This is a genomic window from Dactylosporangium sp. NPDC000244 (genome assembly GCF_040300725.1).
In the GTDB taxonomy this organism is placed as follows: domain Bacteria; phylum Actinomycetota; class Actinomycetes; order Mycobacteriales; family Micromonosporaceae; genus Dactylosporangium.
The window spans coordinates 286,457-341,140 of the sequence record NZ_JBEPEH010000005.1 but is presented as its reverse complement, the minus strand read 5'-3'; the positions used below and the strand labels follow the sequence as shown (position 1 = coordinate 341,140).

At 72.7% G+C, this 54,684-nt stretch carries 50 protein-coding genes (1 of these 50 running past the window's edge); 15 read left to right on the top strand and 35 right to left on the bottom strand.

The window, feature by feature from the left end; genetic code table 11:
• Positions 1-309: 309 nt before the first annotated feature.
• Entirely contained in the window at positions 310-447 is a 138-nt protein-coding gene (locus ABT369_RS09900) for a hypothetical protein (protein ID WP_350611340.1), read from the top strand.
• A gap of 280 nt (positions 448-727) precedes the next feature.
• On the opposite strand, the gene ABT369_RS09895 is transcribed toward ABT369_RS09900, so the two are convergent.
• From ABT369_RS09895 to ABT369_RS09840, 12 genes are all read right to left on the bottom strand, one after another.
• A complete protein-coding gene (locus ABT369_RS09895) occupies positions 728-1,720 on the bottom strand; it encodes a hypothetical protein (RefSeq protein WP_350611339.1) in 993 nt (330 codons plus the stop codon).
• Between the two features lie 622 nt (positions 1,721-2,342).
• Positions 2,343-3,161: a fascin domain-containing protein gene (locus ABT369_RS09890; RefSeq protein ID WP_350611338.1), complete on the bottom strand. Its 819-nt coding sequence runs from the start codon at positions 3,159-3,161 to the stop codon at positions 2,343-2,345.
• A gap of 151 nt (positions 3,162-3,312) precedes the next feature.
• Entirely contained in the window at positions 3,313-3,696 is a 384-nt protein-coding gene (locus tag ABT369_RS09885; RefSeq protein ID WP_350611337.1) for a hypothetical protein, read from the bottom strand.
• A 99-nt stretch (positions 3,697-3,795) separates the two neighbouring features.
• A complete protein-coding gene (locus tag ABT369_RS09880; RefSeq protein ID WP_350611336.1) occupies positions 3,796-4,605 on the bottom strand; it encodes a CoA-transferase subunit beta in 810 nt (269 codons plus the stop codon).
• Complete coding sequence (locus tag ABT369_RS09875) at positions 4,602-5,456, bottom strand: CoA transferase subunit A (protein WP_350611335.1); 855 nt, start codon at positions 5,454-5,456, stop codon at positions 4,602-4,604. The genes ABT369_RS09880 and ABT369_RS09875 overlap by 4 nt, the downstream gene beginning before the upstream one ends.
• On the bottom strand, positions 5,457-6,521 hold the full coding sequence (locus ABT369_RS09870) for an MBL fold metallo-hydrolase (protein WP_350611334.1): 1,065 nt from the start codon (positions 6,519-6,521) through the stop codon (positions 5,457-5,459).
• Positions 6,511-7,275 (bottom strand): enoyl-CoA hydratase/isomerase family protein, encoded by a 765-nt coding sequence (locus ABT369_RS09865; RefSeq protein ID WP_350611333.1) that lies wholly within the window; start codon positions 7,273-7,275, stop codon positions 6,511-6,513. The genes ABT369_RS09870 and ABT369_RS09865 overlap by 11 nt, the downstream gene beginning before the upstream one ends.
• Positions 7,272-8,147 (bottom strand): enoyl-CoA hydratase ChsH3, encoded by an 876-nt coding sequence (gene chsH3, locus ABT369_RS09860; protein ID WP_350611332.1) that lies wholly within the window; start codon positions 8,145-8,147, stop codon positions 7,272-7,274. The genes ABT369_RS09865 and chsH3 overlap by 4 nt, the downstream gene beginning before the upstream one ends.
• A gap of 21 nt (positions 8,148-8,168) precedes the next feature.
• Positions 8,169-9,791 carry a class I adenylate-forming enzyme family protein gene (locus ABT369_RS09855; protein ID WP_350611331.1) on the bottom strand — a complete coding sequence of 541 codons (1,623 nt, stop codon included), beginning with the start codon at positions 9,789-9,791 and terminating at the stop codon, positions 8,169-8,171.
• Positions 9,792-9,897: 106 nt separating this feature from the next.
• Positions 9,898-10,782 (bottom strand): SDR family NAD(P)-dependent oxidoreductase, encoded by an 885-nt coding sequence (locus tag ABT369_RS09850; protein ID WP_350611330.1) that lies wholly within the window; start codon positions 10,780-10,782, stop codon positions 9,898-9,900.
• A gap of 37 nt (positions 10,783-10,819) precedes the next feature.
• A complete protein-coding gene (locus ABT369_RS09845) occupies positions 10,820-11,965 on the bottom strand; it encodes an acyl-CoA dehydrogenase family protein (protein WP_350611329.1) in 1,146 nt (381 codons plus the stop codon).
• Positions 11,965-13,071 (bottom strand): acyl-CoA dehydrogenase family protein, encoded by a 1,107-nt coding sequence (locus ABT369_RS09840; protein WP_350611328.1) that lies wholly within the window; start codon positions 13,069-13,071, stop codon positions 11,965-11,967. The genes ABT369_RS09845 and ABT369_RS09840 overlap by 1 nt, the downstream gene beginning before the upstream one ends.
• A gap of 177 nt (positions 13,072-13,248) precedes the next feature.
• Here ABT369_RS09840 and ABT369_RS09835 point away from each other — a divergent pair, with 177 nt between their 5' ends.
• The 4 genes from ABT369_RS09835 (at position 13,249) to ABT369_RS09820 (ending at position 16,941) form a co-directional block, all read left to right on the top strand.
• Positions 13,249-13,941: a TetR/AcrR family transcriptional regulator gene (locus ABT369_RS09835; protein WP_350611327.1), complete on the top strand. Its 693-nt coding sequence runs from the start codon at positions 13,249-13,251 to the stop codon at positions 13,939-13,941.
• A 114-nt stretch (positions 13,942-14,055) separates the two neighbouring features.
• Positions 14,056-15,201 (top strand): thiolase family protein, encoded by a 1,146-nt coding sequence (locus tag ABT369_RS09830; RefSeq protein ID WP_350611326.1) that lies wholly within the window; start codon positions 14,056-14,058, stop codon positions 15,199-15,201.
• A complete protein-coding gene (locus tag ABT369_RS09825; RefSeq protein ID WP_350611325.1) occupies positions 15,198-15,839 on the top strand; it encodes a PaaI family thioesterase in 642 nt (213 codons plus the stop codon). Before ABT369_RS09830 ends, ABT369_RS09825 begins: the two co-directional genes overlap by 4 nt.
• An 85-nt stretch (positions 15,840-15,924) precedes the next feature.
• Complete coding sequence (locus ABT369_RS09820; RefSeq protein WP_350611324.1) at positions 15,925-16,941, top strand: aromatic ring-hydroxylating oxygenase subunit alpha; 1,017 nt, start codon at positions 15,925-15,927, stop codon at positions 16,939-16,941.
• A 63-nt stretch (positions 16,942-17,004) separates the two neighbouring features.
• Here the strand turns inward: ABT369_RS09820 and ABT369_RS09815 are convergent, their stop codons facing one another.
• The 12 genes from ABT369_RS09815 to ABT369_RS09760 all read right to left on the bottom strand — a co-directional run bounded on the left by ABT369_RS09815 (position 17,005) and on the right by ABT369_RS09760 (position 33,063).
• Positions 17,005-17,805, bottom strand: a complete 801-nt coding sequence (locus tag ABT369_RS09815; RefSeq protein WP_350611323.1) for a hypothetical protein — start codon at positions 17,803-17,805, stop codon at positions 17,005-17,007.
• Complete coding sequence (locus tag ABT369_RS09810; protein WP_350611322.1) at positions 17,802-18,590, bottom strand: SDR family NAD(P)-dependent oxidoreductase; 789 nt, start codon at positions 18,588-18,590, stop codon at positions 17,802-17,804. The genes ABT369_RS09815 and ABT369_RS09810 overlap by 4 nt, the downstream gene beginning before the upstream one ends.
• A 40-nt stretch (positions 18,591-18,630) precedes the next feature.
• Positions 18,631-19,767 (bottom strand): acyl-CoA dehydrogenase family protein, encoded by a 1,137-nt coding sequence (locus ABT369_RS09805; RefSeq protein ID WP_350611321.1) that lies wholly within the window; start codon positions 19,765-19,767, stop codon positions 18,631-18,633.
• A complete protein-coding gene (locus ABT369_RS09800; protein ID WP_350611320.1) occupies positions 19,764-20,933 on the bottom strand; it encodes an acyl-CoA dehydrogenase family protein in 1,170 nt (389 codons plus the stop codon). Before ABT369_RS09800 ends, ABT369_RS09805 begins: the two co-directional genes overlap by 4 nt.
• A gap of 65 nt (positions 20,934-20,998) precedes the next feature.
• Positions 20,999-21,844, bottom strand: a complete 846-nt coding sequence (locus ABT369_RS09795; protein ID WP_350611319.1) for an enoyl-CoA hydratase/isomerase family protein — start codon at positions 21,842-21,844, stop codon at positions 20,999-21,001.
• Complete coding sequence (locus ABT369_RS09790; protein ID WP_350611318.1) at positions 21,841-23,445, bottom strand: AMP-binding protein; 1,605 nt, start codon at positions 23,443-23,445, stop codon at positions 21,841-21,843. The genes ABT369_RS09795 and ABT369_RS09790 overlap by 4 nt, the downstream gene beginning before the upstream one ends.
• Before the next feature lie 25 nt (positions 23,446-23,470).
• Complete coding sequence (locus ABT369_RS09785) at positions 23,471-24,610, bottom strand: CaiB/BaiF CoA transferase family protein (protein ID WP_350611317.1); 1,140 nt, start codon at positions 24,608-24,610, stop codon at positions 23,471-23,473.
• Positions 24,607-26,196 (bottom strand): AMP-binding protein, encoded by a 1,590-nt coding sequence (locus ABT369_RS09780; protein ID WP_350611316.1) that lies wholly within the window; start codon positions 26,194-26,196, stop codon positions 24,607-24,609. The genes ABT369_RS09785 and ABT369_RS09780 overlap by 4 nt, the downstream gene beginning before the upstream one ends.
• A gap of 91 nt (positions 26,197-26,287) precedes the next feature.
• Complete coding sequence (locus ABT369_RS09775; RefSeq protein ID WP_350611315.1) at positions 26,288-28,387, bottom strand: hydantoinase B/oxoprolinase family protein; 2,100 nt, start codon at positions 28,385-28,387, stop codon at positions 26,288-26,290.
• Complete coding sequence (locus ABT369_RS09770; RefSeq protein ID WP_350611314.1) at positions 28,384-30,459, bottom strand: hydantoinase/oxoprolinase family protein; 2,076 nt, start codon at positions 30,457-30,459, stop codon at positions 28,384-28,386. Before ABT369_RS09770 ends, ABT369_RS09775 begins: the two co-directional genes overlap by 4 nt.
• Before the next feature lie 85 nt (positions 30,460-30,544).
• Positions 30,545-31,453, bottom strand: coding sequence for an alcohol dehydrogenase catalytic domain-containing protein (locus ABT369_RS09765; protein WP_350611313.1), 909 nt, complete (start codon positions 31,451-31,453; stop codon positions 30,545-30,547).
• A complete protein-coding gene (locus tag ABT369_RS09760) occupies positions 31,450-33,063 on the bottom strand; it encodes a class I adenylate-forming enzyme family protein (protein WP_350611312.1) in 1,614 nt (537 codons plus the stop codon). The genes ABT369_RS09765 and ABT369_RS09760 overlap by 4 nt, the downstream gene beginning before the upstream one ends.
• Positions 33,064-33,196: 133 nt before the next feature.
• Here ABT369_RS09760 and ABT369_RS09755 point away from each other — a divergent pair, with 133 nt between their 5' ends.
• On the top strand, positions 33,197-34,420 hold the full coding sequence (locus tag ABT369_RS09755; RefSeq protein ID WP_350611311.1) for an acetyl-CoA C-acyltransferase: 1,224 nt from the start codon (positions 33,197-33,199) through the stop codon (positions 34,418-34,420).
• A gap of 19 nt (positions 34,421-34,439) precedes the next feature.
• Positions 34,440-35,411, top strand: coding sequence for an NADPH:quinone oxidoreductase family protein (locus ABT369_RS09750; protein WP_350611310.1), 972 nt, complete (start codon positions 34,440-34,442; stop codon positions 35,409-35,411).
• A gap of 67 nt (positions 35,412-35,478) precedes the next feature.
• Here the strand turns inward: ABT369_RS09750 and ABT369_RS09745 are convergent, their stop codons facing one another.
• From ABT369_RS09745 to ABT369_RS09715, 7 genes are all read right to left on the bottom strand, one after another.
• Complete coding sequence (locus ABT369_RS09745; RefSeq protein ID WP_350611309.1) at positions 35,479-37,107, bottom strand: AMP-binding protein; 1,629 nt, start codon at positions 37,105-37,107, stop codon at positions 35,479-35,481.
• 16 nt (positions 37,108-37,123) lie between these two features.
• Positions 37,124-37,660, bottom strand: a complete 537-nt coding sequence (locus tag ABT369_RS09740) for a nuclear transport factor 2 family protein (protein WP_350611308.1) — start codon at positions 37,658-37,660, stop codon at positions 37,124-37,126.
• Positions 37,661-37,706: 46 nt separating this feature from the next.
• The gene (locus tag ABT369_RS09735; RefSeq protein ID WP_350611307.1) at positions 37,707-38,474 is read right to left on the bottom strand and encodes a FadR/GntR family transcriptional regulator; all 768 of its coding nucleotides are present in this window, start codon (positions 38,472-38,474) and stop codon (positions 37,707-37,709) included.
• Between the two features lie 80 nt (positions 38,475-38,554).
• A complete protein-coding gene (locus tag ABT369_RS09730) occupies positions 38,555-39,292 on the bottom strand; it encodes an ABC transporter ATP-binding protein (protein ID WP_350611306.1) in 738 nt (245 codons plus the stop codon).
• A complete protein-coding gene (locus tag ABT369_RS09725) occupies positions 39,292-41,136 on the bottom strand; it encodes a branched-chain amino acid ABC transporter ATP-binding protein/permease (protein WP_350611305.1) in 1,845 nt (614 codons plus the stop codon). Before ABT369_RS09725 ends, ABT369_RS09730 begins: the two co-directional genes overlap by 1 nt.
• 2 nt (positions 41,137-41,138) lie before the next feature.
• Positions 41,139-42,005, bottom strand: coding sequence for a branched-chain amino acid ABC transporter permease (locus tag ABT369_RS09720; protein ID WP_350611304.1), 867 nt, complete (start codon positions 42,003-42,005; stop codon positions 41,139-41,141).
• A gap of 125 nt (positions 42,006-42,130) precedes the next feature.
• Positions 42,131-43,285 (bottom strand): acyl-CoA dehydrogenase family protein, encoded by a 1,155-nt coding sequence (locus ABT369_RS09715; protein WP_350611303.1) that lies wholly within the window; start codon positions 43,283-43,285, stop codon positions 42,131-42,133.
• A gap of 159 nt (positions 43,286-43,444) precedes the next feature.
• On the opposite strand from ABT369_RS09715, the gene ABT369_RS09710 reads away from it, so the two are divergent.
• From ABT369_RS09710 to ABT369_RS09685, 6 genes are all read left to right on the top strand, one after another.
• A complete protein-coding gene (locus ABT369_RS09710; RefSeq protein ID WP_350611302.1) occupies positions 43,445-44,494 on the top strand; it encodes a hypothetical protein in 1,050 nt (349 codons plus the stop codon).
• Positions 44,491-45,294: an enoyl-CoA hydratase/isomerase family protein gene (locus ABT369_RS09705; RefSeq protein WP_350611301.1), complete on the top strand. Its 804-nt coding sequence runs from the start codon at positions 44,491-44,493 to the stop codon at positions 45,292-45,294. The genes ABT369_RS09710 and ABT369_RS09705 overlap by 4 nt, the downstream gene beginning before the upstream one ends.
• A 47-nt stretch (positions 45,295-45,341) precedes the next feature.
• On the top strand, positions 45,342-46,547 hold the full coding sequence (locus tag ABT369_RS09700) for an ABC transporter substrate-binding protein (RefSeq protein WP_350611300.1): 1,206 nt from the start codon (positions 45,342-45,344) through the stop codon (positions 46,545-46,547).
• 86 nt (positions 46,548-46,633) lie between these two features.
• Positions 46,634-48,022 carry an MFS transporter gene (locus ABT369_RS09695; RefSeq protein WP_350611299.1) on the top strand — a complete coding sequence of 463 codons (1,389 nt, stop codon included), beginning with the start codon at positions 46,634-46,636 and terminating at the stop codon, positions 48,020-48,022.
• Positions 48,023-48,088: 66 nt separating this feature from the next.
• Entirely contained in the window at positions 48,089-49,126 is a 1,038-nt protein-coding gene (locus ABT369_RS09690) for a DUF7064 domain-containing protein (protein ID WP_350611298.1), read from the top strand.
• Positions 49,123-50,157 carry a phosphotransferase family protein gene (locus tag ABT369_RS09685; protein WP_350611297.1) on the top strand — a complete coding sequence of 345 codons (1,035 nt, stop codon included), beginning with the start codon at positions 49,123-49,125 and terminating at the stop codon, positions 50,155-50,157. Before ABT369_RS09690 ends, ABT369_RS09685 begins: the two co-directional genes overlap by 4 nt.
• Before the next feature lie 3 nt (positions 50,158-50,160).
• Here the strand turns inward: ABT369_RS09685 and ABT369_RS09680 are convergent, their stop codons facing one another.
• From ABT369_RS09680 to ABT369_RS09670, 3 genes are read right to left on the bottom strand one after another with little or no spacing between them, the layout of a single operon-like run.
• On the bottom strand, positions 50,161-50,946 hold the full coding sequence (locus tag ABT369_RS09680; RefSeq protein ID WP_350611296.1) for an enoyl-CoA hydratase/isomerase family protein: 786 nt from the start codon (positions 50,944-50,946) through the stop codon (positions 50,161-50,163).
• Positions 50,943-51,845: an LLM class flavin-dependent oxidoreductase gene (locus tag ABT369_RS09675; RefSeq protein WP_350611295.1), complete on the bottom strand. Its 903-nt coding sequence runs from the start codon at positions 51,843-51,845 to the stop codon at positions 50,943-50,945. Before ABT369_RS09675 ends, ABT369_RS09680 begins: the two co-directional genes overlap by 4 nt.
• Positions 51,842-52,783 carry a TIGR03619 family F420-dependent LLM class oxidoreductase gene (locus ABT369_RS09670; protein ID WP_350611294.1) on the bottom strand — a complete coding sequence of 314 codons (942 nt, stop codon included), beginning with the start codon at positions 52,781-52,783 and terminating at the stop codon, positions 51,842-51,844. Before ABT369_RS09670 ends, ABT369_RS09675 begins: the two co-directional genes overlap by 4 nt.
• Positions 52,784-52,878: 95 nt before the next feature.
• On the opposite strand from ABT369_RS09670, the gene ABT369_RS09665 reads away from it, so the two are divergent.
• The gene (locus tag ABT369_RS09665; protein ID WP_350611293.1) at positions 52,879-53,301 is read left to right on the top strand and encodes an SDR family oxidoreductase; all 423 of its coding nucleotides are present in this window, start codon (positions 52,879-52,881) and stop codon (positions 53,299-53,301) included.
• Positions 53,298-54,434 (top strand): NAD(P)H-dependent amine dehydrogenase family protein, encoded by a 1,137-nt coding sequence (locus ABT369_RS09660; protein WP_350611292.1) that lies wholly within the window; start codon positions 53,298-53,300, stop codon positions 54,432-54,434. Before ABT369_RS09665 ends, ABT369_RS09660 begins: the two co-directional genes overlap by 4 nt.
• Before the next feature lie 33 nt (positions 54,435-54,467).
• Here ABT369_RS09660 and ABT369_RS09655 read toward each other — a convergent pair whose 3' ends face one another.
• Positions 54,468-54,684, bottom strand: the 3' portion of a protein-coding gene (locus ABT369_RS09655) for a TetR/AcrR family transcriptional regulator (protein ID WP_350611291.1). The gene runs 368 nt beyond the window's last position; 217 of the gene's 585 nt are visible here — the last part of the coding sequence; the start codon falls outside the window, past its right edge — the gene reads right to left on this strand; the stop codon is at positions 54,468-54,470.

The following is a 54,684-nucleotide window of genomic DNA, read 5'->3' as shown; positions in this document are numbered from 1 at the left end:
CGACGGCGCGACCCTCGCCGAGTTGTACGCACTGCGTGACGGCTTCGACACGACGGTCGAGCGCGAGCCGGTCCTCGGCGGCCAGTACCTGTAAACGCGTTGGACGACGTTCCGGATGAGAACGTGGGAGGGTGGGGTCCGCGCGCAATCGCGGCAAGGTCAACGGGTCGACCAGCCATCACCGGGTCTACGGCATCTGCACCGCTGTTGACGGCGTCGCCCGGCCCCGCGTGACCGGCAAGGTCCGGCTTCGCTGAAACGCGCCACACCTGCACTGGCGCTCCCGGCCCGAATCGCGGCACGCCACCAGTGGCCGGCACCTGGCGCTACCCGTCGCCCGAGCGGTGCGAGGACGACCGCCGCGCCTGCGGCGTGTGGATCGGCCCACCCGACCGGCCGTGCGAGCAGGCCCTGGTCTGCGTCTCCTGCGGCCTCGACCTCACCTGACCAGATCGGCAGCGACACCTTCCCGCCCGGGGCCCGGCGCTCGTCGCCGCGGCCCCGGGCGGGATTCGTCTGCACCGTTTCCGCAGCCCATGAAGGGATTCGCGCATGAAGTCGCGCCCACGACCCGATCTACTGCTCATCCTCGCCCGCAGCGAGGTGCACGGCATCGCCGAACTCACCGGCCACGTCGGCTACCGCCACGACGTCAGCCGGGCCCAACCATCCGCCGCATCGGTCAGACTTCCTCCCGACCTGATGACGTCGTCTGCGCTGCGACCGATCAGCGCTTGGCCGGCCTGTCGATGGCCTCGCTGAGGCGCAAGGCAGCAGGCGAATGCGGGACACCGCCAGGGCAAGCTCTCGGCAGCAACGCGTTGATGCAGTGCAGACGGGCGTAGGACGTCGTCGGCGCCTCGACGATGGTGATCGCTTCGGATTCGACGTCCCCAAACGTCGAGGTCCGTCGCAGCAGGGCCTGCACGAGCGTGTGCAGGAACCACCCCGACCGCTGGGGATCGTCCTCGTCCGCGAACCACTCATGTACGGCGTCGGGTTCGCGCAGCGCCGCACGGACCTCGGTCAACGCCCTGCTGTCCCCGTCGAGGGTCCTCGCCACCGCAGCGTACGCGCGCACCCGCGGATCTGGATCGAACAGCAGCGGCCGCGGCGCAACACCACACCAGTCGAGGGCGAACGCCTGGTGTGCCCGCTCCACCGCCTCCGCCGCCGGCATGATCTCCAGCCGCCGTGCCAAATCCTGACGTTCATCGACGAGATCGGGCGCACGCAGCAGCTGGCCCGCCGCCCTCACTGCATCTATCCTGGTCGACATAATGGGATCTGCGACAAGCGGCGCGACAGCGCGATACAACTCCGCTCTGACCTGCTGGCAAGCCCGTTCCTCCTGTTCAGGAGCGGCGATGTCATCGCAGTAGGCGGCGCTCTCACCGACCTGGCCGAGCCACTCCAGCAACGCCGCGCGTAGTGGCCGGACCTCGTCGCACCCGTCGTCCAGAGCGATGCCGGTCCGGTCATCACCGAGCGTGGCGGCAACGAATAACGCCACCGGCGCGGTGCACGAGTAGATGCTGCCCTGATGCAACACACACATGTCCAAGTCCGCCAATGCGCCCTTCGCGGCCGGCGGATCGCCACTGAGCAGCCCGGCGAGCCGCTCCGGCAGATCATCCGCGCGTCCATAGGCGCGCTCCAGAGCGGCCCAGTCGATACCGGCGAGAAGATCCATCGGCGACGTCACGCCCGCATCGTTCATGACCCAAGCGCTGATGGCAACGCTCGAAAGTCCGCAGCGACTGTGGCGGGTCCCGAACTGACGCACACACAATCCCGACGCCGGCAGGTGGGAACCGCGTTCAGCGACAACCGGGCCCGGTTCTCACTGACGAAGCCAGCGGCGCGGGCAACCAGCCTTGAAGGCTGATTGTCTCGTACGAATCATTTATGGCCGCTACCGGTCCCGAGGCAAAGCCGGAATCGGCACGTTCGGCGATGTGGCCGACGGGCGGCGTAGCAAGTTAGCTACCGACGCATCAGCGATGTCGTTGATGCCGACTTCCACGCAGCCCTACGGAAGGGTCGGACCGTTCAGGCCGTCCCCGATGAGCCAACTGTTGTCTTGGATATAGACGACCTCGAAGGCTGGTTCTCGCAACTGGCATCCGCCGGTACCCCGGCGGCGGTCGCGACATGGGGTCAGGCCGCGGCGGCGACCGTGGCGCGACTTCGCGCAATAGTCGACGCATCGCCGGTCCACAATGTCGGCAGGTAGGCGTGGCGCATCGGGCGCAGCATCGCCTGGGTGGCTCCACGCGTAGTAGCGCGAAGCCACCGACGGCTTCTGGAGGTTCTCTGGTGCTATCGGCCTGGTCGGGTTCCTACCACGCGAACCATTCCCAAATCCCCACTTCGCCGAGGCGGGCGCGGAGGCTCGTGTAGTCGTTTCCGGTGTAGTCCAGCTGGTTCGACACGTACTTCTGTTGGCTCAGGGAGTAGAACCACGTAGTACTAGTACCCTTCCCGGGCGCCGTGTACGTGGTGAACAGGTTGGGGTAACTGCATTGGCACACACTGTCCCACGCTGCTAGTTTGCCGGGGGCCGCTGGATCGAGGCTAGTCCACACCCACTTGCCCTTGTCCGACTGGATCGCAGTTTGCCAGTTGTTCGCGTTGCGGCAGACCGTGAACTCCTCCCAGGTACCGAGGGCGCTAGAACTTGTACGCGCACGGAGCGGGGAGTCAGGGAGGTTGTGGTCTGCTGCGACGTACAGGTTGTTGCCGAGCGACCGGATGCGGACCTTGTACCAGCACGGCTGGGGCAGAGGTATGACGTCGTCAGGCGATGTGCCGAACGCGGACGTCGGGCTGGAGACCAGGCGCCGAAGCGCCTCCAGTTCGGGCGATCCCGTGCCGGGCGGGACGAGTACCGGACCGCCGTCGCGCTGGAGCCCGCCGGCAACATCCGTGACCACCGGTCCGGCGCTGTTGGGCAGCGTCAGCGCGCTGTAGGAGGCGCTCGGCGGCGGTTGAATCGGATCGGCGGCCGCCGGGCTGACGAGTGTCGCCGCAGTGGTACACCCGGCCATGACGGCCGCAAGGAATCGCCGTTTGCCCATCTTCTCACCCCGTGATTGATTGATGAAGGAGCATCCCTGCTGAGTTTCGGTCATATACGATTTGGCGTCAACACCCGGCAAGCCGTCTCAGCTTCGCCGTCCTCCGAGCTGCGTCGGGGGTGCTGGATTCCGCCGGTTCCGCACGGCAAGGCGCGGCTGCGACGGCACAAACGACCAGCTGCTGCGAGCGGCCATCGCGGCGCCGAGAGCCCGCCGAGGAGCGCGCGGCGGCCTACAACTTGACCTTCAGCGACTCGACGAAGACGTTGGGCCGTCCCTCGTAGTGGTCCGACAAACGTGATTCGATGTGCTCGGCAGACCACACCGCCTGTCGCTCAAGGCCAAGGCATTCCTCTCTCGGGACCGGCAACCGAGTGCTGTGGCCGGGCTCGACAATCGAGCATGCCCCGCTTCCGACCTCCTGCCTGAACACAGGCGGGATCGCAGGCAGCGTCTTCTCCGGAAGCCGCCCCAGCGCGTGGCCCCAGCGGCCCGCGGAGTACGCACTACGCATCACGGCGATGACGAACAGCGGGTCACCAGTGCAGATCTCTTGGATCGCAGCAGGATCGGGCTCGCCCCCGCGACCGGCTGCGCCGATGATGCTCCGGGTCACGCGGACTGCATCGGCCATCCGCCCGACACGACCGCTCCGGAACGACACTCGGCGCCGGGGAGCTTGCCCATGCCGCTGCACGGCAATGACACGTGCCGATCAAACCGGCATCGATTGGCCGGTCGATGGGCGGAAGCCGCGCTTGCGGTAGCCGTGCGGGTCGATCCTCTCGCGGATCAGGCCGACCTGCTCGGCCGTCGGCGGTGTGGTGCTCGCGACCCGGGGCGGGAGGACCGGCGCGAACCCGGTGGCCGACAGCACGTCGTCGACGCTGATGCCCGGATGTACCGACTTCAGGCGCATGCGCTGCGAGTCGGGCGCGAAGTCGAAGACCGCCAGGTTCGTCACCACGAGGGCCGGCCCGCCGCGCAGGCCGAGTCGGGCCCGCTCACCGTGCCCGCCGAGGTAGCCGGCGCCGGAGCGGAAGTCGACCCGTTCCACCAGCGTCCGCGGGCTGTGGTCGGTGACCCAGTAGATGAGCTGCTTGTCGAGCGCGCCCATGTCGCCCAGTCCGGCGGTGCCCGGCAGCCGCACCCGCGGGTGGTCGAACGTGCCGATGACGGAGTTGTTGGCGTTGCCGTAGGCGTCGAGCTGGGCCGCGCCGACGCAGAACTTGCGCAGGAATCGGTCGCTGGCCACGTAGTCCCAGAACTCGGCGTAGTGCTCAAGGTACATGACGGCGTCGCGCCACAGTGGGGCCTCGAAGCTGGAGGCGGTGAGCTGCGGGTCGAGCGGGTCCACACCGGACGATCCAGCGATCCAGACGAGGTCGGGCGCGTGGGTCAAGCGGGCCAGCTGGATCGCGCACACCGGCAGGACGGAGGACAGGCCGTTGCAGACCTGGTCGTCGTTGTCGAAGCACGCGGCCAGCGTCGCGATCATCAGCTCGTCGATCGAATAGTCGGTCACCGCTGGCCGACCAGTCCCAGGTACTCCGGTTGGGTCGCGGGGCCGCGCACGTACCGGTCCAGGAACGCCCGGCACGCGTCGTCGTCGGCCGCGGCCTCGACCCACGCGGTGAAGAACCCGGCGTCGTAGTCGTACGCCGGGAACAGCGACGTCGGATGCGCGCCGAACGGCGCCTCCACCACGGCATCGACGGCGAAGCCGGGCAGGATCGTACGGTCCGGCGCCCGCCGCAGCTCGGCCGAGCCGACGACCCGCTCGACCGACACGATGACCCGCCGCGACGCCCGGGGCAGCGTCGTCAGCGTGGGCAGGCGTACCCCCGGATCGATCCCGATGTTGCCGGAGCGATCGGCGCGATGGGCATGCAGCACGGCGACGTCCGGCCGCAGCGCGCGGCAGGCGACGACGGGCGGCCCGCCGAACGGGTCCGGGATGACCTTCAGCGCGTCGTTGCCGACATCGAGCAGGTCGGTGCCGATCAGCCCACGCGTCGGCAGGAACGGCAGCCCGCGGCTGGCGGCGCCGAGCCGGGCGTACAGCGCGGTCTCCGACAGCTCCTCGACGGCGATGGCGCCCGACTCGACACCGCGCCGGAACCGCTGGCACAGCCCGAAGTGCTCCATCGTGACGGCGGCGAACGTGCACCGGGCCAGCGATCCGGCGGCGGCGAGCCAGTCGACGGGCAGCCCGCCGCTGAGGCAGACCAGCGACAGGTCGCGGCGCCCGGCGCGGATGATCTCGCGCACGAGCGTCATCGGGGCGCACTGGGTCGGGCCGGCCTGCAGGCCGACGACGTCGCCGTCCGCGATGAGCTCGACCGCCTGCTCGGCCGAGACGACCTTGTCGCGCACCTACCCGGTCCAGTACTGCCGGACGCCGTCGTCCTCGGTGCGGCGCAGCCGGCCGGTGCCGACCAGGACGTCGAGGTGAGCGGCGGTCTCGGTGACGGCCAGGCAGCGGCCGAGCACGTCGAGGTCGTCGAAGGCGCGGCCGCGGCGGGTCCACCGCAGTCGCTGCGCGACCTCCAGCGCGGTGGCCGCACCCGCGGCGACCACGGCGGCGGTCTGCTCCAGCCGGGTGTCGTGGTGGGCGACGAGCTCGTCGACGCGCGCGTGCACGCTGGGCCCCGGGTGGCCGTGCGCCGGCAGCATGGTGCGGTCGGGCAGGTCGCGGACCAGCCGTAGCGAGTCGAGGTAGTCGCGCAGCGGCGACGCGGCCGGGCTCGGCTCGAAGCCGATCGACGGGGTGATGTGCGGCAGGACGTGGTCGCCGCAGAACATCACGTCGCGGGCGGCGTCGACGAACACGACGTGGCCGCGGGTGTGCCCCGGGGTGGGGTACGCCTGCCACGTGGCGGTGTCCAGTGCGATGGCCGACGGCGGGTCGATCCACTCGTCGGGGAACGCCCAGTCGGCCGGGTCGTGCTCGACGGGCACGTCGGCGACGAGCTCCTTGGCCAGCGCGGGGGCGCCGCCGAGGCGCAACTGCGCGCACAGGGCGGCCCAGGGTTCGGTGACCAGTGCCTGCGCGGCGCACAGCGTGCCCTCCTCGGCCAGGCCGAGGCCGATCCGCAGCCGCGGGTGGCGCTCCCGCAGCCGGACGGCGAGGTTGTAGTGGTCGCGGTGGGCGTGGGTGACGAGGATCCGGCTGATCCGGTCCTCGTCGGCGTCGAGGGCCCGCAGGGCCTGCCGCAGCCGGGCCTGCGCCTCCGGCAGCGCCCAGCCGGAGTCGACGAGGACGATCGCGTCGCCGTCGCGGACCGCGTAGACGTTGACCGCGCGCAGGCCGTCCTGCGGCATCGGCAACGGGATGCGGTACAGCCCGGCGCCGACCTCGTACACGCCGGGCTCGGTCCAGTCACGCCCGGGATCGTCGGGGCGGACCGGCAGCGGTGCCCCGAAGCGGTCAGCGGCCACGGAACACAGCCGGTCGCTTGGCGGCGAACGCCGCGAACGCCTCGGCGACGTCGTCGGTCGCGGTGTTGACCGCGGACGCGGCCGCCTCGGCGTCGAGGGCGTCGTCGAACGTCGAGGTGAAGGAGGCGTCGAGGAGCCGCTTGGTGAGGGCGAGTGCGATCGGCGGTCCGTCGGCGAGCCGACGGGCGAGCGTGTTGGCCGTGTCGAGCAGGTCGTCGGGGGCCGTCACCTCCGACACCAGACCGAGGTCGCGGGCCTGCTCGGCGGTGATCGTGTCGCCGAGCAGCGCGAGCCGCTTGGCGGTCTGCAGGCCGACCAGGCGGGGCAGCAGCCAGCTGCTGCCGAAGTCGGGCGACAGGCCGCGCTTGACGAAGACCTGGCAGAAGTTCGCGGCCGGCGAGGCGACGACGAGATCGCAGCCGAGCGCGAGGCTCATCCCGGCGCCGACCGCCGGCCCGCCGACGGCGGCGACGGTCGGTTGCGGCAGCCGGTGCAGGGCGCGGGCCGCGTCGTTGATCCGATCCATGAGGCGCACCACGGACTCCTCGGGCACGCCGGCCGAGAGGTCCGCGCCGGCGCAGAACGCACCGCCGGCGCCGGTGATGAGCACGGCGCGGTCGGCCGGCGTCCGGGCGATCTCGCCGAGTACCCGGCCGAGTTCGGCGAACCCGTCGACGGTGAGGGCGTTGCGCCGCTCGGGACGGTCGAGGGTCAGCCGGACCACGCCGCTGTCGCGTTCCACGGCGATGCTCACGCGCTCTGCCCTTCCTCGACGGTCAGCTCGCCGCCGGCCAGGGCGGGGGCGTTGTCGCGCTCGTCGACGGTTGACACGAAGAGCAGCCGGCCGTCCTCGCGCCAGACCGACGTGCGCAGCGTCTCACCGGGGTACACGACGCCCGCGAAGCGCGCCTCGATCGCCCGGACCCGCTCGGCGCGGCCGTCGAGCACAGCGTCGACGATCGCCCGGCAGGCGATGCCGTACGTGCAGAGCCCGTGCAGGATCGGCCGCGGGAATCCGGCGGCCTCGGCGACCGCGGGATCGGCGTGCAGCGGGTTGCGGTCGCCCAGCAGGCGGTACCACAGCGCCTGCTGCGGCAACGTCGGGGTGATGATTGTGTGGTCGGGCGCGCGCTGCGGCGGATCCGGCGGGCCGGCCGGGCCGCGGTCGCCGCCGAAGCCGCCCTCTCCGCGGGCGAACATCCGCATGCTGGAGGTCCACAGTGGTACACCGTCGATGCCAGTCGCCTCGGTGTCGACGACGATCACCGCCGCCGATCCCTTGTCATAGAGGTCCGCGACCCTGGTGCGGACCGCGGCCTTGCCGTCGCGCGGGATCGGGTTGTGCAGCTCGACCCGCTGGCTGCCGTGCAGGATCTTGCGCAGGTCGACCTCGACGCCGGGGTACGCCACCCGCGGCGGCCGGGTCGCCCGCAGCATCGGCGCGACGACGGCGAACGTCGGCACCACGACGGAGCCGGACTCGGTCGCGTAGCGCAGCTCGGCCGGGTCCACCGGCTCGGCGCCGGCGCCGAGCGCCAGGTGGTAGAGCAGCACGTCGGACGTGTCCCACCCGATCTCCTCGACCGTCGGGGGCGCCGCCAGGGCTACGCCGGGATCGATCGGCATCCGGTTCTCCTTCTCGTTGGCTTACTGTACGGCCGGGCGCGCGGCGGCCAGCTCGGCGTTGGTGTCGTCGCGGACCACGAAGCGGCGGACCTTGCCCGACGCCGTCATCGGCAGCGCGTCGACGAACCGCCAGACCTCCGGGAGTTTGAAGCGGGCCACCTTGTCCCGCAGGTATTCGGTGAGTTCCGGCCCGGTCACAGCGCTGCCGGGGGCGCGGACCACGACGCCGGCGACGCGTTCGCCGAGCCGCTCGTCGTCGATGCCGACCAGGACCGCCGAGGCGATCCCCGGGTGCGCGGCGAGGCACTCCTCCACCTCGGCGGGGTACACGTTCTCGCCGCCGCGAATGATGACGTCGCGGACCCGGCCCTGGAACGTGACGTTGCCGAACTCGTCCATCGACGCCAGGTCGCCGGTGCGCAGGTAGCCGTCGGCCGGCAGGACCTCGGCGGTCTGCTCGGGCATGCCCCAGTACCCGCGCATCACGTACGGCGAGCGGGTCCGGATCTCGCCGACGGACCCGATCGGCACGGCCTCGCCGGTGGCCGGATCGACGATGCGGACCTCGACGCCGGCGACGGGCCGCCCGACGGTGCCCGCGATCGTCGCCGCGTCGTCGTCGATCTCGGTCGAGGTGATGGCCGGGCACTCGGATTGCGCGTAGGTGTTGATGACCGGCGCGCCGAGCGTCCGGCGGATCCGCTCGACCAGGTGCTGGGTCACCGTGGCCCCGCCGACCGCGACCGAGCGCAGGCCGGCCGTGGCGGCCCGGGCGCCGAGGTGGTCGAGGGCGTCGATCACCATCGTCGGGACGCCGCCGATCCGGTTGACCACGCCGTGGTCGAGCAGTCGCATCGTCTCGGCCGGCACGTACTTCTCGACGACGACGAACGCGCCGGCGTCGACCAGGCCGCCGAGGATGACGAAGCAGGAGCCACCGATGTGGTGGTACGGCACGGGATTGAGCCAGGTGTCGGCCGGGCCGATGACGTCGCGGCGGTTGCGTTCGCGGGCGGCGTTGAGCACGGCCTGGTGGGTGAGGACGGCGCCCTTGGAGCGGCCGGTGGTGCCGGAGGTGAACTGGATGAGGAACGGGTCGCCGGTGGCGACGTCGGGCAGTTCGCCGGGCTCGGCGCCGGCCGCCCAGTCGCGCACGCCGGCGAGGTCGAGGACGATGCCGGCGCCGCACACGCCGGCCGCCCGGGGCACCAGGCTGTCGCCGGTCGGGCCGGTCCCGGCGAACACCAGCACCGGTGTGGTCAGCCGGTTTGCGTGGTCGACCTCGGCGTCGGTCCAGGCCGTGTTGAACGGGGTGAGGATCAGCCCGGCCATCGCGCAGCCGTACTCGAGCACGACCCACTCGACGCTGTTGCGCGACCAGACGGCCACCCGCTCGCCCGGCGCGGCCCGGCCGGCCAGCGCCCGGGCGACCGGGCCGGCCGCGGCGGCGAGCTCGGCGTAGGTGAGTTTGGCCAGGCCGCCGTGCTCGGGCCACCACAGTGCCGGACGGTCGCCGTACCGGTCGACCTGCCGGGCCAGCAGCCCCGGCACCGAGTCGGTCAGCAACTCGTCACCGCCCTGGGCGGTCCACTCCGACCGCGGCCCGATCCGCCGCCCTGACCCGATCGTGGTTCCTGTCGACATGGCCTGCTCCACGGTGAGCGCTGTTACCAACCGGCTGGTTGATAATTCCTGCATCGTCGCCCAACCGGTCCCGGTTGCGCAACGCCTTCGCGTGCTCGTTCGGCGGTCAGCCCGGCGGGAGCTGCACCGCCTGCGCCGGCACGGTCCACGACGTGGTGTCCAGAATGTCCGGCAGATGCGCGGCGATGTCCTCCACGGTCGCATCGGGGTTTTCATACCCGGCCGTCTCGATGATGAGGTTGCGGGCGTATCGTCCCGCGGCGGCGAACAGGATCTCGCCGGTGAGGCTGCACGACTCGTGGCAGAGGTAGGCGACCATCGGCGCGACGCGGTCCGGCGACATCCGCTCGTGCAGGTGCTCGGGCAGCATCGCGGACGTCATGGCCGTCGCGGCGCCCGGGGAGATGAGGTTGACCCGGATGCCGTGCCGGGCGCCCTCGACGGCGAGGGTGCGCCCGAGCCCGACCAGCCCGGCCTTGGCCGCGGAGTAGTTGGCCTGGCCCAGGTTGCCCCACAGCCCGGCGACCGACGTGGTCATGACGACCCGGCCGTACTGGCGTTCCCGCAGCACCTGCCACGCCGCGCGGGTCAGGCCGATGGTGCCGTGCAGGTGGACGTCCAGAACGTCCTTGATCTCCTGGTCCGACATCTTGCCGAACGAGCGGTCCCGGACGATCCCGGCGTTGTTGACGACGATGTCGACTCGGCCGAAGGCCTGCATCGCGGTGTCCACGACCGCCGGCCCGGCCGACGGTTCGGCGATGGACCCGTCGTGGGCGAGCGCCGACCCGCCCAGCTCGGCGATCTCCGCGGCGACGGAGGCGGCCGGGGTGCTGCCGGTGTCGTCCTTGCGGTCGATGTCGTTGACGACCACGTGCGCGCCGCGGGACGCCAGCAGCAGCGCGTAGGCCCGCCCGAGTCCGCCTCCCGCTCCGGTGACGATCGCCACCCGGTCGTCGAAGCGCAGCTGATGCAACGGCTGATTGGTCAAGACGCTCTCCCTCGCGCAATCGTGGTGTGGAATCGGTTCAGCCTCGGCGGCTGCGGGGCAGCCCCAGCCGGCGTTCGGCGATGACGCCGCGCAGGACCTCGCTGGTACCGCCGTAGAGCGTCGAGATCTGGGCTTCGCGGTACAGGTGCTGCAGTTCGGCCGCGGGTTCGCCCGGCCCGGCCGCGAGCCCGTCGGGTCCGGCCGCGTCCAGCAGCGCGCCCGCGCCGGCCAGCAGTGCCTCGGTGCCGTACACCTTGGCCATCGCGCCCTCCACGGCGCCGGCCTGGGCCGCGGAGCGCAGCCAGGTGGCCTGCGAGCCGAGCAGGCGGGCGACCTCGGTGGCGGCGGCGACCCGCCCCAGCCGCCGCAGCAGCCGGGCGTCGCCGGTGCGCCGCGCCGCGTGCGCCCACGTGACCGTCGCATGCACCAGGCGGCGCAGTTGGGCGGCGAACTCGCCGCCGCGTTCGAACGCGAGGGCCAGGCTGACGATCGGCCAGCCCTGGCCGACACCGCCGATGCGGGCGTCGTCACCGACCTGCACGCCGGAGTAGAAGGTGAGGTTCGTGCGTTCGCCGCTCAGCGTGTGCACGGGCGTCAAGGAGAAGCCTTCCGCCGACGTCGGCACCAAGAACATGGTCAAACCGGCGTGCTTGGGCGCCTGCGGATCGGTGCGCGCCAGCAGGAAGACGTAGTCGGCCTCGTGGGCATGGGTGGTGAAGTTCTTCTGCCCGTCGATGCGCCAGCCATCGCCGTCGCGTACGGCGCGGGTGCGCGCCGAGGCGAGGTCGGATCCGGCGTCGGGCTCGGTGTAGCCGAGGCTCAACAGCAGCCGGCCTTCCCGCACCGGGCCGAGGATCCGTTCCCTCTGCTCGGGCGTGCCGACCCGGCGGACGGTCTCGGCGATGATGAGCGTCACCGCCATGCCCTCGACGGGTGCGCCGGCCGCGGCCAGCTCCTCGTATAGGATGTCGAGGTCCGCCCGGTCGCGGCCCTGCCCGCCGTCCTCGACCGGCCACCCCGCGCCGATCCAGCCCTGCCGGGCGACCGCGCGGTGGAACTCCCAGTCATGGTACGTGCCGGATGCGGCCACCCGGGCGCGGACGGCGTCGGTCAGGTGCTCACGCAGGAACGCCTGCACCTCGGCGCGGAATGTCTCGGCCCGCTCGTCCAGTGCGAAGTCCATCAGTGTGCTCCCCCGGCCATCGTCGCTGCCCCGATCTCTTCCCAGAGCAGATCCGGGTCGCCGGCGCTCAGGCGGGTCGCCTTGGCCCGGCGCAGGTACAGCTGCGCGTCGTACTCCAGCGTGAACCCGTATCCGCCGTGCACGTGCAGGCACAGTTCGGCGGCGCGGACGGCGGTCTCGGCGGCGTGCGCGAACGCGACCGCCGCCGCGCCGGCCCACGACTCCAGCCCGTGGTCGTGGCGCCAGGCGGCTTCCCGCGCGACGAGCCGGGCGCCGTCGGCGGCCATCGCGACGTCGGCGAGGGGTTGCTGGAGCGCCTGGAACGAGCCGATGGGGGCGCCGAACTGGTGGCGCTCGGTCGCGTACCGCACGGCGATGTCGAGCGCCTCGGCGGCCAGCCCGGTGCACGCGGCGGCGGTGCCGAGCCGCCAGCGGTCGCGGGCCCGGCGCCACAGGTCGTGGGCCTGCACCCCGGCGGCGAGGACGTGCCGGTCGAGGCCGGTCCCCCGCAGTGGGCGGTCGGCGACGGCCTGGAACCCGAGATCGCGACCGGCCGCGACGCCGGGACCGCTGGGGCCGACGGAGTCGTTCCCCCGGCCCGGGCCCGTGCGCCCGCCCGGGCCGCCGCCGTGGTCGCCGGGGGCGCTCGGGCCGTGCACGAGGACGAGTTCGTCGCCCTCGAGGGCGATGACGCCTTCGGCCACCGAGCCGGCCGGGACCCGGCGGGCGACGCCCTGCTCGGCCGGGCGCGGCGCGAAGACGGTGATCCGTTCGCCGCTGACGGCCTCGGCGACGAGGTCGGCCGGGGCGCCGGCGTCGGCGAGCAGGCGGGCGGCGACCGCGGCCTCGATCAGGGGCACGCAGGCGAGCCGGCGTCCGGCCGCCTCGGCGATCAGCGCCAGCTCCACGAAGCCGCCGCCGCTGCCACCCGCGGTGGCCGGGACGGCGATGCCGATCGCGTCCATGCCGGCAAGCGTCTTCCACAGCGCGGGGTCGAACCCCGCGGCTTGCGCGGCGCGGACGCGCTCGCTCGACGAGTCCCGGGCGAAGACGCGCGCGAATGCCTCGGCGACGTCACGCTCGTCGGGCGTCAGCTCCAGGTCCATTGGTCCTCCTTCGGGGACTCCGTTATAACCAACTAGCCGGTTGGTTGGCAAGCAAGCGCCGCTGTTTACCGTCCCGGAACGAAACCGACCCACCGGCCGGTTAAACTCGGATCAGCCCGGAGTGCAAAGGGTTGACACAACACAGTCGGAGGTCACGAGTGCGGACACGAGTGCGGCATGCCTAGGCCGTCCCGCCGGGATGAGGTCCGCGCGACAGCGGCCCGGATATTCCGCGAGCAGGGCTACCTCGCCGCGACGATGGACCTGATCGCCGACGAGGTCGGGCTCAACAAGGGCACCCTGTACCACTACTACCCGGCCAAGAGCGCGATCCTCAACGAGCTGCTCTCCGAACAGGTCGACGCGACGCTGGAGCTGCTCGCCCGGGTGCCGCTGACCGGCAGCGGGCTGGACCGGATGCGGTTCTTCGTCCGGGAGCAGGTCGCCCTGGTGGCGACCAAACACGACGAGCTCGTCGTATTCTTCCAGGAGGTGCCGTGGATCGACCAGCGGCTGCCCGAGGAGCAGGCCCGGTCGATCCGCCAGCGGATCTACCGCTACGAGGAGTTCGTGAAGTCGCTGCTGGCGGAGGGCACCCGCACCGGGGAGTTCCGGCCCCTCTCCCCTTCGACGATCCTCTACTCCATCATCGGACTGCTGGCCTACCTGCCGAACTGGTACCGCCGCCCGGCGAACGCCAGCACCGACGCCCGGCTCATCGACGAGGTGACCGAGTTCGTCATCAGCGGCATCCGCGCCGTCGAGCCACCCGCCGCCACGAGCGCGGCGCCGGCCGGTTCCGGCAAAGTCACCGCTACCACCGCCGCGGCCACCCCGAAAGCCCCGCGCCGCCAGCGCGTCAAGGGATGAGCCGCCCCTGACGCCGCTTGACGCACGCCGGACGGCGCCCATACGTTTCACCAACCATCTGGTTGGTTGATTATATGGTCGCCGGCCAGCGTCGTCGAGGCAAGGGGGCAGGACGTGCGGGATGCCGTGATCGTCGAGGCAGTGCGGACACCGGTGGGCAAGCGCAACGGTGGCCTTTCCGGAGTACACCCGGTCGATCTCTCGGCCCATGTGCTCCAGGCGTTGACCGAGCGCAGCGGGATCGACCCCGCGCTCGTGGACGACGTCGTCTGGGGCTGCGTCGACCAGGTCGGCGAGCAGGCGTTCGACATCGCCCGCACCGCCGTGCTGGCGGCCGGCTGGCCGGACACGGTGACCGGTGTGACGATCGACCGCCAGTGCGGCTCCAGCCAGCAGTCGGTGCACTTCGCGGCGGCCGGGCTGATCGCCGGGCACTACGACGTCGTGGTCGCCGGCGGTGTGGAGTCGATGTCACGGGTCCCGATGGGCAGCGCCTCCGGCGACGCCGACCCGAACGGCTCGCGCTTCGCCGCGCGCTACGGCGGGGTCGCCCCGAACCAGGGCGTCGGCGCCGAGATGATCGCCGAGCGGTGGGGGTTCTCCCGCACCCGGTGCGACGAGTTCGCGCTCGCCAGTCACGAGCGCGCCGCCGCGGCACAGGACGGGGGGCGCTTCGACGCGCAGATCGCGCCGGTCACACTTCCCGATGGCACTGTCGTCGCCCGCGACGAGGGCATCCGCCGCGGCGGCACCGTCGAGGGGCTGGCTCAGCTGCGCACCGCGTTCCGGCCCGGCGGTGTCATCACCGCCGGCAACTCGTCGCAGATCTCCGACGGCTCGGCCGCGCTGCTGCTGACCACCAGCGAGCGAGCACGCGAGCTCGGACTGACGCCGATCGCCCGGGTACACACGGCGGTGCTGGCCGGCAGCGATCCGGTCATCATGCTGACCGCGCCGATCCCGGCCACCCGAAAGGCGCTGGAGCGCTCCGGGCTGCGGCCGCAGGACATCGGCGCGTTCGAGGTCAACGAGGCGTTCGCGCCGGTGCCCCTGGCGTGGCTGGCCGACATCGGGGCCGACGCCAACGCCCTCAACCCCAATGGCGGCGCGATCGCGCTCGGGCACCCGCTCGGCGGCTCCGGCGCGCGCCTGATGACGACGCTGGTGCACCACATGCGCGAGCACGGCATCCGGTACGGGCTGCAGACGATGTGCGAGGGCGGCGGGCAGGCCAACGCCACCATCCTCGAGCTGCTGTGACGCCCTCGCCGGAGTCGGCGCACAACCGGGTACCGCTCGCGCCGTTCTGGCAGCAGTGGAGCGACCGCGCGGCGGCCCGCGCCCCGACCGGCTGGACGGGACTGATCGACGAGCTGCGCGAGCTGCAGGACGCGGCCGCCGCAAGCGCGCCGCCGGCGGAGGCGGTGGCGCGGGTCAGCGCACTGCTGGCCGATGCCCGCCGACTGCTTGCCGCGCACACCGTCGCCGACGACGAGCAGCTCTACGGCAAGCTCCTGCGCCTGCCAGGCCGCGGGCAGACGCTCAGCCCGCCGCTGCGGCTGGTCTCCTGGACGGCCACCGAGATTGTCGGTGAGGTCGTCTTCGGGCGGTTCCACTCCGGCAGCAACGACGCCGTCCACGGCGGCGCGGTCGCCCTGGTCTTCGACGAGGCGCTCGGCCGCCTGTCCGACCTCGACGACCGGCCACCGTCGCGGACCGTCTCGCTGCGGGTGGAGTTCCGCAGCCTGACGCCGATCGGGCGGCCGCTGACGGTCCGTGCGCGGCTGCTCGGACAGGACGGCCGCAAGCGGCGGCTGACCGGGCTTCTGCACGACGGCGATCGGCTGTGCGCCGAGGCCGACGGCCTGTTCCTGGCCCTCCGGCCGGGCCAGCGCTAAGCCCCGCGCCGGTTGACGAACCACAGCGCGGGTGGTTTTATACCAACCAGATGGTTGGTTATCCTTCAGTGAATGGGAGAACGACATGAAGGACTGGCCCTACACGGTGTTCCCGACGGGCTGGTACCAGGTCGGGTACTCCTCCGAGTTGCAGCCCGGGGATGTTCGGCCCGCGAAGTACTTCGACCAGCATCTCGTGATGTTCCGCACCGAGAACGGCGAGGTGTCCCTGCTCGACGCGTACTGCCAGCACCTCGGCGCGCACCTCGGCTACGGCGGCACAGTCAAGGGCGAGTGCCTCGAATGCCCGTTCCACGGCTGGCTGTGGCAGGCCGACGGCGAGCTCGCCGAGATCCCGTACGCGCCTGGTGAGCGCCGGCGGGTGAAGATCGCACGGTGGGTCACCCGCGAGGTCGACGGCCTGATCCTGGTCTGGTACGACGCTTTCGGCCGCGAGCCGTTCTGGGAGTGGCCGGGGATCCCCGAGTTCGCCGACGTCGAGCACAACTACCCGATCGTCCACGACCACGTCGGCATCCGGAAGATCATCCCGCAGTCTCCGGTGGAGAACACCCCCGACTACTACCACTTCATGTGGGTGCACGGCGCCGGCCAGCCGGGCAAACCGTTGCTGTGGAAGGAAGACCAGCACTACCTGCACACCCGGGTCGGCTTCTGGTACGGCCACGGCAAGAAGGCGACCTGGATGACGCCGAACGGACCGGTCTTCGGCGAGATCGAAACCGAGGCGTGGGGGCTGGGCCTGTCCAACGCACGCTTCGTGCTCGACAGCTTCATCACCAACCAGCTCACGGCCGCCACCCCGGTCGACACCGAGCACTCCCAGCTGTTCGAGACCATCACCGTCAACCGTCAGCCCGACGGCGGGCCCGAGCCCACCGGCCGCGCGGCGCGGATGATCGAGTTCCAGAAGGGCCAGATCCGGCGCGACTTCGCGATCTGGGAGAACCAGCGCTACGTGGAGCACCCGCCGTTCGCCGGCGGCGAGGAGGAGCACTACGCGCGGTTCCGCCGGTGGTCGCGCCAGTTCTACTCCGACAAGCCCTACAACGCGAGCACCGAGATCGCCGCCGCGAGCTGAGCGGCGCCCACGAAGAACGGCCAGGCCCGGATGGGCCTGGCCGTTCTTGTGTCTCGATCTGGGTCAGTACGGATCGGGCAGGTCGTCGACGGGCGCCGACGGCTCGCTGTGTGCGTCCTTGCGGGTCGCGTGCTCGACGAGCCCCAGGCCCGTCGTGCCGGACCGGACGAAGACGAACGGGGCGGCGCTCCACCACACCCAGCCGGTGCCGTCCGGTGCCGGCTCGGCGAACGTAAGGTGCTGCAGCGTGTCGCGGATCTCGCCGGTCACCAGCCGGGGCGTGCGGCCACCCAGGGCACAGCTCAGGCGGTGCACCGCAACCCCGGCCTGACCCCGCACCGCGAACTGCTCCACGGGCACCCGGCGGACCTCGGTGTTGACCATGACGGCGCCGGCGGTGCCGGCGGTGTGCCGCACGGCGAACGTCGCCGAGCGGTCCTGGAAGACGGCCCGCGCCCGCTGCACCACGGGACCGGCCGGCGCCGTGCTCAGCCAGCCGGTCCCCTCGACGCGGTAGATCACGCTGCCGACGGCGATCGATCCGGTGGCGTGCACGACGGTGACCCGCTCCGGCCGGTCGTCGGCCAGCGCCAGGTCGACGGCGGCCGGCTCCAGCGCCACGGCGATGCTCAGCGGTACCTGCCGCGCGGCGACCGGCTCGCCCGCCACGATGCGGGCCGGCGCGGTGAACAGCGCGGCCATCGCCGACACCCGCACCGCGTCCGGGCGCATCTGGGCACCACTGGCCCAGAACGTCTCGCCGGTCGGCAGGAACACCAGCACCCGCGCCGCCGCTCCCCCGCCGCTCACGCAGACCACGGCGCCGGTGTCGGCGCACATGAACACCAGCTCACTGCCGGTCACAATGACTCACCCCCGTCAATTCCTACGGTCTCGCCCGTGACGAACCCGGAGTCCTCACCGCACAGGTGGGCCACCAGCGCCGCGAACTCGCCGACCTCGCCGGCGCGGCGGGCCGGCACCCGGCGCAGCAGGTGTTGCCGGGCCGCCTCGTTCTCGAACTGCGCCCGGGTCATCGCGGTCCGGAAATGTCCGGCGGCCACGGCGTTGACGGTGATCCCGTACGGTGCCCATTCACGCGCCAGTGACCGGGTCAGCTGGACCAGGGCGCCCTTGGCTGTGTCATACACGCTGCAGTACGCCATGCTGCGCCGGACCACGTTGGACACCACGTTGACGACCCGGCCGTAGCCGCGGGCCAGTAGGTCGGGGCCGAACGCGCGCAGCATCCGCACGGCGCCCCCGACGTGGACCGCCATGACCGCGTCCCACTCGTCGTCGCTCACCGGCCGATCGAACCCCGGATAGGCGTGTTCCTTGCCCGGCAGCGGGACGAACGGCCGGTACAGCAGCGTCCCGGCGTTGTTGACGACGATGTCGACCCGGCCGAAGCGGTCCAGGACAGCCTCCCGGGCCCGGTCGACGTCCGCCGTGGACGTGACGTCCACGGGCAGGCTCAGCGCCTGCACGCCGGCGGCCCGCAGCTCGCCGGCGACCGCGTCGATCTCACCGGCCGAGCGGGCCAGGACCGCGACGTCGGCGCCCTCGGCGGCCAGGCGCAGTGCGGCGGCGCGACCCAGGCCGCGGCCTCCCCCGGTGACGACCGCGACGCGTCCGCGCGCGATCACCGCGGTGCCGCATCGAGGCGCCGGCCGACCGTCCGGCCGGTCACCACAGGCTGCCCTCCCGCCGGACGACCAGCGCGTGATGGATCTCGCGGAGCCGGTTGGCGCGCTTGCCGCCGCGCAGCTGCATCGCCTTGGCTCGCAGGAAGTGGTGATGCAGGACGTGCTCGGTGGTGGTGCCGACGCCGCCGTGGATCTGGGCCGCGGTGAGGACGATCTCGACGTAGGACCGGCCGGCGGCGAACAGCGCCACCGCGGCGATCGCGGACTCCTCGGCGCCGGGCTGGGCCCGCGTCAGGGCCTCGTTGCAGGCCAGCCGGGCCGCGTCCAGCGCGATCAGCATTCTCCCCAGATGATGACGTACCGCCTGGAAGCCGCCGATCGGCTGTCCGAACTGCACCCGCTCGGTGGCGTACTGCACCGTGCGCTCCAGCACCGCCTCGCACCCGCCGACCATCGCACTGGCCCGCAGCAGGTTCGCCCGGGCGAGTGCATAGCGAGCCGTGCCGGCGTCGATGCCATCGAGGGCCACGTCGGCCGCCGCGAGGGTAAGGCCGTCGAGGTCGACCCGGGCGACGCGCTCGTTGTCGATGCTGGGCACCGCCTCGGCCCGCGCGCGCAGGTCGGCGCCGGGCAGCAGTGCGCACAGCCAAGTGTCGCCGCCGGCCGGCGACCGATCGTCGCCGCCCGCCACCGGCAGCAGCAGCACGACGTCGTCGCTGCGCTCCAGCCACTCGACCGTGACGGCGGGGCCGGCGAGCCGGTACGCACCGTCGCCGGTCGCCTCGGCGCGCAGCGGACTGTCGGCGGGCGCCACGAGGGCGGCGGACGATCCGGCGGCGATTCGGGCGAGGAGGTCGTCGAAGACGCCGCGGCCGAGGGTGTCGAGCACGGTGCCCGCGCGCATCGTCGACAGCAACGGCGAGGCGATGGCCGCCCGCCCGGCTTCGCGCGCGACGACGCCGGCCTCCGCCAGCGTGCCGCCGGCCCCGCCGACCCGTTCGGGCAGGTTGATGCCGGTCCAGCCGAGCTCGCACATCTGTTGCCAGCGCCGGGTCTCGTAGCCGTCGGGCGACGCCTGCTGGGCGTTGAGGTAGGTGTTGTCGACGAAGTCGGCGAAGTAGGCGCGGGCCGTCTTGGCCAGCATCGCCTCGTCGTCGGTCAGATCTGTGTCGATCATCGTGGCATCCCCAGACCGCGCGTCGCGATAATGTCCAGCTGGATCTCGTTGGTGCCGCCGCCGAACCGCCACACCGGCGACGAGCGCAGGCCGTGCTCCAGGTGTCCGTGCGCCGGGGCGTGCGGCGAGCCGGTGGCGATCGTGCCGTCCTCGCCGATCAGGTCCAGCCCGGTGTCGCAGATGCGTTGCCGCAGCTCGCCCCACCAGATCTTGTTCACCGAAGCCTCGGCGTGCGGGACCCGGCCCTCGGCGAGCATCCGGGCCCCCCGCTGGGCGAACAGCCGGCAGATCTCCACGTCCACCGCGTGCTCGCCGACGACCGCCTGCAGCTCGTGCGCCTCGGCGCTGTCGCCCTCCAGCAGGCCCGCCGCGGCGGCCCAGTCGGTCAGCTGACGCAGCTCCCAGCGCGGCTCGTTGTGGTAGAACATCCGTTCGAAGTTCAGCGCGGTCACGAGCGCCGACCAGCCGTCGTTCTCGGCGCCGATGCGCGAGCTGACCGGGATCCGGACGTTGTCGAGGAAGACGGCGTTGGTCCGCTCGCCGCCCTGGGTGATGATCGGCGTGATCGTGATGCCGGGCGTGTCCATCGGGGTGATGAAGATGCTCACCCCCCGATGGCGGTCCTCCGGCGCGCCCGTGCGGACGGCGAGCCAGAAATGGGTCGCCACCGAGGCGCCGGTGGTCCAGATCTTCTGCCCGTTGACGACGTACTCGTCGCCGTCGCGCACGGCCCGGGTGCGCAGCGACGCGAGGTCGCTGCCAGCGTCCGGTTCGCTGTAGCCGATGGCGACCTCCAGCTCGCCGGCCCGGATCCGCGGCAAGAACTCGGCCTTCTGCTCGTCGGTGCCCACGATCATGAGCGTCGGCCCGATGGCGTTGAGCGTCAGCAGGCCGTTGGGCAGGCGGCGGCTGTAGAGCTCCTCGGCCAGCAGCCAGCTCTCGATCGCGGTACGGCCCTGCCCGCCGTACTCCCGGGGCCACGACACGCCGAGCCAGCCGTCGGCGCCGAGCCGGCGCAGGAACCGCCGCCCGTGCCCGCGCGGCTGCATCGGGTCCTCGATGTTCTCGATCCGGGTCGCCTCTACGAGCTGCGGATCCAGACCGTCGAGATACGTCCGCAGCTCGGTCAGGAACGTCAACTGCTCATCGCCCAAAACGGTCTTCACGAACCGACAGTATGCGGGCCGCGAGTCGTAGTCAACCGGTTGGTGGGGAAACCCGGAAGCCCGCGTCAGCCACGGCGACGCTGGACGCGCTGCGCCAGGCGGTCCATCGCGGCGCGGGTCTCCGGGTGGTCGAAGAGCGTGACCTGGGCGGTGTACTCCGCACGCAGCTGCGCCTCGAGTTCGGGCGCGGCGGACCGACGCAGCAGGCGCTTGGTCAGCCGGGCGCCGAGCGGCGGACCGGACGCGATCCGCCCGGCCAGCTCCATTGCCCGCTCCAGCAGTTCCTCGTCCGGGACCACGCCGGACACGAGCTGGAGTTCGCGTGCCTCAGCGGCGTCAACCAGCCGGCCGGTCAGCATCAGCTCGGCCGCGGCGGCGAAGCCGGCCACGCGCGGCAGCAGGTGGCTGATGCCGAGCTCCGGCGCGAGGCCGGCGGCCGCGAAGCCGGTGCCCAGCCGCGCGGTCGACGCGGCCAGCCGGATGTCGTGCAGCAACGCGATGCCGAACCCGCCGCCGACCGCCGCGCCGTTCACCGCGGCGATCGTGGGCTTCTCCAGCGCCCACATCCGCAGCGCCCAGCGGCCGGCATTGCCCAGTTCCTCGGCCGGTACGTCGGCCGGTGACCGCGCCGGCAGGCCCTTCTCGCCGCCGATGAGATCGCTGACCAGCAGCTCCCGGGCCGGTAGATGCCGGACCCGGTCGAAGTCCGCCACGTCGGCGCCGACGCAGAACGCGGCGCCGACGCCGATCGTGACGACGACCCGGACGGTGTCGTCGCGGCCGGCCTCCTCGAACGCGGCGGCGAGGTCGCGCAGCATGGTGCCGCCGATGGCGTTGTGCCGCTGCGGCCGGTTCAGCCGCACGAGCAGGACCCCGTCGTGCCGTTCGACCAGCACATCGCCGCCGGTCACTGAGCGGCCGCCGTGGTCGGGCGGCCGGTGCGACGGGCGACGAGGCCCTGGCTCGGCAGGTCCCACGTGCCCGGCGGTACCCCTTCGTCCCGCAGCACGTGCTTCATCACCCGGCCCAGCGCGTTGGTGGGCAACCCGGCGCGGAGGTCGACGTAGCGCGGGACGGCGAAGTACGGCACCCGCTCCTCGACGAACGCGAAGAACTCCGCCGCGGTCAGCGACGCGCCGGCACTCAGCACGACGCACGCCTTGATGTCCTCGTCGCCGAGCTTCGACGGCAGACCGCACACCGCGACGTCGGCGACCGCCGGATGCTCGCGGATCACGTTCTCCAGCGCCAGCGACGAGACGTTCTCGCCGCGCCGGCGCAGCACGTCCTTCTTGCGGTCGACGAACGTGATGATGCCGTCGGCGTCCATCCGGCCGAAGTCGCCGGTGTGGTGCCACAGGTCCTTCCACGCCTCGACGGTGCTCTCCGGCTTGTTCCAGTACCCGCTGTACATCGCGTTGGGCACCGTCGGGCGCACGACGATCTCGCCGGACTCGCCCGTCGGCACCTCATTGCCGTCGTCGTCGACGATGCTGGCCGCCAGCAGCGGCGAGACCTGGCCCGACGACGAGCGCTTGCGGACGCCGTAGGGGTCGCTGTTGGTCACCGGCACACACTCGGTCTGCCCGTAACCCTCGGACATGACCGGGGTGGCGAACCGCGTCTCGAACTCCCGCTGGCGCTCCTCGGGCAGCGGTACCCAGGAGGCCAGCCGGAACGGGTGAGCGCCGTCGTCCGCCGCGGGCGGCTGCTCCAGGATCATGTTGGCCATGACACCGACACCGACGAGCATCGTGGCGTCCATCTCCGCGGCCTCCCGCATGAAGCTCGACGCGTGAAACTCCGGCGCGATGCCGATCGACGCGCCGTTGACCAGCGCGCTCATGAACGCCACCATCTGGCCGCTGGTGTGGAACATCGGGAAGCCGGTGTACATCCGGTCGCCGGGCACGACCCAGTTGCGCAGCCCGTACGCCCGGCCGACCGCGACGAAGTAGCCGGTGCTGAGCATGCAGCCCTTCGCCGCCGCCGTCGTGCCCGAGGTGTACATGATGGTGAACAGGTCCGCCGGGCGCGCCGACGGCTCGAACGTCGAGCGCTCGGTCAGCAGGTCCGAATAGGCAACACCGCCCGGTTCGACGGCGTCGACGTACACGCGCTCGGCGACGTCCGTGCGGTCGAGCAGCGGGCCGGCCGCCGCATAGCCGGGGCCGTCGGCGACGAAGACCTTCGCGCCGCAGTCGATCAGCTGGTACTCCAGGAAGTCGCCTTTGAGGAAGTAGTTCAGCGGAACCTGCACGGCGCCCAGCTTGGCCACGGCCAGCAGCAGTTCCACGGTCTCGATGCGGTTGGGCAACAGCGTGGCAATGTGGTCGCCGCGCCGCACGCCGAGCCGGGCCAGACCGGTGGCCAACCGGTCGGTACGTTCGTCAAGCTCGGCGAAGGTGAGCCAGCCGCCGCCGCAGGCGACGAACGGCCGGTCGGGTTCGGCGGCCAGCCGCTCGCGGAAGACACCGTCAACAGTGGTCGCGGTAGTGCTCGGGCTCGTCACGGTGCTTCCTTCCTCGGCGCCGCCGTCATGCGATGTCGCCCGCGGCGCGCAGCTTCTCGATGTCCTCGGCGGCGAAGCCCCATTCGGCCAGAACCTCGCCGGTGTGCTGGCCGGGCGTGGGCACAGGGCCCGCGATCCGGGCCGGGGTCCGGCCGAACCGAGGCGCCGGGGCCGGCTGGACCAACCCGTTGTGGGCCACGAAGGTCTCGCGGACCGCGTTGTGCGGGTGCTCCGGTGCCTCCCACGGCGACAGCACCGGCGCGAAGCACGCCTCCGCCGCCTCCAGCGCGGCCGACCACTCGTCGCGGGGTCGCGTGCGGAACACCGCGGCGAACCGGGCCCGCAGCGCCGGCCAACCGTCCGGCCCGGGCTGCGTGCGGGGCAGGTCGTCGAGGCCGAGGGCATCGAGCAGGTTGCGGTAGAAGTGCGGTTCGAGCGCGCCGACCGCGATCCACTTGCCGTCGGCCGTCTCGTAGGTGTCGTAGTACGGCGCGCCGGTGTCGAGCATGTTCCGGCCGCGTTCCTCGCCCCACAGGCCCATCGCCCGCATGCCGTACAGGAAACTGTTGAGCAGGGCCGCGCCGTCGACCATCGCGGCGTCCACGACCTGCCCGCGGCCGGACGACGCCCGCTCGGCCAGCGCCGCGCAGATGCCGACCGTCAGCAGCATGCCGCCGCCGCCGAAGTCGCCGACATAGGTGAGCGGGGCCACCGGCGCCTCGCCGTCCCGGCCGATCGACCACAGGGCCCCCGACAACGCGAGGTAGTTGATGTCGTGCCCGGCGTACGGCGCGTAGGGGCCGGCCTGTCCCCAGCCGGTGATCCGGCCGTAGACCAGGCGCGGGTTGCGGGCCAGGCACACGTCCGGGCCGATCCCGAGCCGTTCGGTGACGCCGGGACGGAAGCCCTCGATGAGCACGTCGGCGCGCTCGACGAGGCGCAGCAGCGCGTCGATGCCCCCGGGCGTCTTCAGGTCGACGCCCACCGAACGGCGGCCGCGGGCGAGTACGTCGGGCGGCGGAGGGCCGGCCGCGGCCCGGACGGACGCGGTGCGCTCCACCCGGACCACGTCGGCGCCGTAGTCGCTGAGCAGCATGGCGCAGAACGGCCCCGGCCCCATGCCCTGCAGCTCGACGACCTTGATCCCAGCCAGAGGTCCGGTCATCGGCGGGCACTCCGCTCGATGACGAGGCCGAGCGCCTGGAAGTCCACGGTCTGCGGGGAGTTCCAATCGTCGCGCAGCCGGTGCTTGAGCACCCGGGCGACCGCGTTCTTCGGCAGCTCACCGAGGAACTCCACGTACCGCGGCACCGCGTAGTAGGGCAGGTGCTGGCGGAGGTACTCGAACAGCTCCGCCGGGCCGAGCTCCGCGCCGGCGTTGAGCACGACGCATGCCTTGATCTCGTCCTCGCGCACCCCGGCGGGCACCGCGTGCACGGCGACCTCGGCGATCGCCGGGTGCTTGAGGATGGCCAGCTCGAGCTCGACCGACGAGACGTTCTCGCCCCGGCGCCGCAGTGCGTCCTTCTTGCGATCGACGAAGTACAGCGCGCCGTCGGTGTCGAAGAACCCGAGGTCGCCGGTGTGGTGCCACAGGTTCTTCCACGCCTCCAGGGTGGCCTGCTCCTTGCGCCAGTACCCGGCGTACATGGAGTACGGCTCCATCGGCCGCACCACGACCTCGCCGGTCGCCCCCTGCGGCAGCACCCGGTCGGCGTCGTCGACCACCCGCACGTCGAGCCACGGCAGCGCGCGCCCGGCGCTGGTGCGGTCGCCGTCGCCGGCCGACCGGCCGTCGCCCATCGTCGCGGGCAGCACCTCGGTCTGGCCGTACCCCTCGCCGATCGCCTGGATGCCGAAGCGCTCCCGCAGCCGGCGACGGACCGGTGGGGCGAGCGGGATGAAGATGGCCCGCTCGATGCCATGGTCGGTGTCGCCGGGCTGCTCCTGGGTGGCCAGCAGCGCGGCGGCCATCGCGCCGACGCCGAAGAACTGGGTGGCGCCGATCTCACGGGCCCGGCTGATGAGCGTCGAGGCACTGTAGACGGGGTCGAAGGCGACCCGGCAGCCGGCTACGACCGCGTCCATGAGGGCGCTGATCGCGAACCCGTGGTACAGCGGCAGCGGGCACAGCGACGTGTCGCCGGCGGTGAACCAGCCGTGCATCATGTGCGCCTTCGGCATGTGCATCAGGTAGCCATTGTTGATCATGCAGCCTTTGGGCATGCCGGTGGTCCCCGAGGTGTACAGCACGCAGACCAGGTCGTCGGGCGCCGGGTCCGGCCACGCGCGGACCGGATCGGCGAAGAGGTCCTGGAACGCCAGCGCACCTGCGGCGGGCTCGTCGATCGCGACCAGCGTCGCGCCCGCCCGCTCCGGTGCGCCGAGCAGGTCGGCGAGCAGCGGCAGGGCCGCCCCGTCGGCGACGACCACCTTCGGGTCGGCGTCGCCGAGTTGGTACCGCAGGAACTCGCCCTTGAGGTAGACGTTGAGCGGCACCTGGATCGCACCGAGTGCGGCGCAGGCGAAGAACAGCTCGACCGCCTCGTCGCGGTTCGGCATCATCGACGCGACCCGGTCGCCCCGGCGCACGCCGAGCCGGTGCAGGCCCGCGGCGAGGCGCAGCGCCCGCTCGTGCACCGCACCGACGGTGCGCCAGTCCCCGCCGCACGCGGCGAGGTGGCGGTCCGGGTCGTCCTCGAGCCGAGCCGTCAGGTGCCCGAAGACCGTTGCCGGGTCGCCTGTGGACATGTTGCACCTCCTTCTTCATCGATTGGTTGGTAACGACAGGCCGAACATTCGTCCGGGGCATCCGTGCGCCGGACCAGCCCCACGGTGGCGGTCAGACCGACGCCGCCTCGGTCCACCGGCGCGGGCTGCTCACCACCGAGCACGCCGCGCCGGCCGGCACCGCCTCCACGAGCAGCAGGCGCCCGGTGACGGGGTCCAGGTAGCTGCGCTCGACGACCGCGCCGCCCAGCGGCTGCTCCAGCACCGGGCAGCCGTCGGTCCACACGTCGGGCGCGTGGGCGAGCACCACCCCGCTCGCCCGCGCGAACGCCGTGCCGCCACGCTGGTCGACGCCCGGGTAGATGGTCTGCGCCGGCCGCTCCCGGTCGCCCTCGTTCGCCGGCGCCGACCGGGGCCGGGACGGCGGGCGCGCCGCGTCCAGGCGCTCCCGCAGCAGGGTCGCACGGGTCCGGGCGGTGCGCTCGGCGTCGATCGCGCCGTCGACGATCGCAACGCCGTACACCGCCAGCGCTTCGGCCTCGGTCAGCCGGGTCAGCCGGACGTCGCGGGCCACCGCGTCCGGGTCGCGATCGAGCGGGTCGCCGTGCCCACCGGCCGAGCCGATCCGGAACTCGATGGACTCCCCCGCCGACACCACCACCGCACCGCTCTTGCCCGGCAGGGCGCGCTCCTCACCGGCGCCCGACCGCAGCACGAACTCGCTCACCGAGCCGGGCCGGCCCCCACCGGAGCCGTTCGGCGGCAGGTGCTCCCGGACGGCGAGGAGCTGACCGACCACGGCGTCGACGCCGTACGGGCCGAACTGCATGTTGCAGCCCGACCCCCCGCGGAAGCGGCCGGCGCCGAAGGCCCCCGGACGGATCCGCTTGAAGTCGACCAGGACCGGGTACCACGCCTCGAGCATCTCGACGTCGATGGCCTCGAGGATCGGCTTGCGGGCCACGATGAAGTTGCACAGGTCCGTGCCGTCGCGGTCGTAGGCGGCCGCGGTGCCGGCCATCGCCCCGTCGAGCATCATCCACCCGTCTGGGTACCCCTGCGGCGTGGTGTAGGCCCAGGTCTGGATCGCCATCGCGCTGGGCGCCACCGGACCGGTCAGCAGCCGCGCCACGTCGCTGGACCCGGCGGCGACCGCCAGCATGATGCACTGGTGGGCCGCCATGCTCGCGGTCAGCGAGACGTCGATGTGCGCGGATGCGACCGGCGCCGGCGGATTGCTGTTGACGATCGAGTTGGCCGGGCAGTGCACCGTGACCGGGTTGAACATGCCCTGGCTGAGCGGGATGTCGTGGGTCAGCACGTCCGAGCCGTCGCCGACGATCTGCGCGGTGATGATGTGCGGCTTGGTGTTGAAGAAGTGGTTGGTCTGCCCGGGCGCTCCGGAGAAGTCGAAGTGCAGCGTGTCGCCGGCAACCGTCATCGTGCACGGGATCTCGTAGCGCTCGTCGTACCACTCGGTCCAGCCGGTGTAGCGGTATACGCCGTCGGCGAGCTGCGTGATGCGCCGGCGCATCTCGCGCTCGGCACGGCGGCGCAGTTCACCGATGCCGTCGAGCAGGTGCTCCCGGCCCGTGAGCCGCGCGATCCCGACCAGCTTGTCCCGCGCGACCTCGCACCCCGCCACCAGGCCGCGCAGGTCCATCTCGACCACGTCCGGCGTGCGGACGTTGGTGCGGATGATCTGCCAGACGTCGGTCTGCTCCTCGCCCTGCCGGAACAGCCGCACGGGCGGCAGGCGCAGCGCCTCCTGGTAGCAGTCGGTGGCGTCGGGCGACCAGGACCCGAAGACCATGCCGCCCATGTCGAGCATGTGCCCGGAGTTGGCCACCCACGCCACCAGCTCGCCGTCGACGAACACCGGAAGCTGGACGACGACGTCCTGGGCGTGCAGGCCACCTCCGTTGTGCGGGTCGTTGCAGAAGAAGACGTCGCCGGGCGCCACCGATTCGCCGTGCGTCGCCAGCGTCGCCCGCACCGCGTGGCCGCAGATGCCGAAGTGGTGGCTGATCGCGCCGCCGGCGACGATCAGGTCCCCGTTCGCCTCCAGCAGCGTGCAGGAGTAGTCGCGCGACTCGGAGATGATCGGGCTGATGGCGGTGCGCTCGATGGTGATGGCGCCCTCTTCGGCGACGGCCTGCAGGCGGGAGCGCAGGACCTGCAGTTCGATAGGGTCGAGGCCGGTGTTCGTCATGACAGCTCCATCTCGAGGGTGAGGAACTCGTCCAGGCGCGCACCGGCGCCCGGCGGGACCCAGCTCGTCGTGTCCGCGGCGTCGATCAGTGCGGGGCCGGTGATCTGCTGGCCGGGCCGAAGGTCCGCGCGGTCGTACACCGGCACCTTCACCGGCTCGGACGACCGGCCGAGATACACCGGCCGGCTGCCCAGGATGCGCGGCTCGCCGGTGGCGGGTGCCGGCGTCACCCGGGTCAGCCCGGCCCGGGCCGTCCGGCCGAGTCCGACCGCCCGCACGGTCACGAGCTCCACCGGAGCGCCGGCGACGATCGCGCCCTTGCCGTACCGCGCGGTGTAGTCGTCGAGAAACCGGTCACGCTGACGGAGCTGGGCCGCCTCGTCGAGCCCGTCGTCCCAGATGATCGGCAGCTCGAAGGTCTGGCGGTGGAACCGTACGTCGGCGGCGAGCTCGACGGTGATGTCGCCGGGCGCCACGCCGTCGGCCGCGAGGTCGTCGCGGACGGCGCGGGTCAGCTCCTCGACGATGCCGCCGAGCAACCCCGGGTCGACCGGGAACAGCGCGCCGACCGAACGGCTGCGTTCGCGGCGCACCTGCGAGGCCGCGGCGCCGAAGGCGGACAGCACCGACGCGAGATCGGGGACCAGCACCCGGCGGATGCCCAGATCCCGCGCCAGCGCGGCGCCGAACAGCGCACCGCACCCGCCCATGCTGAGCATCGCGAACGTCCGGGGGTCGACGCCGCGCTCGGCGAAGCGGGCGCGCAGGGCGCGCGCCATGCTGGCCAGTGCCACCTCCCAGATGCCCCAGGCCGCGTCGGTGCGATCCAGCCCGAGCTGTTCGCCGACGCGGGTGCAGGCGGCCCGGGCGGCCTCGGCGTCGAGCACCATCGCGCCGCCGAGGAAGTTGTCTGGGTCGATGTAGCCGAGCACGACCAGCGCGTCGGTCACCGTCGCCTCGGTACCGCCGCGGCCGTAGCACGCCGGCCCCGGCTGCGCACCGGCCGAGCGCGGGCCGACCCGGAGAATCCCGAGGCTGTCGACCCAGGCGATCGAGCCGCCGCCGGCCCCGACCGAGTCGATGTCGACCATCGGCATGGCCGTCCAGATGCCCATCAGCTCGCCGTTGCTGCGGCGACCGGCCTCGCCGCCGGAGATGAAGGAGAGGTCGAACGACGTGCCGCCGACGTCACCGGTGACGGCGTCGGTGATGCCGGCCGAGCGGCAGACCTCCAGGGCGGCGACCACCCCGGCCGCCGGCCCCGACTCCGCCAGCAGCGCCGGCATCCGGCGTCCCTCGGCGACCGAGATCGATCCCGCGCCCGAGTGCACGAGTAGCGGAGGCCGGCGCAGGCCGAGCTTCTCGAGCTCGTCGGCGAGTTCGACCACGCCGTCGAGCGAGCCCGCTGTGTAGGCGTTGAGCAACGCGAACTGCGTGCGCTCGTACTCGCGGATGACGGGCAGCAGGTCCGCTCCCGACATGACGGGCACGCCGGGAAAGAGCCCCGCGAGCTCCGCCACAGCCGCGCGCTCGTTCGCGTCGTTGAGGAAGGACCACAGGAACGACACCGCCAGCGACCGGGCGCCTCGATGCTCCACGAGCTCCCGGCCGGCCTCGCGCACGCGCTCGCGGTCGAGCTCGACCAGCATCGTGCCGTTCCGGTCCACCCGCTCGGGAACGCCGAGGATGCGCTCCCGGTCGACCAACGCCACGGGCGGCAGCAACCAGCCGTCGCTCGACACCCGCTTGCCGCGGGCGATCGGGACGAGGTCCTCGAAGCCGCGGGTCGTGATGAGCCCGACGTCCAGCCCGGTGCGGGCGGCGATCGTGTTCGTGACCGCGGTCGTGCCGAGCCCGAAGCGCGTGACCTTCGGCAGTAGCTCCTCCAGCGTCGTGCCGGCCCGCCCGGCGACGAGGCGGCAGGCGTCGAGCACGCCGCGGCCGAGCGCGCCCGGGGTCGTCGGCGCCTTGGCGCTCCAGACCTGGGCCCCGGCGCTGAGCACCACGTCCGTGAAGGTGCCGCCGACGTCCACGCCGACGCACACCGATTCGTCTTCTTCAGCGATGCCCATGTGTCGCCCACCTCACATCGTCGGCCTGGAAGGTCTCCCACCGTAACGCCGCCGAAACGGGATATCAACCAACTGGTGGGTTGGTTTAAGTGCGGATCCGGATCACGGCATCCGGCTCGGGCCGCCCCCGGTCCAGGGCGGCCGGGGTCTCGTCGCCGAACGGCAGCACGCGGCCGGCGATCGGCGCGAGGGCCCCGCGGGCCAGTTCCCCGGCGATGGCCGACCACGCGCCGGCCAGGCGCCCGTCGTCGCCGCGCACCCAGTCCTCCCAGGCGGCGCCGACGACCTCGATGTTGTTCAGCAGCAGCCGGTTCACCCGGACCTCGGCGGGCGAGCCGCCGGCGAGCACGGCCCGGCCCTCGGCGGCCAGGCAGCGCAGCGCGTCGACGAACCCCTCGCCACCGGCGGCGTCCACGACCAGGTCCACCGGACCGGCCGAGCGCACCGCGTCCCGGAATCCGTCGACCGGCACCCATTCGACGCCGGCGTCCCCGGAAGGCTCACCGGCACCCACGAGCCGGCCGGCTCCCACCGCCCGCGCGACCCGCAGCGCGGCGGAACAGAAGCCGCCGACGCCCCGGACGAGGAGGGACTCGCCGGCCGCGAGGCGGCCGCGCTCCACCACGGCGAAGTATGCCGACAGGTACGGCACCAGCGAGGCCGCCCCCTGCTCGAAGGTCCATCGCGCCGGCAGCGCCACGGTATGGTCGGCGCGTGCGACCGCGACCTCCGCGGCACCCCCGGTCGAGCAGAACGCCAGCACCCGGTCCCCGGGCGCGCGGCCGCTCCCGGGCGGCGCGGCGAGCACGGTCCCGGCCACCGCCGCCCCGAGCACGAACGGGGGTGCGGGCGGCACCGGCCCGCAGGCCACCCGCCCCACCCCCGCGGCGTGCACCCGGATGCTCACCTCGCCGGGGACGGGCACCGGCCGCGGTACGTCGCGCAGTGCCACCGCGCCCGGCCCGTCGAGCGATGCGACGACGAGGGCCCTCACGCCGGCGCCGCGGCGGCGATCTCGGTGTTGGTCTCGTCCCGTACGACGAACCGGCGGACCTTCCCCGAGGCCGTCATCGGCAGGGACGGCACGAACCGCCACGCGACCGGGATCTTGAACCGGGCCAACCGGCCGGCGAGGAACGCGGTCAGCTCCTCCCCGCCGACCGTGCTGCCCGGCGCGCGCACGACCACCCCGGCGACCCGCTCGCCCAGCCGCTCGTCGTCGAGGCCGACCAGGACCGCCGCGGCGACGCCGGGGTGGTCCAGGAGGATCTCCTCGACCTCGGCCGGGTACACGTTCTCGCCGCCGCGGATGATCACGTCCCGGGAGCGGCCGCGGAACGTCAGGTAGCCGGACTCGTCCATCTCGCCGAGGTCGCCGGTGCGCAGGAAGCCGTCCGCGGTCATCGTGGCGGCGGTCTGCTCCGGCATGCCCCAGTAGCCGGCCATCATGTACGGCGCGCGCACGAGGATCTCGCCGGGCGTGCCGATCGGCACCACCGCGCCGGTCTCCGGGTCGGCGATGCGCACGTCGGCGGCCGGGAGCGGACGGCCGAGGGTGCCGCCGATGGTGGCGGGGTCGTCGGCGATGTGCGTCGAGGTGATCAGCGGGCACTCGGACTGTCCGTAGCCGATGAGCACCGCAACGCCGAGGACCTCCTGCACGAGGTTCACCAGGTGCTGGGTGACGGTGGCGCCGCCGAGCGAGACGGACTCCAGCCCCACGTCACGCGCGGCGTCGCCGAGCTTGGCCAGGATGTCCACGAGCATGGTCGGCACGCCGCCGATCCGCTTGATGACGCCGAGGCCGAGCAGGCGCAACACGACCGCCGGGTCCCAGCGCTCCATCACGACGAAGGCGCCGGCATCGATGAGGCCGCCGAGGATCACGAAACAGGATCCGCCGATGTGGTGGTACGGCACGGGGTTGAGGTAGAGGTCGGGCTCGGGGCGCACGTCGTGCCGGTTGCGCTGGAGCGCGCCGTTGAGCGCGGCGCGGTGGGTGAGCACCGAGCCCTTCGACCGGCCGGTCGTGCCCGAGGTGAACTGGATGAGGAACGGGTCATCGCCGGACACGTCCGGCAGCGCGCCGAGCGCCCTGGTGGCCGCCCATCCGTCGAGGTCCCCGAGGTCGGCGACCGTCACCGCCGCCGCGCCGGCGCCGAGTGCGGACGCCCGCGCCAACAGCGGCGCGCCGGCGTGCGTCGTGCCCGCGAACAGCATCACCGGCCGGGTCAGCTCCACCGCGTGCCGGGCCTCCGCATCGGTCCAGGCGGTGTTGAACGGCACCAGCACCAGGCCCGCCATGGCCGTGGCGTGCTCCAGGATCACGAACGGCAGCACGTTGCACGACCACACCGCGACCCGGTCGCCGGGCTTCGCCGCGCCGGCCAGCGCCCGCGCCAGCCGATCGGCCGCCGCGCCCAGCTCGGCGTAGGTCAGGCCGGCCAGGCCGTCGCCGTCCGGCCAGTACACCGCCGGGCGATCACCGTGCGTGGCGACCTGCCGCGCCAGCACCTGCGGCACCGACTCCTCGATGACCTCGCCCGCCGGTTCGGCCGTCCACTCCGACAGGGGACCGATCCGGCGCCCCGGCGCACCCGCCATTGCTCCGCCTCCATTCACCAACCGCATGGTTGGGTATTGGGCATCGTCACCCAGCGGGCGGGGGCGGCGCAATACCCGGGGTGCGCAACCGGCGCTATAGCCAACCATCTGGTTGGCTTGGTATCGTCGGCGCGTGCGAGACGCAACGATCGTCGACATCGTCCGGACCCCGCGCGGCAAGGGCAAGCCCGGTGGCGCGCTGTCCGGGGTCCATCCGCAGGAACTGCTCGCCGGAGTGCTGGTCGAGCTACAGAAACGGGTTGGGTTCTCACCCGGCGAGGTCGCCGACGTGCTGACCGGTTGCGCCAACGCGATCGGCGACCACGGCGACAACGTGGCCCGCCTGTCGGCGCTGGCCGCCGGATGGCCGCTGACGGTGCCCGGCCTGACGATGAACCGCGCCTGCGGCTCGGGCCAGCAGGCGGTCAACTCGGCCGCGATGATGGTCGCCTCGGGCCAGGCCGACGTCGTCGTCGCCTCCGGGGTGGAGCTGATGTCGCGCTACCCGGCCGCCACCCGCCCGACGCTCGACGCCGGCAACGTGCGGCTGCGGGAGCGCTATCCGCTGATCCCGCAGGGTATCTCGGCCGACCTCATCGCCACGCTCGGCGGGTTCAGCCGGGCCGACGTGGACGCCTACGCCGCCGAGTCGCAGCGCCGCGCGGCCGAGGCCATCGGCGAGGGCCGGTTCACCGGCTCGATGGTCCCGGTCACCGGCCCCGACGGTGCCACGCTGCTCGACCGTGAGGAGCTGCCGCGGGCCACGACCGTCGAGGCGCTGTCGGCGCTGAAGCCTTCGTTCGAGGCGCTGGGCACCCTGGTTCTCGACGGCTACGAGCGCAGCTTCGACGCGATGGCGCGTCAGGTGTACCCCCACATCGACGCCGTCGCGCACGTCCACCACGCCGGCAACTCCTCCGGCCTGGCCGACGGCGCCGCGGCCGTCCTCGTCGCCCGGGCCGGCGTGGCCCGCGAGCGCGGCTGGCGAGCGCGGGCCCGGGTGGTCGCCACGGCGACGGCCGGCGCCGACCCGGTCATCATGCTCACCGCGCCGGGGCCGGCCGCCGAGCAGTGCGTCCGCCGGGCCGGCATGACGATGGGCGACATCGACCTGTTCGAGGTCAACGAGGCGTTCGCGGCCGTCGTGCTGCGCTTCGCCCAGGACACCGGCGTGAGCCTCGATCGGGTCAACGTCAACGGCGGGGCCATCGCGCTGGGCCACCCGATCGGAGCGAGCGGCCCGATCCTGCTCGCAACGCTGCTCGACGAGCTGGAGCGCCGCGACCTCAGCACCGGTCTGGTGACGATGTGCACCGGCGGCGGCATGGCCACCGCCACCATCATCGAGCGCGTCTGACCCGATTCGAGACCAGTCGATGATGCGCGCCGCCCGGGTAGTCCGACGCACCGGCCCGTCCGGCATCGAGGTACAGCGGATCCCGGCGCCGACGGCCGCGGACGGCGAGGTCCTCGTGGAGGTCCGGGCGGCGGGCGTCACGTTCCCCGAACTGCTGCTGTCCTACGGCCGCTATCAGGAGCGCCCACCGCTGCCCTTCGTGCTGGGCGGCGAGTTCGCGGGTGTGGTACGTCAGGCACCGGTGGGATCGCCGTTCGCGCCGGGCGACCGGGTGGCGTGTGCCAGCGCCCAGCGGGGCTTCGCCGAGCTCGCCGCGGTGCCGGTGGGCCACGTGCTGCCGCTGCCCGGCCGCATCGGCTTCCCGGCGGCGGCGTGCCTGCCGGCCAACTACCTCACCATGACGTTCGGCCTGCTGCACCGGGGCCGGCTGCGCCCCGGCGAGACGGTGCTGGTGCACGGCGCGTCGGGTGGGCTGGGCGTGGCCGCGATGCAGCTGGCCTCCGCGTTCGGCGCGACCGTCATCGCGGTCACGTCGACACCGCTGGCCGAACTGCTGGCCCCGGTCGGGTACGCGCCGGACCACGTCGTGCCCGTCGACGGCTTCGCCGCCGCGGTCCTGGACCTGACCGGCGGGCGGGGCGTCGACCTCGTCGTCGACCCGGTGGGCAACGACCGGCTGGAGCAGTCGCTGGACTGCCTCGCGCCGCTCGGACGGGCACTCGTCCTCGGCTTCGCCGGCGGCACGATCCCGGTGCTGGCGACCGACCGGTTGGCTACACGCAACGCCGACATCGTCGGGGTCGGCTGGGGCGCGTTCCTGACCGCCCGGCCCGAGCGGTTGCAAGCCGAGTGGCGCCGGCTGCTGCCGCTGGTCGAGCGCGGCCTGGCCCGGCCGCCGATCGGCCGCCTGCTGCCGCTGCGCAGCGCCGCCGAGGCGCTCACCATGCTGGAGCACCGGACCGCCCGCGGCCGGATCGTGCTGCTGCCCTGACCCGTCGCACGCATCCGGACGCCCCCATGGCCGGTCGCGCACCGCACGACCGGCCATGACCCCCGGCTCAGGCAACCGGCTGCCGCTGCGCCTCCGCCAATGCGCGGGCGGCCGGGTAGTCGGCCTTGCCGTTCGGGGAACGCGGCACGCTGTCCACGAACACGACGTGCTTGGGCGCCTTGTAGCCGGCGAGCCGCGCCTTGACGTGGCCGATCAGCTCGGCCGCCGTGGGCGCGGAGCCCGCCTCGACACTGACGACGGCGGCCACCGACTGGCCCCACTGCGGGTCGGGCACGCCGACGACGAGGACGTCCGTCACCGCCTCGTGGTCGAGCATGACGCCCTCGACCTCCTCGGTGAAGATCTTCTCGCCGCCGGAGGTGATGCACAGCGAGTCGCGGCCCATGAGCTGGATCGTGCCGTCGGGGTGGACGACGCCGTGGTCGCCGGGCACCGACGTCCGCACGCCGTTGATCTCGCGGAAGGTTTGCGCCGTCTTGTCGGGGTCCTTGTAGTAGCCCATCGGCAGGCGGTTGCGCACGACGAGCTTGCCGATCACGCCGGAGCCGGGCTCGACCGGTTGCCCGTGCTCGTCGAGCACCCAGACGTTCGGGCCGGGAGCGAAGCGGCCGGTCTCGGGGACGTTGTCCTTCGTCGCCAGCGACCAGCCCATGCCGAAGCCCTCCGACGACGAGAAGCCGTCGAGAATCGCCGCGGCCGGCCAGTGCTCCAGCAGGGCCCGCTTGCTCTGCTCGCCCAGCATGCCGCCGGACGTCAGGACGTTGCGGATCGTGGAGCTGTCCCAGCGCCCCGGTTCCGCGGCGAGGGTGTCGACGACGCGCTTGGCGAAGACCTCGCCGCTGATCGCGAGGCTGGCGACGCGGTAGCGGTCGATGCTGTCGAGCAACTCGGCCGCGTCGAACCCGGGCGCGGTCAGCGACACGACGCATCCGCCGCCGTGCATCGCCATCGTCGCGCCGAAGTACCCGGTGCCGTGCATGTACGGGCTGCCGGAGATGTGCGCCTGCCCGGGTCCCCGCAGGTCGCGACGGATGCCCTCGGCACCGTCCTCGAGCGTGTAGTGGGCGGTGGACACGTCGTTGACCTGCCGCAGCATGTCGACGGCGCGCCACATCACGCCCTTGGGCATGCCGGTCGTGCCGCCGGTGTAGAGCAGGAACAGGTCGTCACCGCCGCGGCCCCACGGCGCACGGACCCGCTCGGGCGACGCCGCGGCGGCCTGCTCGTAGGGGATCGCCCACTCGGGGCACGGCTCAGTACCGTCGTCGACGTGGATCCACTGCCGCACCCGGGGCACCCGGTCGCGCAGGGCGCCCACGGTCGCGGTGAAGGAGCCGTGGAAGACGACCGTGGTGACGTCGGCGTCCTCCCACAGGTAGCGCAGTTCCTCGTCGCGGTACCGGTAGTTCGAGTTGATCGCCGGGATGCCGATCTTGAACGCGGCGTGCGAGACCTCGAGGTACTCCGGGCTGTTGCGCAGGTACTGCGCGACCCGGTCGTCGCGGCTCGCCGGGCCGTCCAGCAGCGTGCGCGCGACGCCGTTGGCCCGCCGCTCGAAGTCGGCCCACGTGAAGGTGCGCTCGCCCTGGATCTGTGCCGGGGCATCCGGCAGCTCCTCCGCGATGGTCTCCCAGACGGTCGCCAGGTTCCAGTCGAACTCTGCTGTTGCACTCATGATGTACCTCTCGCGCCTATGCGAAGAATTCGTACGACTGGTCCGTGTCGCCGCGCCGGCCGCCGACGTAGCCGGCCCGCTCGGTCGTGCGCTCCCACTCCGGTCCGGCGAGATCGTTGCGGGTCCAGTCCGACACCACGACCCGCCGCACGATGCCCCACCGCCCGTCGCGGCGCTCCAGCACGTCGAGGTACCGGCCGGAGATGATGCCGAGCTCGGGCCGGCCGTTGTCGGAGTGCGGATGGAACGCCAGGAAGTACACCTCGGCCCGGGCCCGGTCGCCGTCGAGCTCGATGAGCACGTTGGTGATGTGGTGGTTGCCGACGTGGTCCCACACCTTCCTGGCACCGTCGACGACGACGTTCGCGAACTCGACGCCCGGGCCGTCGAAGGGCCCGTGCCGGTCGGTGCCGCCCTCGGCGTACACCGACTGGATCAGCTCCAGGTCGGCGCGGTCCACTCCGCGGGCGTACCGGTAAAGGAGCTGACGGATCTCCTCGTGGTCGCGCAGCTCGCGCAGTTCCCGGCGCAGGGCGCGGATATCGTCCTCCATAGCCTCATCTCCCAGGGGCGCAGAGGCGACTCGCGTCGCCCCGCAACTAGTTCGTCGGTTCCGAAGCAACTGGCGGCGGACGGCGGCTGCCGTACTCGTCGAGCACCCGGACGGAGCCGCCGGCGTCCGAGACGTAGCGCGACGTGACCCGCAGGTGCTCGCGGGTCAGCCGGGTCGCCTCGCCGTCGTCGCCCGCACCGATCGCCGCGGCGATGCGCAGGTGCGCGCGCAGGACCTCGCGCCGCCGGCTCTCGTCCGGGTACTGGCCGTCCGCCACCGCCGACCGGGCCCACGTGAGCTCCTGGGTGTCCCAGATGCTCTCGATGACCCCGGCGAGCAGCTGCAGCGTCTGTATCCCGGCCGCCTGCACCAGCTCGTGATGGAACCGGCCGGCCAGCCGGGTGAAGGCCAGCGCGTCGTCCGCACGCGACTCCGCCTCCGCGGTGAGCGCGGCGAGCCGCCGGCCGATCGCGCGGTGGTCGCCGCGGCGGGCGGCCTGCCCCGCGGAGAGCGGCTCGACGAGGTTGCGGGCGACCGCCAGGTCCTCGATCGAGATGTGCCAGGCGTGCAGCAGCAGTCCGACGTGGTACGCGGCCGAGTCCGGCGTCGGGTGCCGGATGATCGTCCCGCCGCGCTTGCCGCGCCGGACGGTGAGCAGGCCCTCGGTCTCCAGGATGCGGAACGCCTCCCGCAGGCTCGACCGGCCGACCGGGAACTGGGCCAGCAGCGCCGCCTCCGGCGGCAGCTCGGATCCGTCGAACAGGTCGCCGTCGAGGATCCGGGTCCGCAGCTGTGCGGCGACGGCCTCCGCCACACTCGGCGGGGTGAGCCGGAGCGGCGCCGGCGGTCCCCCACGCTCCTGCAGCATTGCCTCCCCCAACCTGCCGCGAAGGGCTACAGCGACGAGTAGATGCTCGCCGCGACGTCCTCGACCGCCAGGTTGGCGGCCCGGTCCCGCAGCGCGACCCGCCCGCGCTCCAGCACGATCACCTCTTCGGCGATGCCGCCGAGCACCTCGTCGACCAGCTGCTCGACGAGCAGGATCGCCAGTCCCTCGTCGCGCAGCGCGCTCAGCACCTCGAACACCAGGTCCACGAAGACCGGCGCGAGGCCGGACGACGGCTCGTCGACCAGCAGCACCCGCGGCTTCGTGGCGAGCGCGGTGGCGATGGCCAGCATCTGCTGCTGGCCCCCGGACAGGTCCGCGGCCCGCTGCCGGCGGCACTCGCCGAGAATCGGGAAGCGCTCGTAGAGCCTCGCCAGCTCGTCCTCGCGGTCGGCGCGCTTCACCCCGCCGCCACGCAGGCCGAGCACCAGGTTCTCCCGGACGGTGAGTTCGCGGAAGACCCGCTTGCCCTCCTGCACGACCGTCAGCCCGCGCGTCACCCGCGACCACGCCGGCAGCGCGGTGACGTCCCGCCCGTCCAGCATGACCGTGCCGGCCTTCACCGGCAGCAGTCCGCACAGGCCGTTGATGAGCGTCGTCTTGCCGGCGCCGTTGCGCCCGACCAGGGCGGTGATGCTGCCGGCGTGCAGCCGCAGCGAGACCTCCCAGACGGCGACGAGGTCACCGTAGGCCACGCGGACGCCGGTGGCGTCCAGCAGCGGGCCGGTTTCCGTGAGGTCCGCCATCAGGCCACCCCCGACTCGGAAGGGACGTCAGTGCGTGGTCCGGCGCCGGCTTCCGTTCGGCCACGCCGGCCGAGGTAGCTGTCGATGACCCGCTGGTCCCGGCGGACCACGTCCGGCGGCCCGGATGCGATGACCCGGCCGAGCTCCATCGCGTGCACCCGGTCGGCGACGCTCATGACGAACGGCACGTTGTGCTCGACCAGCACCACGGTGCCGCCGGCCTCCCTGGTACGGCGCATCAGCATCTCCAGCTCCCGCAGTCCTTCGTCGTCCAGCCCGGCGGCCGGCTCGTCCAGCAGCAGCACGTGCGGCTTGCCCGCGACCGCGCGCACGACCTCCAGCAGCCGCCGGGTGCCCAGCGGCAACGATCCCGCCGGCTGGTGGGCCAGGTGTTCCAGCCCCGCGAACGACAGCGCGACGAGCGCCGCCGCGCGGTCCTCCCGGCGCACCCGGTAGTACCGTGGCAACCGGAGAATGGCCGGCAGCAGACCGACGGCGCCGGAGCGCAGGCGGCCCGACTCGACCACTTCGAACACGGTCATCCGCGGCGGGATCAGCGGCGTCTGGAACGTCCGCCCGACGCCGAGGCGGCTGACCTGATGCGCGCGCAGCCCGGTGATCGGCCGGCCGGCGAGGGTTACCGTCCCTGCGTCGGCGCGCAGCACGCCCGAGATGAGGTTCAGCAGTGTGGTCTTGCCCGCCCCGTTGGCCCCGATGATGGCCGTGATGGTGCCCGGTTCCACCGTCAGGTCGACGCCGTTGAGCGCCTTGAGGCCGGCGAAGGCCTTCGCGACCCCGGCGACCTCCAGCCGCTCGCCCGGGATCGAGAGCTCGCCGAGCTCGCCGGCCGTCCTGGTCCCACCGGCGGCCCCGGCGCGCGCCAGGCGGCGCAGGAGCAGCCGGCGCCGGACGATGCGGGCGAGGCCGGCCAGCCCCATCGAGAAGACGACACCGACGAAGACGAGGAAGATGCCGTACACCGCGCTGGAGTACTTCTGGAAGGACGCCGCCTGCAGCGGTCCCAGCACCAGGATCGCCGCACCGACCGGCGCGCCCCAGACGCTGTCCGCGCCGCCGAGCACGGTGGCGGCGAGCACCGCGATGAGCAGGCTCAGGGTGAACGTCGTCGGGCTGATGAATCCCGTCATGTAGGTGAACAGCACACCCGCGATACCGGCGGGCAGCGCCCCGATGACGTACGCCTGGATCTGCAGCAGGTGCACCGAGCCGCCCAGCGACTCCGCCAGCGTCGGGCTCTGCGCCAGCACCCGCAGGAAGGTGCCGAAGCGGGAGACCACCATGTTGCGCAGGACCAGCATCCACAGCAGGGTGGCGGCGATCGCGACGTAGTAGAAGTCCCGGCCGAACAGGGGCCGGCCGAACAGCGTCGGGCCGAGCACGCCGGGCAGGCCGGCGCTGCCACCGGTGTATTCGTCCAGAATGGACACCAGGCTCGGGATGAGCAGCACGAAGAAGAACGACACCAGGGCCAGTGACCAGTGGCTCAGCCGCAGCCCGGGTATCCCCGAGATCAGCCCGGCGACGCCGGCGAGCGCGGTCGCGACGAGCAACGCCAGGAGGATGTCGGTATGCCCGTGGTTGAACAGGATCGCGGCGACGTAGGCGCCGGAGGCGAACACCGCCACCTGGCCCAGCGCCAGCTCGCCGGCGTAGCCGAAGCTGAGGTTGAGCCCGCTGCACAGCAGCGTGTAGACGGCGATGAGCATGACCTGCCGCTGCCAGTAGAAGCCCAGCCCGAGCGACGGCAGGGCCGCCACGATGACGAAGCCGGCGATGACGAGCAGCGGGGTGTCGGTGAGGAGGGTGCGCAGCCGGGCGGTCATCGTCACACCGCCCGCATGCCGTGCTTGCCGAACAGGCCGGTGGGTTTCAGCAGCAGCACCACGAGCAGCACGACGAACAGCAGCAGCGGCGGGTACTCGACGCCGAGGTACCGGCTGCCGTAGGCCTGGATCAGCCCGATGAGCAGGCCGCCGACGACGCACCCGATGAAGCTGCCGAAGCCGCCGACGGCGAGGGCGACGAAGCCGAAGATGGTCATGCTGACCGCGATGCCGACGCTGGCGCCGGTCTTCGGGGTGACGAGCGGGCCGAGCAGCCCGGCGAGCGCGCCGGCGAGCGCGAACCCGCCGGCCCGCAGCGCGCCGACGTTGATGCCCCTGGCCTTGGCAGCGTCCGGGTCGCTGGTGGCGCCGCGGGCAGCGAGGCCCCACAGGCTGCGCCGGGAGAACACGTGCATGCCGGCGCCGGCCAGGACGGCGAGCACGACCAGCCACACGTCGACCGGCGCCATCCGCCCGCCGAGGAAGGTGAAGGCGTCCTCCCCGCCGAAGAAGCCGACCGACTTGGGCGTGGCGCCCCACGTCGCGGCGAGCACGCCCTCGATGACGACGAACGCGCCGACGGTGGTCACCAGCAGCGCGCGGGTGTCGCTGCGGCGCAGCACCGGGCGTACTGCGACGAGCTCCTCGAGGCCGCCGAGCAGCGCACCGAGGACCGCGCCGAGCAGCGCCGCCGACCACCACGGCCAGCCGAGGTCGACCATGACGTACCAGGAGAAGAACGCACTGAGGATGACGAACGCGCCGTGGGCGAAGTTGAACACGCCGCCGAACGTCATCGTGATGTTGTAGCCGATGGCGGTGAGCGCATAGACAGCACCGACCGACAGCCCAGCCCAGACAATCGTCACGACAGCCCCTACGCAGTCCTGCACGGCCCCGGGCCGTGATGTTCTACGAACCTATGAACCAGATGATTTACATGACAGAAGAGACAGCACCGCCACAGTGACTCCCGCCGGCAGTGCGGGGCGGTTCAGTACGAGCGAGGCAGGCCGAGCGAGTGCTGCGCGACGTAGTTGAGCACCATTTCCCGGCTCACCGGCGCCGACCGCATGAGCCGCGTCAGCCCCCACAGGTCGCCGATGCCGTACTCGGTGGCGAACGCGTTGCCGCCGTGCACCTGAACGGTCTGGTCGAAGGCGTGCAGCACCGCGTCGGCCGCGGCCAGTTTCGCCACCGCCGCCGCCTCACCCACGCCGGCGTCGCCGTTGTCGAACTGCCACGCCGCCCGGGCGGTCATCAGCCGGGCCAGTTCCAGCTCGATCTTCACCTCGGCCAGCGGATGGGCGACGCCCTGGTGGGAGCCGATCGGCACGCCCCACACCGCCCGGTCCTTGGCGTAGGCGACGGCCTTGTTCAGGAAGTACCGCCCGAGACCGGTCGCCTGGGCCGCGACGTTGATCCGCTCCGGGTTGAGGCCGGAGAAGATCTGCCGCAACCCCTGGTCCGCCGTGCTACCCACCAACCGGTCGGCCGGGACCACGACGTCGTCGAAGAACACCGCGAACTGGCGGTCCGGCGCCTTGATCTCCATCGGGATCGGCCGGAACTCCAGCCCGGGGGTGCCGGTGTCCACGACGAACAGGGTCAGCAGGCCCCGGCCCCGCGGATCGGTGCCGGTGCGCGTCACGACGAGCACGGCGTCGGCCACGTCCATGCCGGTGATGTACTGCTTGGCGCCCTTGATGACCCAGCCGTCACCGGCGCGGGTGGCGGTGGTGGCGAGGTTCGGGGCGTTGGACCCGGCGCCGGACTCGGTGATCGCGAAGGCCATCTTCGTCCGGCCGGCGGCCAGCCCCGGCAACCACCGCTCCTTCTGCGCCGCGGAGCCGAACTCGTCGATGATCGGTCCGCACATGCCGGCGACGATCAGGAACAGCAGCGGGCAGCCCTGCGCGGCGAGCTCCTCGATGACGATCGCCGTCTCCTGGATGCCGCCACCGCCGCCGCCGTACTCCTCCGGCAGGTTCACGCCGCCGAACCCGTTGTCGAAGATCGTCGACCAGAGCTCGTGGGTGAACCGCCCCTCCGCCGCACACCGGGCGAAGTACTCGTGGCCGAACTTGGCCCCGATCTCGCTCACCGCACCGCGAAGGGCAAGGTGCTCACTCGACTCGCTGAAGTTCACTCGACCCTCTCTTAACCGACCGGTGGGTTGACTACATGGGGACCAGTACAACAGAGTGACGCTCCAACGACAACAGCAACCGCACACCGACGTCGACCGGCTTGAACGAACCGAAGCCGGACGACCCCGGACGAAGCCGATGCGAATCGAGGCGATGCGATGAGTGCCGTCCGAGCGTTCCGACCGATCACGGCGGCCGAGTTGGCCTGGCGCACCGAGCTGGGCGCCGACGACCCCGAGTACGTCGAGCTGTGGTGGCTCGACGCCGCCCTGGACAACGGGTGGCAGGTCGGCATCGGCCTGTACCGCTCACGCCCGTTCGACGGCGGCCGCCCGGCCATCACCGTCAACCTGCTGCGCCCCGGAGAGCCGTTCCTGGAGCTGCACCACAGCTTCGCGCCGGACGAGTTCGAGCCGTACCCGTTCGGCGGCCGCTGGGGTGAAAACAACCAACTGGTCGGTGGACTATCCGAACGCGGCGACCCGGCCGCGTTCGACCTCACCCTGGACGTCGGCCGGTTGCGGCTGGAACTGGCGGCAACGGTCGTCTGCGCCGGGGTCAAGTTCACCACCGCCTCCCCCGGCTTCACCCACCACCGCCCCGATTCGGCCACCGCGATCGGCTGGTGGCCGGTCGCGCCGCGGGCCGACGTCTCCGGCTGGATCGCCCTCGACGGGGACCGCGTGCCGGTGCGCGGCCGGGTCCACGCCGAGAAGCAGCTGTCGTCGCTGCCGCTGGCCGGCCGGGAGAAGGCGCGGTCCGCCCAGTCGGTCTGGACCTGGGGACACTTCACGTGCGGCGACTACACGGGACTGTGGACTGACTCCGCGGCGTCCGAACAGCTCGGCTACCGGCACTTCACGCCGTTCGTGCTGTATCGGGAGGGCGAGCCGATCCTGAGCACGTTCGCCTTCGCCTCGTCCGTGGAGCGCTTCCGCATCGAGCCCGGCACCGGGCTGCCCCGCCCGGAGGTGGTCACGCTCAAGGCCGCGCAGGGCGAGCTGGAGTTCTTCGCCCGGCTCACCGACGGCCGGGTCAGCGACCAGTTCGAGCTCGACGGCAACGAGGGTGCCTACTACTGCCGGCAGATGGGGCGGATCGACGCCGAGCTGTACCACTGGGGGCGGGCCACCCGGCTGACCGGCGACGTCGTGCACGAGTGGGGTACCCAGGCCGGCAACTTCCCGTTCGCGGCGGTGCGCCCGTGAGCGCCGTCGAGGTGTCGTGGCCCCGGCCCGGCGTGTACCGCATCGAGCTGCACCGGCCGGAGAAGCTCAACGCCGTCAACGCCGAGCTCGCCCAGGGCCTGCACGACGCGCTCGACGCGGCGGAGCGCGACCCGCACTGCCGGGTCGTCGTGGTCACCGGCGCCGGGCGGGGCTTCAGCGCCGGCCTGGACCTCGACGGCTACGGCGACGCTCCCGGCACGGCGGACATGGGCCAGGTCTACCGCGACCTGGCGTTCCAGCGCCTCGTCGCGACGCTGATCCAGCGGGTGCACCGGCTGCCGAAGCCGGTCGTCGCCGCCGTCAACGGGCCTGCCGCCGGCTTCGGCCTGGCGCTGGTGTGCGCGGCGGACATCCGCTTCGCCGCGTCGACGGCGGTCTTCACGACCGCGTTCATCCGCATCGGCGCCAGCGGCTGCGACCTCGGCATCAGCTGGCTGCTGCCGAGGCTGGTCGGCGCCGGCCGGGCCCACGAGCTGATGCTCACAGGGCGGCGGTTCGACGCCGCCGAGGCGCTGCGGATCGGGCTGCTCGCCGGCGTCGTCGAGCCCGGCGCGCTCGGCTCCACGGTGGACACGACGATCGACGCCCTGCTCGGCGCGGCACCGATGGCGCTGGAGCTGACCAAGCAGGGCATGTGGCTGGGCCTGGAGCTGCCGTCCCTGGACGCGGCGATCGAGCTCGAGAACCGCCAACAGGTGCTCAGCGCCCGGACGACCGACAGCGCCGAGGCACGTGCGGCGTTCCGGGAGCGCCGCACCCCATCTTTCACCTTCCAGTAGAGCAATTCATCGCCATGGACTCGACAACAAGGAGTGGAGTGAGCGCCATGAGAACTCGGCGAGCCGCGATCGCGGCAGCGCTTGCAGTGTCGTTACTGCTGGTCGCCGCGTGTGGCGACGACACCGGGGACGGCTCCGGACCGGGCAACGGGTCCGGCGGCGGCCCGATGAAGATCGACGCGCTGGTCGCGCTCAGCGGCCCGCTCGCCGTCATCGGCGGGGCCATGCAGCAGGGTATGGACGCCGCCGTCCAGGTCATCAACGACAGCGGCGGCGTGCTCGGCCAGCCGCTCAAAATCAACTACATCGACAACGCGGGCAGCGCCGACCAGTCGGCCGCGAAGCTGCAAGAGCTGCTGAGCGGCGGCAAGCCGCACGCCGTCATCCCCGGCGTCGCCTCCGAGATCCCGGCCGGCATCCCGATCCTCGCCCAGGCCGGCGTCTTCACCTCACAGCACTTCACGGGGGCGACCTTCAACGACCCGAAGAAGTACCCGCTGGAGTTCGGCAACGCCCACACCATCCCCGACTACGTCGGCAGCCTGGTGAGCAAGGCGAAGGAGAGCGGGTACCAGAGCGTCGGCATCCTCGACATCGACGACGCCTCGGGCCAGGCGTTCGAGGCGGTTGCCGGACCCGCCTTCAAGGCAGCCGGAATCGCCGTCACCTTCGCCCGTGTCCCGCCGGACTCGATCGACGCCACACCCCAGCTCCAGCAGGTCCTCGCCCCGAACCCGAACGCGCTGATCTTCGCCGGCTACAGCCCCGCCGCCGGCGCCATGGCCAAGGCCCGCGCCAAGCTCGCCGTCACCCTGCCGACGATCGCCGCGCAGACGTACTCCGCCAACAACCTCGCCGACCTCGCCCCGGTGAGCGCCTACGACGGCATCCTGTTCCAGCAGCTGGCGACGAGCGTCAAGGGCACCCCGCAGACCGAGAGCGCGGCGTTCAAGAAGTTCTACGACGCGGTGCTGGCCAAGTCCGGCGGCAAGCTGCCGTTCCCGATCAACACGTACCTCGTCGCCTACCACGACGTCATCCTGGCCGCCGCGGCCGCCAACCTCGCCGGCAGCCTCGACGCCAAGAAGATGGCGAAGGCCCTGGAAGGCGCCAAGCCGGCGGACATGCCGCTCTACGTCAGCCCGGTGACGTTCTCCGCCGACAACCACTTCCCGACGTTCGCCCCGGCCGACTTCGTCTTCACCAAGTACGGCCCGGTCGAGAAGGGGCTCAGCGTCCCGTCCGCCGGCTGATCGCGCCGCGATCGGACCGTGTCCCGGTCCGGGCGCCCCGCCCCTGGGGTGCCCGGACCGCTTCACCGCCTCGACAGGAGACGCCCATGTGGTACCTCCGCTCGCGCCAGGCCGCGACGTTCGGCGTGCTCGTCGCCGCCACCACCGCGTTCGCGCTGCTGCAGGCGATGGTGATCCCGGTGCTGCCGGAGATCCGGCGCGCGCTGCACACCGACGCGCGCAGCGTCACGTGGGTGGTCAGCGGATACCTCCTGTCGGCCGCGATCGCCACCCCGGTCCTCGGCCGGCTCGGCGACGCGGTCGGCAAGAAGCCGATGCTGTTGACCGCGCTCGCCATGCTGGCCGCCGGATCGCTCGGCGCGGCGGTCGCACCCGGCATCGGTCTCATGACGGCGGCGCGGGTGCTGCAGGGCGCCGGCGGCGCGGTGATGCCGCTGGCCTTCGGCATCGTGCGCGACGAGTTCCCCTCCGAGCGGGTACCCCCGGCGATCGGCGTCCTGGCGGCGATCTCCGGGATCGGCGCGAGCGCCGGGCTCGTGCTGGCCGGGCCGATCGTCGACGCGCTGGGCTACCGGTGGCTGTTCCTCCTGCCGATGCTGATGATCGCGGTCACCGCCGCCGCGGCCGCCTTCGTCGTGCGCCCCTCGGCCGGGCGGGCCGAGCCGATCTCCTGGGTGCCGGCGCCGTTCCTGGCCGGCGCCCTGGCCACGTTCGTGCTGGCCACCACCGAGGCCTCCCGCTGGGGCTGGGCCAGCGGGCGCACGCTCGGGCTCTACGCCGTCGCGGCGGTGCTCGCCGCCGGCTGGCTGCGGCTCGAGTCCCGCGCCCGGCATCCGCTCATCGACCTGAAGATGATGCGAATCCCGGCCATTCGGTCGGGCAACGCGGTCTCGTTCCTCCTCGGCTTCGCGATGTTCGCCGTCTACGCGTTCGTGCCGCAGCTGCTGCAGGCGCCGGCGTCGACCGGATACGGCGTCGGCGCCACCGTCACCGAGTCCGGCCTGCTGATGCTGCCGCTGGCCAGCGCGGTCTTCGTCGGCGGCCTGGTCACCGCGCGGCTCGTGCGGCGCAACGGCTCGCGGCGGGTCGTGGTCTCCTCGAGCGTGGTCATCGCCGGCTGCCTCGCCGTCGTCGCGTGGGGGTACGCGGCCACGTGGCAGTTGGTGACCACGCTCGGGGTCTACGGCGTCGCGCTCGGCGTGGCGCTGGCCTCGCTCGCCACGCTCGTGGTGGTCTCGGCGCCGCCGTCGCAGTCCGCGGTGGCCGGCGCGGTCAACCTCAACGCCCGCAACATCGGCGGCTCGGTGGGGACCGCCGTCATGGCCACCGTCGTCACGGCGCGGCTGGACGCCTCGGGCGCGCCGGTCGGGTCCGGCTACACGGCGGGGTTCGTGCTCCTCGCCGTCGCGATGGCGCTCGCCACCGCGCTGGCCGTCGCCATACCGCGCCCGGGGGCGCAACCGGCCGGTGCTTGACGCGCGGCCGGGCACACAACTAGGTTCTCAACCAGATGGTTGGTTAAACCGCCACGAGGAGACGTCATGTCGATGTTCGCCGAAACGATCGCGCCCGCGCACGAGTATCGGCACGTTCCCGACGACCGGCCGGCCTACAACGAGAGCACCTACTACAACTTCCTGTGCCCCGAAGCCGGCGTCGTCGGCTGGGTTCGGGTGGCGATGCAGGCCAACCAGCCGGCGGGTCAGGCCAGCGTGCTGGTCTTCCTTCCCGACGGCGAGACGCTGTTCACCCACCAGCGCACCACGGACCTGACCGCCGACCGGCTCGCCGTCGGCGGCCTGGACTTCGACATCGTCGAGCCGCACCGGCGGCAGCGGCTGCGGTACGACGGCCCGCTGTCGTCCTTCAGCGAACCCAAGGTGCTCGCATCGCCCGGCGAGGCGTTCCGCGCCGCTCCGAAGCGCTCAGCGCGGATTCAGCTGTCGGTCACCGGCCACGGCGCCTCGTTCGGCACCAACGGCGACGACCCGGCCAACATCCTCGAGGACACCATGGCCATCGGCCACTACGAGCAGTTCATCCACGTCGAGGGCGACCTCGAGCTCGACGGGCGGCGCCTCGCGGTCCGCGGCGGTGGCCTGCGGGACCACTCGTGGGGGCCGCGCGACTGGGCCGGCCCGTTGTCGTACCGCTGGATCGTCGCCGCCTTCGAGGACGGCTCGGCCGTCATGACCCTCGACGTCGCCCGGCGCGACGGCGGGCGCACCCGCCGCGCGGCCGTGGTCGACGGCGGCGTCACGTCGCCGGCCGAGCTGACCGGCCAGACGGTGGAGTGGACCGCCGACGGATTCTGCCGCAAGGCCGTGTCCGAGGTCGCAACCCCCGCCGGTCCCGTCACCCTGACCGGCACCGCCCGGACACCGGAACGCTTCGTGCCGCTGCGGCACCGGCGCACCGCTGCGGACGGCACCGAGCTGGTCACGCGGATCGGTTACTCCGCCTACGAGTTCGTGTCCAGCGACGGCCGGCGCGGCCTGGGCATCGTCGAGATGCTCGACCAGCTCGTCGACGGCCGGCCCGTCGGCATGACCGGCGCGACGGCGCCGCCTCAGTCGTGACCGCGCCGCTCGCCGAGGCGGTGCCGCCGGCCGTCCACGAGTGGCTGGCCCGCGGGCTGCCCGAGGCCGACCCGCCGTTCACCGCCGAGCGCATCTCCGGCGGTTACAGCATGCTGACCTACCGCGTGGCCGACCGCTCGGGGCGCGGGTGGGTGCTGCGCCACGCCCCGGCCGGACGCCACGAGGGCGGCGCGCACGACGTGGGCCGCGAGGCTCGGGCGATGGCCGCGCTGAGCGCCACGCCGGTGCCGGTGCCGCGAGTCCGCCTCACCGGGACCGCCGACGACCCGCTCGGCCTGCCGTGCCACGTCACCGACTTCGTCGACGGCCACGTGCTGGGCAACGCGGAGGCGGCGGCCGAGCTCCTCGACCCGCCCGCGCTGCGCCGGGCGTCGCTCGACGTCGTGGCCACGCTCGCGGCCCTGCACACCGTGGAGCCGGACGAAGTCGGGCTGGGCGACCTCGGCCCGCGCCGCTCCTACCTGAGCCGCCAGCTGCACCGCTGGCGCTCGGTCATCGCCGGCGCCGCCGATGGGGCCGCGACGCAGGCTGCCGAGCTCGAACGGATCGCGCAGGACTTGGAGCGCAGGATGCCCCCCGAGGACCGGTGCCGCGTCGTGCACGGCGACTACCGGCTCGGCAACGCGATCGTCGGGGACGACGGCGCCATCCGGGCCGTGCTGGACTGGGAGCTCGTCACCCTCGGCGAGCCGCTGGCCGACCTTGGGCTGCTGGCCGCGTTCTGGGACCCGCCGGCCGAGGCGATGCTCGGCGTCCGGCTGGCGACCTCGGCACCCGGCGCCGCCGGCCTCGGCGAGGCGCTGGCCCACTACGCCGCTATCACCGGCGCCGGCCTCGACGACTTCGAGTACCACTACCGCATGGCGTGCTGGCGGGTGGCCGGCACGGCGCTGCGGGCCCTGCACCGGTATCGGTCCGGGGTGATGAACGACGCCGTCGACACGTCGAAGTTCGTCGCCGCGTGCGACGCCTGGATCCGGCTCGCCAACGCACCGGTGCTCGGGCGCTGAGCCTCACTCCCCGATGAAGTCGGGCTCGGCGCGCTCGGCGAACGCGGCCAGCCCGATGCGCGGGTCCGCGGCGCGCATGTGCTCCACGGTCAGCCGCCGCTCGATCTCCAGCGCGGCGCCGAGGTCCGGCGCGGCCAGGCCCAGGCGGATCGCCTCCTTCATCCGCGCGGTCGCGACCGGACTGCGCCGGGCGAGCACGGCGGCCATCGCCCGGGCGTGGCCGAGCACCTCCGCCGCCGGCCGCACCGCGTTGACGAGCCCGACGGCGAGGGCTTCGCGCGGTTCGACCGGCAGGCCGCTGAACATCAGCCACTTCGCCCGGCGCTCGCCGATCAGCCGGGGCAGCCGCTGGGTGCCGCCGCCGCCGGGAATCAGCCCGTAGACGGCGTGCTGGTCGGCGAGGCGGGCGTCCTCGGCGACGACGGCGAGGTCGCACGCCTGCATCAGCTCGAACCCGCCCGCGCAGGCGACGCCGTGCACGGCCGCGATCGACGGCAGCGGCGAGGCGGCGAGGCGCCCGAAGACCTGGTGCCAGTACGCCATGAACTCGGCCAGCAGCCCGGAGTCTGCGACCTTGTCGTCGACCGCGCCGAGGTCCGCGCCGGCGCAGAACCCCCGGCCCTCGCCGCGCACGATGAGCACCCGGACGGCCCGGTCGCCCTCCGCGATCCGCACCGCCCGCTCGATCTCGCGCAGCATCTCGCGGTCGATCGCATTGAGCTTCTCCGGCCGGCTCAGCACGAGCTCACCGACCCGGTCGTGCACGTCGAACCGGACCCGGTCGCTCACCGCAGCTCCGGCAGCACGTCGTGGGCGATCGTGTCCAGGACCCGGTCGCGGTCCTGCGGGGCGGCGGCGACCTGCAGGATCACCGTGTCCGCGCCGGCGGCGGCGAACTCGCGGATCCGGCGGGCGACCCCGCCCGGCGAGCCGAGCAGGAGATAGCGGTCAGCGAGCGGCGCGAAGTCCTGCCGGTAAGCGGCGCTGACGTATTCGACGCCGGCCCGCCGCGCCCAGCCGGCGTCCGGATCGGCGCAGGCGAAGGCGAACACGGCCGCTCCGACCCGGGACGGATCGCGCCCGTGCCCGGCGGCCGCGGCCCGGACCCGGTCCAGCCCGGCCCGCAACTGCTCCGGCGTCACCATGTAGGGCAGCCATGTGCTGGCGAACCGGCCGGCGCGGCGGATCGCGCCGTCCTTGCGGCCGCCGAGCCAGATCGGCGGCCCGCCGGGCTGCACCGGCGGCGGGTCGAGCGCAACGTCCTGAAGGCGCGTGTACGTTCCCTCGTACGACACGGGTCCTCCGCGGAACAGCAGGCGCAGCACCTCGAGCCCCTCGTCGAGCCGCCGGAACCGCTCCGCCGGGTCGACGCCGACGGCCGCGAACTCGGCCGGCGCCTCCCCGCCGGCACCGACGCCGAACTCGAAGCGCCCCTGCGCGACCTGGTCGAGCGTCGCGGCCAGCTTGGCGGCGAGGGCGGCCGGGTAGAGCGGCAGCAGGCTCACCGTGCTGACCAGCCGGATCCGCGTGGTCACCGCGGCCGCCGCGGCGAGCTCGACGAACGGGTTCGGCGCGACCTGGAAGAACAGGTGCTCGCCGCAGGCCAGGTAGTCGAAGCCGAGCGCCTCGGCCCGCCGGGCGTCGGCGGGCACGGACCCGGCGGCTCCGAGCGCCAGGCCGGCCTTCACGCCGCCACGGCTTCCCGGAACCGCCCGTTGAGCTCGTCGAGCAGGTCGCGGGCGGCGGCCTCGGCGCGCGGCAGCCGCGCCAGGGTGCGGAAGTCGCAGACGCCGAGTGCCCGCAGCCGTGGCACGTCGGCCAGCACGCTCGGGAGGTCGAGGGTACCGCCGGCAACGACGGTCGGCAGCGCGGCCGAGATCCGCACGGTGGCGAAGTCGCGGCCGTGCCGCTCGACGAGCGGGCGCATCGCGTCCAGCGCCGCGGCGAGGTCCTCGGTCTTGACGCCCCACGGGATCCAGCCGGCGCCGTAGGTCGCCAGGCGCCGCGCCACGGCCGGGATCGCCCGGCCGCCCAGCCATACCGGCACCCCGGCGGGATCGGTGGGCTTGGGTCGCATGTGGACGGCGTCGAGCTCGAACCCGCGCCCCGACATCGAAACCTCGTCAGTGGTCCACAGCGCCCGGCACACCGCGAGGGTCTCGTCGAGCACCCGGCCCCGCTCGGCGAACGGCACGCCGACCGCGCGGTACTCGGCCTCCTGCCAGCCGACGCCGACGCCGAGTTCGAGCCGCCCGTGGGACAGCACGTCGATGGTGGCGGCGATCTTCGCCAGGAAGACGGCCGGGCGCAGCGGCGCGACGAGGACGTTGGTGGCGAGCTTGACCCGCGTCGTGACGGCGGCCATCGCCGCCAGCGCGGTCAGCGGCTCCAGCCAGTCCCCGTCGGGGCCGGTGGGCTGCACGCCGCCGGTGACGCCGCCGGTGGCCGGGTGGCCGTACCCGGACAGGTCGCGGCCGAAGACGAGGTGGTCGACGACGAAGATCCGGTCGATGCCGGCCGCGTCGGCGGCGCGCGCCTGGTCGAGGATGTGCCGCCAGTCGCCCGGCGGCGCGGCGGCGAAGTTGCGTACGGCAACGGAAATTTCCGGCTCGGCAGGGCCTCCCATGGGTGCAGCATATGGCCGGCCGCACGCCGTAGCCAACCCACTGGTTGGTTTGTTATGTTGCCGGTCGACGGACTCCGGCCCGGGATGAGGTGACCGTGCCACGCGATCACGACGGCAGGACCGCGATCGTCACCGGCGGATCCCGCGGCATCGGTCGGGCGATCGCCGGCGAGCTCGTGCGCTGCGGCGCCCGCATCCCGACGCCCAGGATGGGCTTCTACAACGCGACGAAGGCGGCGCTGGACCACCTCACCCGGCAACTGGCCGCCGAGCTGGCACCGGCCGTACGGGTCAACGCGGTCGCACCCGGGCTGATCGACACCGACATGGCCGCGGGCATCCCCGAGCCGGAACGGGCCCAGCTGCTCAGCGGCATCCCGATGGGCCGCTTCGGCGCACCCGAGGACATCGCCACGATCACCTCGTTCCTGCTGTCCGACCGCGCCGGCTGGATGACCGGTCAGGTGGTCGCGGTCGACGGCGGCGCGTTGGTGGCACACGGAAGGGTAGTCCGATGACGATCCGCGAAACGCCGTACCGCGTCGTGGTCTGGGGCCCCGGATACACCGGCGCCCAGGCCCTGCGCGAGATCGCCCGGCGCCCCGAGCTCCAGCTCGTCGGCTGCCTCGCCTACAGCCCGGCGAAGGTCGGCCGTGACGCGATGGAGCTCATCGGCGAGCCGCCGATCGGCGTCGAGGTCGTCGCCGACCCGCAGGCGATCCACGACCTGGACGCCGACGTCGTCCTCTACGCGGGCATCGCGCTGCCCGACGAGACGTCGCGGCACGCGGAGATCACCGCGCTGCTGCGCGGCGGCAAGAACGTCGTCACGTCGACCGCGTACTTCTTCCCGTGGCAGCGCGGCGAGGAGTACGTCGCGCCACTCGAGGCCGCCTGCGCGGAGGGTGGCACGACCCTGCACGGTACCGGCATCCACCCCGGCTGGTTCGCCGAGCGGTTCGCGCTCACCGCGACCAGCCTGTGCACCACCGTGCACGCGGTGCACCTGCGCGAGATCTGCGACCTGAGCCACCACGCCGGCGACACGATCGCCGCCATCGGCTTCGGCCGGCCGCCGGAACAGCTGGGCGCGAAGACCCGCAAGACGCTGCTGAGCCGGTACTACTTCGAGTGCATCGCCGGGCTCGCCCACCATCTCGGCCTGCCGGTCGAGGAGCTGACGGCCGAGGTCCGGTACCTGCCGAGCACGCGGACGCTGCAGTGCGCCGGGGTGACGGTCGAGCGGGGTACCGTCGGCGCGCTCGACGGCGTGTGGAGCGGGCTCGTCGGCGGCGAACCCGTCATCACCATCCGCGAGCTGTGGTACCTGGACCCCGCGCTCGTCGACGACGGCGTCGAGCTGGTCTCCGGCGACATGTACGAGGTCGACGTGCGGGGCCTGCCCGTCGACGTGCGCACCCGCGCCGACCTGCGCACCTCGGACGCCCGCGACGTCTTCGGCGTCGACGACCGGCAGTCCGCGGCCAACCTGGCGACCGCCGTGCAGCTGGTGCAGACGATCCCGGCGGTCGTGGCCGCGCCGCCCGGCATCCTGCTCGCGCCCGGCTTCGCCTACCCCGCGGCCGACCTGCGCACCATACCCGACGTGCTCGGGCGCCGGCCGGCCGTCATCCCGGAGACGATCCACTGATCGGCGCGCCGACCGGCCGGTCGGTCGGGTGTGTCAGCGCCGCAGGATCCCGTTCATCACGAAGTCGGTGAGCTCGTCGACCAGCGTCTCCTGTGCCTTGCGCCCGCCGGCCCGGAACCAGTTCGGCACGTAGGCGAGGATGCCGATGATCGAGTACATGACCATGTTCAGGTTCAGCTCGCGGAACTCCCCCGCCCGCACGCCGGCGGACAGCAGCTGCCGGGTGAACCGCTCATAGCGCTCGATGCGC

Coding starts and splice junctions, on each gene's coding strand:
- ABT369_RS09775 (WP_350611315.1), bottom strand. CDS start 28,387: ATGACGAACACCGGCCTCGACCCTATCGAACTGCAGGTCCTGCGCTCC.
- ABT369_RS09895 (WP_350611339.1), bottom strand. CDS start 1,720: ATGAACGATGCGGGCGTGACGTCGCCGATGGATCTTCTCGCCGGTATC.
- ABT369_RS09750 (WP_350611310.1), top strand. CDS start 34,440: ATGATGCGCGCCGCCCGGGTAGTCCGACGCACCGGCCCGTCCGGCATC.
- ABT369_RS09745 (WP_350611309.1), bottom strand. CDS start 37,107: ATGAGTGCAACAGCAGAGTTCGACTGGAACCTGGCGACCGTCTGGGAG.
- ABT369_RS09660 (WP_350611292.1), top strand. CDS start 53,298: ATGACGATCCGCGAAACGCCGTACCGCGTCGTGGTCTGGGGCCCCGGA.
- ABT369_RS09700 (WP_350611300.1), top strand. CDS start 45,342: ATGAGAACTCGGCGAGCCGCGATCGCGGCAGCGCTTGCAGTGTCGTTA.
- ABT369_RS09690 (WP_350611298.1), top strand. CDS start 48,089: ATGTCGATGTTCGCCGAAACGATCGCGCCCGCGCACGAGTATCGGCAC.
- ABT369_RS09695 (WP_350611299.1), top strand. CDS start 46,634: ATGTGGTACCTCCGCTCGCGCCAGGCCGCGACGTTCGGCGTGCTCGTC.
- ABT369_RS09740 (WP_350611308.1), bottom strand. CDS start 37,660: ATGGAGGACGATATCCGCGCCCTGCGCCGGGAACTGCGCGAGCTGCGC.
- ABT369_RS09820 (WP_350611324.1), top strand. CDS start 15,925: ATGAAGGACTGGCCCTACACGGTGTTCCCGACGGGCTGGTACCAGGTC.
- ABT369_RS09805 (WP_350611321.1), bottom strand. CDS start 19,767: ATGATCGACACAGATCTGACCGACGACGAGGCGATGCTGGCCAAGACG.
- ABT369_RS09780 (WP_350611316.1), bottom strand. CDS start 26,196: ATGTCCACAGGCGACCCGGCAACGGTCTTCGGGCACCTGACGGCTCGG.
- chsH3 (WP_350611332.1), bottom strand. CDS start 8,147: ATGCCGATCGATCCCGGCGTAGCCCTGGCGGCGCCCCCGACGGTCGAG.
- ABT369_RS09725 (WP_350611305.1), bottom strand. CDS start 41,136: ATGACCGCCCGGCTGCGCACCCTCCTCACCGACACCCCGCTGCTCGTC.
- ABT369_RS09760 (WP_350611312.1), bottom strand. CDS start 33,063: ATGGCGGGTGCGCCGGGGCGCCGGATCGGTCCCCTGTCGGAGTGGACG.
- ABT369_RS09730 (WP_350611306.1), bottom strand. CDS start 39,292: ATGGCGGACCTCACGGAAACCGGCCCGCTGCTGGACGCCACCGGCGTC.
- ABT369_RS09840 (WP_350611328.1), bottom strand. CDS start 13,071: ATGGACCTGGAGCTGACGCCCGACGAGCGTGACGTCGCCGAGGCATTC.
- ABT369_RS09785 (WP_350611317.1), bottom strand. CDS start 24,610: ATGACCGGACCTCTGGCTGGGATCAAGGTCGTCGAGCTGCAGGGCATG.
- ABT369_RS09670 (WP_350611294.1), bottom strand. CDS start 52,783: ATGGGAGGCCCTGCCGAGCCGGAAATTTCCGTTGCCGTACGCAACTTC.
- ABT369_RS09710 (WP_350611302.1), top strand. CDS start 43,445: ATGAGTGCCGTCCGAGCGTTCCGACCGATCACGGCGGCCGAGTTGGCC.
- ABT369_RS09835 (WP_350611327.1), top strand. CDS start 13,249: ATGCCTAGGCCGTCCCGCCGGGATGAGGTCCGCGCGACAGCGGCCCGG.
- ABT369_RS09845 (WP_350611329.1), bottom strand. CDS start 11,965: ATGGACTTCGCACTGGACGAGCGGGCCGAGACATTCCGCGCCGAGGTG.
- ABT369_RS09855 (WP_350611331.1), bottom strand. CDS start 9,791: ATGTCGACAGGAACCACGATCGGGTCAGGGCGGCGGATCGGGCCGCGG.
- ABT369_RS09770 (WP_350611314.1), bottom strand. CDS start 30,459: ATGGGCATCGCTGAAGAAGACGAATCGGTGTGCGTCGGCGTGGACGTC.